This is a genomic window from Achromobacter sp. Marseille-Q4954 (assembly GCF_943737025.1).
GTDB classification, from domain to species: Bacteria; Pseudomonadota; Gammaproteobacteria; order Burkholderiales; family Burkholderiaceae_B; genus Achromobacter; species Achromobacter bronchisepticus_A.
On sequence record NZ_CALSFQ010000001.1, the window covers coordinates 1,642,411 to 1,700,081 of the forward strand.

41 protein-coding genes, 2 tRNA genes, 7 rRNA genes and 2 other RNA genes (2 of these 52 only partly in view) are annotated in these 57,671 nt (G+C 62.3%); 10 read left to right on the forward strand and 42 right to left on the reverse strand.

Going from position 1 to position 57,671, the window contains the following annotated elements; genetic code table 11:
• The 4 genes from NGK62_RS07660 to NGK62_RS07680 all read right to left on the reverse strand — a co-directional run.
• Window positions 1-95, reverse strand: partial view of a GntR family transcriptional regulator gene (locus NGK62_RS07660; RefSeq protein ID WP_059373720.1) — the 5' portion only. Its footprint begins 661 nt before the window's first position; only the first 95 of its 756 coding nucleotides appear in the window; the start codon lies at window positions 93-95; the stop codon falls past the left edge of the window.
• Window positions 96-292: 197 nt separating this feature from the next.
• Window positions 293-1,012, reverse strand: a complete 720-nt coding sequence (locus tag NGK62_RS07665; RefSeq protein ID WP_286012350.1) for a VOC family protein — start codon at window positions 1,010-1,012, stop codon at window positions 293-295.
• A 13-nt stretch (window positions 1,013-1,025) separates the two neighbouring features.
• A complete protein-coding gene (gene secA, locus NGK62_RS07675) occupies window positions 1,026-3,761 on the reverse strand; it encodes a preprotein translocase subunit SecA (RefSeq protein WP_059373722.1) in 2,736 nt (911 codons plus the stop codon).
• Between the two features lie 191 nt (window positions 3,762-3,952).
• On the reverse strand, window positions 3,953-4,924 hold the full coding sequence (locus NGK62_RS07680) for a M23 family metallopeptidase (RefSeq protein WP_251879543.1): 972 nt from the start codon (window positions 4,922-4,924) through the stop codon (window positions 3,953-3,955).
• A gap of 127 nt (window positions 4,925-5,051) precedes the next feature.
• Here NGK62_RS07680 and NGK62_RS07685 point away from each other — a divergent pair, with 127 nt between their 5' ends.
• Window positions 5,052-5,459 carry a DciA family protein gene (locus tag NGK62_RS07685; RefSeq protein WP_082401228.1) on the forward strand — a complete coding sequence of 136 codons (408 nt, stop codon included), beginning with the start codon at window positions 5,052-5,054 and terminating at the stop codon, window positions 5,457-5,459.
• 278 nt (window positions 5,460-5,737) lie between these two features.
• On the opposite strand, the gene lpxC is transcribed toward NGK62_RS07685, so the two are convergent.
• From lpxC to rnpB, 16 genes are all read right to left on the reverse strand, one after another.
• Window positions 5,738-6,661 (reverse strand): UDP-3-O-acyl-N-acetylglucosamine deacetylase, encoded by a 924-nt coding sequence (gene lpxC / locus NGK62_RS07690; protein ID WP_059373723.1) that lies wholly within the window; start codon window positions 6,659-6,661, stop codon window positions 5,738-5,740.
• A 240-nt stretch (window positions 6,662-6,901) separates the two neighbouring features.
• The gene (ftsZ, locus tag NGK62_RS07695) at window positions 6,902-8,086 is read right to left on the reverse strand and encodes a cell division protein FtsZ (RefSeq protein ID WP_054457598.1); all 1,185 of its coding nucleotides are present in this window, start codon (window positions 8,084-8,086) and stop codon (window positions 6,902-6,904) included.
• Between the two features lie 189 nt (window positions 8,087-8,275).
• Window positions 8,276-9,502, reverse strand: a complete 1,227-nt coding sequence (gene ftsA, locus NGK62_RS07700) for a cell division protein FtsA (RefSeq protein ID WP_006217473.1) — start codon at window positions 9,500-9,502, stop codon at window positions 8,276-8,278.
• Window positions 9,503-9,506: 4 nt separating this feature from the next.
• The gene (locus NGK62_RS07705; protein ID WP_059373724.1) at window positions 9,507-10,331 is read right to left on the reverse strand and encodes a cell division protein FtsQ/DivIB; all 825 of its coding nucleotides are present in this window, start codon (window positions 10,329-10,331) and stop codon (window positions 9,507-9,509) included.
• A gap of 12 nt (window positions 10,332-10,343) precedes the next feature.
• Entirely contained in the window at window positions 10,344-11,294 is a 951-nt protein-coding gene (locus NGK62_RS07710; protein WP_251877950.1) for a D-alanine--D-alanine ligase, read from the reverse strand.
• Window positions 11,291-12,697 carry a UDP-N-acetylmuramate--L-alanine ligase gene (gene murC, locus NGK62_RS07715; protein ID WP_059373726.1) on the reverse strand — a complete coding sequence of 469 codons (1,407 nt, stop codon included), beginning with the start codon at window positions 12,695-12,697 and terminating at the stop codon, window positions 11,291-11,293. Before murC ends, NGK62_RS07710 begins: the two co-directional genes overlap by 4 nt.
• Window positions 12,694-13,767, reverse strand: coding sequence for an undecaprenyldiphospho-muramoylpentapeptide beta-N-acetylglucosaminyltransferase (murG, locus tag NGK62_RS07720; RefSeq protein WP_059373727.1), 1,074 nt, complete (start codon window positions 13,765-13,767; stop codon window positions 12,694-12,696). The genes murC and murG overlap by 4 nt, the downstream gene beginning before the upstream one ends.
• The gene (gene ftsW / locus NGK62_RS07725) at window positions 13,764-14,957 is read right to left on the reverse strand and encodes a putative lipid II flippase FtsW (protein WP_042796415.1); all 1,194 of its coding nucleotides are present in this window, start codon (window positions 14,955-14,957) and stop codon (window positions 13,764-13,766) included. Before ftsW ends, murG begins: the two co-directional genes overlap by 4 nt.
• Window positions 14,954-16,486, reverse strand: coding sequence for a UDP-N-acetylmuramoyl-L-alanine--D-glutamate ligase (gene murD, locus NGK62_RS07730; protein WP_251877952.1), 1,533 nt, complete (start codon window positions 16,484-16,486; stop codon window positions 14,954-14,956). The genes ftsW and murD overlap by 4 nt, the downstream gene beginning before the upstream one ends.
• Window positions 16,483-17,652, reverse strand: coding sequence for a phospho-N-acetylmuramoyl-pentapeptide-transferase (gene mraY, locus NGK62_RS07735; RefSeq protein WP_013391525.1), 1,170 nt, complete (start codon window positions 17,650-17,652; stop codon window positions 16,483-16,485). The genes murD and mraY overlap by 4 nt, the downstream gene beginning before the upstream one ends.
• Window positions 17,642-20,497: a bifunctional UDP-N-acetylmuramoyl-L-alanyl-D-glutamate--2,6-diaminopimelate ligase MurE/UDP-N-acetylmuramoyl-tripeptide--D-alanyl-D-alanine ligase MurF gene (gene murF / locus NGK62_RS07740; protein WP_059373729.1), complete on the reverse strand. Its 2,856-nt coding sequence runs from the start codon at window positions 20,495-20,497 to the stop codon at window positions 17,642-17,644. Before murF ends, mraY begins: the two co-directional genes overlap by 11 nt.
• Window positions 20,494-22,224, reverse strand: a complete 1,731-nt coding sequence (locus tag NGK62_RS07745; protein ID WP_059373730.1) for a peptidoglycan D,D-transpeptidase FtsI family protein — start codon at window positions 22,222-22,224, stop codon at window positions 20,494-20,496. The genes murF and NGK62_RS07745 overlap by 4 nt, the downstream gene beginning before the upstream one ends.
• Window positions 22,221-22,511, reverse strand: coding sequence for a cell division protein FtsL (gene ftsL / locus NGK62_RS07750; protein WP_059373731.1), 291 nt, complete (start codon window positions 22,509-22,511; stop codon window positions 22,221-22,223). Before ftsL ends, NGK62_RS07745 begins: the two co-directional genes overlap by 4 nt.
• Window positions 22,511-23,605: a 16S rRNA (cytosine(1402)-N(4))-methyltransferase RsmH gene (rsmH, locus tag NGK62_RS07755; protein WP_059373732.1), complete on the reverse strand. Its 1,095-nt coding sequence runs from the start codon at window positions 23,603-23,605 to the stop codon at window positions 22,511-22,513. The genes ftsL and rsmH overlap by 1 nt, the downstream gene beginning before the upstream one ends.
• Before the next feature lie 7 nt (window positions 23,606-23,612).
• A complete protein-coding gene (gene mraZ / locus NGK62_RS07760; RefSeq protein WP_006226256.1) occupies window positions 23,613-24,041 on the reverse strand; it encodes a division/cell wall cluster transcriptional repressor MraZ in 429 nt (142 codons plus the stop codon).
• Between the two features lie 354 nt (window positions 24,042-24,395).
• An RNA gene (gene rnpB, locus NGK62_RS07765) (RNase P RNA component class A) lies at window positions 24,396-24,800 on the reverse strand.
• A 134-nt stretch (window positions 24,801-24,934) separates the two neighbouring features.
• Between rnpB and NGK62_RS07770 the strand changes: the two genes are divergently transcribed.
• Window positions 24,935-26,761, forward strand: coding sequence for an ATP-binding cassette domain-containing protein (locus NGK62_RS07770; RefSeq protein ID WP_251877954.1), 1,827 nt, complete (start codon window positions 24,935-24,937; stop codon window positions 26,759-26,761).
• Window positions 26,762-26,857: 96 nt separating this feature from the next.
• Here the strand turns inward: NGK62_RS07770 and pyrC are convergent, their stop codons facing one another.
• Both pyrC and NGK62_RS07780 read right to left on the reverse strand, forming a co-directional pair.
• On the reverse strand, window positions 26,858-27,922 hold the full coding sequence (pyrC, locus tag NGK62_RS07775; RefSeq protein ID WP_118932599.1) for a dihydroorotase: 1,065 nt from the start codon (window positions 27,920-27,922) through the stop codon (window positions 26,858-26,860).
• An 11-nt stretch (window positions 27,923-27,933) separates the two neighbouring features.
• On the reverse strand, window positions 27,934-29,127 hold the full coding sequence (locus tag NGK62_RS07780; RefSeq protein WP_054457611.1) for a M20 aminoacylase family protein: 1,194 nt from the start codon (window positions 29,125-29,127) through the stop codon (window positions 27,934-27,936).
• Between the two features lie 147 nt (window positions 29,128-29,274).
• Here NGK62_RS07780 and NGK62_RS07785 point away from each other — a divergent pair, with 147 nt between their 5' ends.
• Complete coding sequence (locus tag NGK62_RS07785) at window positions 29,275-29,553, forward strand: SWIB/MDM2 domain-containing protein (RefSeq protein WP_059373735.1); 279 nt, start codon at window positions 29,275-29,277, stop codon at window positions 29,551-29,553.
• Between the two features lie 253 nt (window positions 29,554-29,806).
• Here the strand turns inward: NGK62_RS07785 and NGK62_RS07790 are convergent, their stop codons facing one another.
• The 11 genes from NGK62_RS07790 to NGK62_RS07840 all read right to left on the reverse strand — a co-directional run bounded on the left by NGK62_RS07790 (window position 29,807) and on the right by NGK62_RS07840 (window position 43,165).
• Entirely contained in the window at window positions 29,807-30,172 is a 366-nt protein-coding gene (locus NGK62_RS07790; RefSeq protein ID WP_013391517.1) for a DUF4870 family protein, read from the reverse strand.
• A 237-nt stretch (window positions 30,173-30,409) separates the two neighbouring features.
• Window positions 30,410-30,522, reverse strand: a 5S ribosomal RNA gene (gene rrf / locus NGK62_RS07795).
• 158 nt (window positions 30,523-30,680) lie between these two features.
• Window positions 30,681-30,793, reverse strand: a 5S ribosomal RNA gene (gene rrf / locus NGK62_RS07800).
• 198 nt (window positions 30,794-30,991) lie between these two features.
• Window positions 30,992-33,874 (reverse strand): 23S ribosomal RNA (locus NGK62_RS07805).
• Between the two features lie 288 nt (window positions 33,875-34,162).
• Window positions 34,163-34,238: transfer RNA gene (locus NGK62_RS07810), tRNA-Ala, on the reverse strand.
• Between the two features lie 23 nt (window positions 34,239-34,261).
• A tRNA-Ile gene (locus NGK62_RS07815) sits at window positions 34,262-34,338 on the reverse strand.
• Between the two features lie 133 nt (window positions 34,339-34,471).
• Window positions 34,472-36,002, reverse strand: a 16S ribosomal RNA gene (locus tag NGK62_RS07820).
• A 679-nt stretch (window positions 36,003-36,681) separates the two neighbouring features.
• Window positions 36,682-36,794, reverse strand: a 5S ribosomal RNA gene (gene rrf, locus NGK62_RS07825).
• 199 nt (window positions 36,795-36,993) lie between these two features.
• Window positions 36,994-39,876, reverse strand: a 23S ribosomal RNA gene (locus tag NGK62_RS07830).
• Between the two features lie 342 nt (window positions 39,877-40,218).
• Window positions 40,219-41,749, reverse strand: a 16S ribosomal RNA gene (locus NGK62_RS07835).
• The 16S, 23S and 5S rRNA genes sit together here with 2 tRNA genes alongside, the layout of an rRNA operon.
• 939 nt (window positions 41,750-42,688) lie before the next feature.
• On the reverse strand, window positions 42,689-43,165 hold the full coding sequence (locus NGK62_RS07840) for an Lrp/AsnC family transcriptional regulator (RefSeq protein WP_054458545.1): 477 nt from the start codon (window positions 43,163-43,165) through the stop codon (window positions 42,689-42,691).
• A 156-nt stretch (window positions 43,166-43,321) separates the two neighbouring features.
• On the opposite strand from NGK62_RS07840, the gene hppD reads away from it, so the two are divergent.
• Entirely contained in the window at window positions 43,322-44,434 is a 1,113-nt protein-coding gene (hppD, locus tag NGK62_RS07845; protein ID WP_059373040.1) for a 4-hydroxyphenylpyruvate dioxygenase, read from the forward strand.
• A gap of 82 nt (window positions 44,435-44,516) precedes the next feature.
• On the opposite strand, the gene msrA is transcribed toward hppD, so the two are convergent.
• The 3 genes from msrA to ilvD all read right to left on the reverse strand — a co-directional run bounded on the left by msrA (window position 44,517) and on the right by ilvD (window position 47,154).
• Entirely contained in the window at window positions 44,517-45,071 is a 555-nt protein-coding gene (gene msrA, locus NGK62_RS07850) for a peptide-methionine (S)-S-oxide reductase MsrA (RefSeq protein WP_251877956.1), read from the reverse strand.
• A 78-nt stretch (window positions 45,072-45,149) separates the two neighbouring features.
• Window positions 45,150-45,485, reverse strand: coding sequence for a c-type cytochrome (locus NGK62_RS07855; protein ID WP_054458538.1), 336 nt, complete (start codon window positions 45,483-45,485; stop codon window positions 45,150-45,152).
• Window positions 45,469-47,154: a dihydroxy-acid dehydratase gene (gene ilvD / locus NGK62_RS07860; RefSeq protein ID WP_059373038.1), complete on the reverse strand. Its 1,686-nt coding sequence runs from the start codon at window positions 47,152-47,154 to the stop codon at window positions 45,469-45,471. The genes NGK62_RS07855 and ilvD overlap by 17 nt, the downstream gene beginning before the upstream one ends.
• Window positions 47,155-47,280: 126 nt before the next feature.
• Here ilvD and lgt point away from each other — a divergent pair, with 126 nt between their 5' ends.
• Entirely contained in the window at window positions 47,281-48,069 is a 789-nt protein-coding gene (lgt, locus tag NGK62_RS07865; protein ID WP_059373036.1) for a prolipoprotein diacylglyceryl transferase, read from the forward strand.
• Here the strand turns inward: lgt and NGK62_RS07870 are convergent.
• From NGK62_RS07870 to NGK62_RS07885, 4 genes are all read right to left on the reverse strand, one after another.
• Complete coding sequence (locus NGK62_RS07870; RefSeq protein WP_118932592.1) at window positions 48,044-48,802, reverse strand: SIMPL domain-containing protein; 759 nt, start codon at window positions 48,800-48,802, stop codon at window positions 48,044-48,046. The genes lgt and NGK62_RS07870 overlap by 26 nt on opposite strands.
• Window positions 48,803-48,882: 80 nt before the next feature.
• Window positions 48,883-49,067, reverse strand: a non-coding RNA gene (gene ssrS / locus NGK62_RS07875) — 6S RNA.
• Between the two features lie 33 nt (window positions 49,068-49,100).
• Entirely contained in the window at window positions 49,101-49,412 is a 312-nt protein-coding gene (locus tag NGK62_RS07880) for a cell division protein ZapA (RefSeq protein ID WP_006388757.1), read from the reverse strand.
• A complete protein-coding gene (locus NGK62_RS07885; RefSeq protein WP_054458532.1) occupies window positions 49,412-49,858 on the reverse strand; it encodes a hypothetical protein in 447 nt (148 codons plus the stop codon). The genes NGK62_RS07880 and NGK62_RS07885 overlap by 1 nt, the downstream gene beginning before the upstream one ends.
• 424 nt (window positions 49,859-50,282) lie before the next feature.
• On the opposite strand from NGK62_RS07885, the gene NGK62_RS07890 reads away from it, so the two are divergent.
• The 4 genes from NGK62_RS07890 to NGK62_RS07905 all read left to right on the forward strand — a co-directional run bounded on the left by NGK62_RS07890 (window position 50,283) and on the right by NGK62_RS07905 (window position 55,042).
• Window positions 50,283-50,747 carry a tripartite tricarboxylate transporter TctB family protein gene (locus NGK62_RS07890; RefSeq protein WP_059373032.1) on the forward strand — a complete coding sequence of 155 codons (465 nt, stop codon included), beginning with the start codon at window positions 50,283-50,285 and terminating at the stop codon, window positions 50,745-50,747.
• A gap of 13 nt (window positions 50,748-50,760) precedes the next feature.
• The gene (locus NGK62_RS07895) at window positions 50,761-52,266 is read left to right on the forward strand and encodes a tripartite tricarboxylate transporter permease (RefSeq protein WP_054458528.1); all 1,506 of its coding nucleotides are present in this window, start codon (window positions 50,761-50,763) and stop codon (window positions 52,264-52,266) included.
• Between the two features lie 189 nt (window positions 52,267-52,455).
• Window positions 52,456-54,060, forward strand: coding sequence for a gamma-glutamyltransferase family protein (locus tag NGK62_RS07900; RefSeq protein ID WP_251877958.1), 1,605 nt, complete (start codon window positions 52,456-52,458; stop codon window positions 54,058-54,060).
• 76 nt (window positions 54,061-54,136) lie between these two features.
• Entirely contained in the window at window positions 54,137-55,042 is a 906-nt protein-coding gene (locus NGK62_RS07905; protein ID WP_118932590.1) for an NAD(P)-dependent oxidoreductase, read from the forward strand.
• A gap of 66 nt (window positions 55,043-55,108) precedes the next feature.
• On the opposite strand, the gene NGK62_RS07910 is transcribed toward NGK62_RS07905, so the two are convergent.
• On the reverse strand, window positions 55,109-55,738 hold the full coding sequence (locus NGK62_RS07910; protein ID WP_059373026.1) for an FMN-dependent NADH-azoreductase: 630 nt from the start codon (window positions 55,736-55,738) through the stop codon (window positions 55,109-55,111).
• Window positions 55,739-55,890: 152 nt separating this feature from the next.
• Between NGK62_RS07910 and NGK62_RS07915 the strand changes: the two genes are divergently transcribed.
• Window positions 55,891-56,826 carry a LysR family transcriptional regulator gene (locus NGK62_RS07915; RefSeq protein ID WP_054458519.1) on the forward strand — a complete coding sequence of 312 codons (936 nt, stop codon included), beginning with the start codon at window positions 55,891-55,893 and terminating at the stop codon, window positions 56,824-56,826.
• On the opposite strand, the gene NGK62_RS07920 is transcribed toward NGK62_RS07915, so the two are convergent.
• A protein-coding gene (locus tag NGK62_RS07920; protein WP_059373023.1) for a 2-hydroxyacid dehydrogenase crosses the window boundary here: on the reverse strand, window positions 56,820-57,671 show its 3' portion. 78 nt of this gene lie beyond the right edge of the window; 852 of the gene's 930 nt are visible here — the last part of the coding sequence; its start codon lies beyond the right edge, outside the window — the gene reads right to left on this strand; it ends in the stop codon at window positions 56,820-56,822. The two genes, NGK62_RS07915 and NGK62_RS07920, sit on opposite strands and share 7 nt — an antisense overlap.

The window sequence follows — 57,671 nt, forward strand, 5'->3', positions numbered from 1 at the left end:
AAGCGCACGGCCATCGCCTTGACCGCGCCATACAGCTCGGCCTGCGCTTCCTTGGTGCGCGCTGCAGGCCGGATTGCGACTGAGGGTTGCGTCATGCCGGATCACCTGGGTTCGGTTGGATCGTCGGGAATGAATTGCATACTAAAGTGCATACACTTGACCCAACAACCCCGGGTTTCCCCGAAAGCGGGCTATTGTCAGCCGCACTCGCCATGGCCCTCGGGACGAAAAAAAGCCCGCGGCGCGGACGCTGCGGGCGATTCGTTCTTCAGCGGCATCTGCCGCCTGGCGCTTACAGGCCGGTATCCAGCGTGTAGTGCGCGCCGTCCTTGTTTTCCAGGGTCAACGTCGACAGCGTAGGCCCTGCCGCGGCGGCATCCTGGCTCACGTGGATGCGCAGGTTGGCCAGCGGCACGTCCCAGCCGCCGCTGGCGGCTTCGGCTGGTACGCCGGCCACCAGCGCCAGGCGTTCGGCGACCGCGCGCGCGTCGGGCGCGCGGGCATCGATGCGCAGCAAGCTGCGCGCGCCGTTGGGATGCGCCATGAGTTCAGGCGACCACACGCATTCGGGCGTCAGATGGCGGCAGAAATACATGCGGATGCCGGGCAAGGGTTGCTCGGCGAAACGCACGGTATGGAAACGGGCCTGGACTTCCTGGCCATCCAGCATGGCGGGACGGCTCAGTTCCTGGACGGGATTGACGGCAAAGCCTGCCGCCAGCAGGCGTTCGCGGGTGGCTTCGGCGTCATGGGTGCGGAACACCAGCGCCTCCAGCCCGAACGGGGAATCAGCGATTTCCTTGCGCGCGGGCGGCGCGCCGGGCGGCCAGCCCAGCAATTCGACGTACGTGCCTTCCAGCACGATCAAGCGGTTGCACGACCCCAGGTTATGCACCGCCTTGTCGCTCAGGTGAAAACCCTGGCGCTCGAAATGCGGGGCCAGCGCATCCAGCCGGTCGCGCACCATGACCACGGCATGGTCGAATTCAGTGCGGCCGACGGAATGCAGCATGATGGCTCCTGGATCAGACGAGCTTGCCGTGGCACTGCTTGTACTTCTTGCCGCTGCCGCAAGGGCACGGGTCGTTGCGGCCGACCTTGGGCAAGGCATTGCGCACGGGCTGCGCGCCGCTGTCCGATTCAGACTGGGCCAGCGCTTCGTCGTAGTCGGAATGGTGGTACTGCACGTTCTGCACGTGCGGCTGCGCCGCTTCGGCCTCGGCCTGTTCGACCTGTTCCTGCGACTGCACGCGCACCGTCATCAGCACCCGGACCACGTCGTCGCGGATGCGATCCAGCATGCCCGAGAACAGTTCGAAGGCTTCGCGCTTGTATTCCTGCTTAGGGTTCTTCTGCGCATAGCCGCGCAGATGGATGCCCTGGCGCAGATAGTCCAGCGCCGACAGGTGTTCGCGCCAGTGCGTGTCGATCGCCTGCAGCATGATCGAACGCTCGAACTGCGACCACGATTCCGTGCCCACCTGGTCGACCTTGGCCTGGTAGGCCTCGCGCGCGGCGCCCACCACGCGTTCGCGCAGGTCGTCGTCGGTCAGGTTGGCTTCCTTTTCCAGCATTTCCGTCAGCGGCAACTGCACATGCCAGTCAGCCTCCAGCGCCGTCTGCAGCGCCGGCACATCCCACTGTTCTTCCACCGATTCCGGCGGCACGTAGGTGTTGAACATCTCGGTCACGGCGGCGTCGCGCAGGTTCTGCACGGTGGCGCCCACGCTGGCGGCTTCCAGCACGTCATTGCGCTGCGAATACAGCACCTTGCGCTGGTCGTTGGCGACGTCGTCGTATTCCAGCAATTGCTTGCGGATGTCGAAGTTGCGGCCTTCCACCTTGCGCTGCGCGGTCTCGATCGAACGCGTCACCATGCCGGCCTCGATGGGCTCGCCCTCGGGCAGCTTCAGGCGTTCCATGATGGCGCGCACGCGGTCGCCCGCGAAGATGCGCATCAGCGAGTCTTCCAGCGACAGGTAGAAGCGCGACGAGCCCGGATCGCCCTGGCGGCCCGCACGGCCACGCAGCTGGTTGTCGATACGGCGCGATTCGTGGCGTTCGGTGCCGATGATGCGCAGGCCGCCGGCGGCCTTGACCTGCTCGTTCAGCGGCTTCCATTCAGCGCGCACCTTCTCGATGCGGGCGCTCTTTTCGGCATCGGACAGCGATTCGTCGGCGCGAATCAGATCGACCTGCTTGTCGACGCTGCCGCCCAGCACGATGTCGGTACCGCGGCCCGCCATGTTGGTGGCGATGGTGATGTGGCCAGGCTTGCCGGCCTCGGCAACGATCTCGGCTTCGCGGGCGTGCTGCTTGGCGTTCAGCACTTCGTGCGGCAGCTTGGCCTTCTTCAGCAGGCCCGACAGCAGCTCGGAGTTTTCGATGCTGGTGGTACCCACCAGCACCGGCTGGCCGCGTTCGTGGCAGTCGCGGATGTCTTCGAGGATGGCGTTGTACTTTTCGCCGTCGGTCTTGAAGACCTGGTCGTTCTGGTCCTTGCGGACCATGGGCTTGTTGGTCGGGATGATGACCGTTTCAAGCCCGTAGATTTCCTGGAATTCGTAGGCTTCCGTATCGGCCGTGCCGGTCATGCCGGACAGCTTTTCGTACATGCGGAAGTAGTTCTGGAACGTGATCGACGCCAGCGTCTGGTTCTCGTGCTGGATCTTCACGCCTTCCTTGGCTTCGACCGCCTGGTGCAGGCCGTCGGACCAGCGGCGGCCCACCATCAGGCGGCCGGTGAATTCGTCGACGATGACCACTTCGCCGTCCTGCACCACGTACTGCTGGTCGCGGAAGAACAGCGTGTTGGCGCGCAGCGCCACCATCAGGTGGTGCATCAGCGCGATATGGCGCGGGTCGTACAGCGATTCGCCTTCCGGCAGGATGCCCAGGCGCGACAGGATGCCTTCGGCGTTCTCGTGCCCGGCTTCGGACAGGTAGACCTGCTGGCTCTTTTCGTCAACCCAGTAGTCGCCTTCGGGTTCCGGCTCCTGCGGCTTGGGCTCGTGCGCCATGCGCTTGAGCAGCGGCGGCACCGCGTTCATGCGGACGTAGAGTTCGGTGTGGTCTTCGGCCTGACCGGAGATGATCAGCGGCGTACGGGCTTCGTCGATCAGGATCGAGTCCACTTCGTCGACGATGGCGTAGAACAGGCCGCGCTGGCGACGGTCTTCAACACGGTATTCCATGTTGTCGCGCAGATAGTCGAAGCCGAATTCGTTGTTGGTGCCGTAGGTGATGTCGGCCTGGTAGGCCGCCTTCTTTTCCTCGTTGGGCTGCTGCGGCACGACCACGCCGGTGCTCAGGCCCAGGAAGTGGTACAGGCGCCCCATCCATTCCGCGTCGCGGCGCGCCAGGTAATCGTTCACCGTGACCACGTGCACGCCCTTGCCGGCGATCGCGTTCAGGTAGACCGGCAGCGTCGCCATCAGGGTCTTGCCTTCGCCCGTGCGCATTTCGGCGATCTTGCCGCTGTGCAGGGCGATGCCGCCCAGCATCTGCACGTCGAAGTGGCGCATGCCGAACACCCGCTTGCCGGCTTCGCGCACAACCGCGAAGGCTTCGGGCAGCAGATCGTCCAGGGACGTACCCTGGGCGTGACGGGACCGGAATTCCTCGGTTTTGGCCGCCAGTTCCGCGTCGGAGAGCGCGGAGATCTTGGGTTCGAGCCCATTGATCTGGGTTACCAGCTTGCGATACTGCTTAAGCAGCCGGTCGTTGCGACTGCCTATGAGTTTTTTGAGCAGAGAAACCATGCGTATGTCGGCCGCACGAGCCACGCCGCGCCCACGAAAGGCCGGAGCAGCGTCACCCGTGACTTGATGTTATTGGTTGAGCGGGGGTCCGCTGGAAAACGAACCAGTTTAACGCACCTGGAGCGCAATAGCCTGAACCTATGGCCAGGGCAGCACTGCCGGCCGGTTTGACCGGCGCGGACCGCCCAGGTTCACTGGGCGGCGTGGGCCACCGTGGAGGGCGGCGCGGTCTGGTGCGGCCCCAGGAACAGGCGCGGGTCCAGCGGCTGCCCGGCCAGGCGCACTTCGAAGTGCAAATGCGGGCCAGTGGAACGGCCGGAGCTGCCCACGCGGGCCACTTGCTGGCCGCGTTCAACCAGTTGACCCTGCTTGACCATCAGGGAGGAAGCGTGGGCGTAGCGGGTGATCAGGCCGTCGCCATGATCGATCTCGACCATGTTGCCGTAGCCCGGCTGGAACTTGGACTCCAGCACCACGCCGCCCGAGGCGGCCAGGATGGGCGTGCCCGGAGGCGCGGCGAAATCCAGGCCTTCGTGCATGGCGCTGCGCCCGGTCACGGGGTTGCGGCGCCAGCCATAAGACGAACTGAGATAGGGGTAATCGGTGATGGGCATGGCGGTCGGCATGCGCGCCTGGTCCGCCGACCGCTTGGTCAGCGCCGCGTCCAACAGCTTCAGATTGTCGGACTGCTGGGCCAGCCTGGCCTGGATCTCGTCGAGCTGGCGGCCCAGCGCCTCGGCCGAGGCCGCGCTGGGCGGCGGGTGGTCGGTGAACAGATCGTCCATGACCTGGATGGCCTCGGGCTGGGTCAGCGCCTCGGGCTGCGCCACGGCCAGCTGCTTGGCCAATTCGGGGTCGGTATAGGCCACGCCGGCCACCTTGGCCACGCGCTGGCCCAATCCGTCAATGCTCACCAGCTTGGCCTGCAGCGCCCCGACCTTGGCGGCCAGCAAATTCATGTTGCCGCGCAGGAAATCGGCATCGCGCCCGGGCTGGCCCGCCAGGGGCCAGCCCACGGCATGTACGGCCGGGAGGATCGGAGTAAGGTATCGTTGTAATGCGGCGCCAAAGATGGCGGCCGTGATCAAGGCGCCCCCCAGAAACAGCGCGAGGCGCGCGCCGCCCAGGGTGAAATGCCCGTCCTGCCCGTCGCGGGCGTGCATAATCACGATTTTCAAGGTTTGCTTCCTAATTCTTAGAGCCGGGATGAATAGACCCACTTCATACCGTCAACGTTCCAGTTCCAGCCGGCGGAAAGAAGATACCGCCCTGGGATGGCTGGGTCATGACATGCGGGGCGCCGGAGTTCTGGCGACCGCCCGCAAGCACCTGCAAATTCAGTACGCGGTGGCGGCGGTTCTGCCCGCCCCGCTGGGCGCCGTATGCCAGGTGGGCAAGCTGGAAAACCAGTGCCTCCACCTGGTGGTGCCGAGTGCCGCGCATGCGGCCAAGATGCGTCAATTGGCACCGCGCATCGCGCGGTCCCTGGCAGACCAAGGCTGGAACCTTAACGAAATCGCCGTCAAGGTACAAGCGGGTTTGCCCAAGCCCGGCGCCCGTCAGCCGCGCCCTCCCAAAGAGGCGCAACCGCTGGGCAACACCGCCCTGGGCGCGTTCGAGACACTGCACGGCAACCTGCGGCCCGGCCCTCTGGCCGACGCGGTCGCCAAGCTCTTGAAGCACCACAAGAGTAGCTGAAGCCGGCAGGGTTGTCCTTGATCCGGCGCCCCCGGAAACGAAGCGAAACCAAGTTCTCGGACGGATCGATACTATGGTTTGCCGCCGGTTTGCGCCTTAAGCGCTAGGGGATGACGACCGCAGCCATCCGCCGGGACCCACCCAGGGAATTACCGCGAACAATCAGGAACCTAGCCGCGCACAATGATAGCGCGGGCGCAGCGGAGCCAGCTTTGCCGGTCCGCCAGCGCCGCCCCCCTTGAGGGGACCCGCGCAGCGGGTAGGGGGTGGGTCTGACGCTAGGCCAGCTGCCACTCGTGGCGGAACGCCTGCGGCGCCTCCGCCTGCGATTCGTAGGTGATCAGCTCCCAGGCGTCGCGCTGCTCCAGCAGCGCACGGGCCAGCTGATTGTTCAGGCCGTGACCCGACTTGCACGCGACGTAGCGCGCCACCAGGGGCTTGCCCAACAGATACAGGTCGCCGATGGCGTCCAGGATCTTGTGCTTCACAAATTCGTCGTCGTAGCGCAGACCGTCGCTGTTGAGCACGCGGTACTCGTCCATGACGATGGCGTTATCCAGGCTGCCGCCGCGGGCCAGGCCCATGGAGCGCAAGGCCTCGACTTCGTTGACGAAGCCGAAGGTGCGCGCGCGGGCGATTTCACGCACATACGAATGCGTGGCGAAATCGATCTCGGCGAAATTGGCCGTGGAGTCGATGGCGGGGTGGCGGAAATCGATCGAAAACGCCAGCGCATAGCCTTCGTGCGGTTCCAGCCGGGCCCATTTCTCGTTGCGGCCTTCGCCTTCGCGCACTTCCACCGGCTTCAGAACGCGAATGAATTGCTTGGGCGCGTTCTGTTCGACGATGCCTGCCGAGCGCAGCAGGTAGACAAACGTGGCCGCACTGCCGTCCATGATCGGGACTTCTTCGGCAGTGAGGTCGATATGCAGGTTGTCGATGCCCAGGCCGGCCAGCGCCGACATGAGGTGTTCCACCGTGGACACGCGGACATTGCCTTGCTGCAGCACCGATGCCATGCGCGTGTCGCCCACGCCGGTGGCCTGCGCGGGCAGGTCCACGACTTGCGGCAGGTCGACGCGGTGGAAAACGATGCCCGTATTCGGTTGTGCCGGGCGCAAGGTGAGCTCGACCCGCCGTCCGGAGTGGACGCCGACGCCTGTCGTGCGGACGAGATTCTGAATGCTGCGCTGTCGGAACATGAGACTTGGGTGTTTTGAGCCAGGAAGCCGGCAAGAAGACGAGCAGATTGCCGGCGTAACTGACGTATTGTAACTCTGTCCGATCCCTGGCGCCATTTGGCGTCCGGATCGACCGATACCTCCGTCCCTTATTGGAACCGTGCAAGGGGAACACGGACCGCTTCGCCTCCGGCCTGCCTGTGGGGACAGGCGGGCCGGAGATGAGGGAGTGCGTTTAGAGCCTGAAACAGGCTCTTAGGTTCAATCCGCCTGCTTGCGCAGGAATGCCGGGATGTCGAAATGATCCATGCCCGAGCTTTCCAGTGCACGCACCTGGGCCGACGCCTGGCTGCGCGGATTGCGCATGACAGACGGCATGTCCAGGTTGCGGTAATCGCCTTGACCGCCAGCCGGCATCGCGCCCATGGGCATGTTGTCGGTGCCGGTACGCAGCACTTCAGCGGTGTTCTGCACCAGCTGCGGACGCGCTTGCGCACGGCCCAGGCCGGTCGCAACCACGGTCACGCGCAGGTTCTCACCCATGGACTCGTCGTAGGCGGTGCCGAAGATCACGGTCGCGTCGTCCGAAGCGTAGCTGCGGATCGTTTCCATGATTTCGCGCGTTTCGCGCATCTTCAGCGAACGGCTGGCGGTGATGTTGACCAGCACGCCGCGAGCGCCGTTCAGGTCCACGCCTTCCAGCAGCGGGCAAGCGATGGCGTGCTCGGCGGCCACGCGGGCGCGGTCAGCGCCCGAAGCCGACGCCGTGCCCATCATGGCCTGGCCCTGCTCGCCCATGATCGTCTTGACGTCTTCGAAGTCGACGTTGACGTTGCCTTCGACGTTGATGATTTCGGCAATACCCGCGCAAGCGTTGTGCAGGATGTCGTCGGCGGAACGGAAGCAGTCTTCCTGCGTCGCGTCCTCGTCCATCAGTTCATAGAGGTTCTCGTTGAGCACCACGATGAGCGAATGCACATGCTTGGCCAGTTCCGAGATGCCGTCCTCGGCCATCTTCAGGCGCTTGTTGCCTTCGAAGGTGAACGGCTTGGTGACCACGCCCACGGTCAGGATGCCCAGTTCCTTGGCGACTTCGGCCACGACCGGACCTGCGCCGGTGCCGGTGCCACCGCCCATGCCGGCGGTAATGAAGACCATGTGCGCGCCATTCAGCGCGGCACGGATTTCCTCGCGCGCGGTTTCAGCCGACGCGCGTCCCTGCTCGGGCTTGGCGCCCGCGCCCAGGCCGGTGCGGCCCAGACGGATCTGCACCGGGGCGTTGGTCGCCGCCAGTGCCTGCGCATCGGTGTTGGCGCAGATGAAATCCACGCCGTGCACGCCGCTGCGAATCATGTGCGCCACGGCATTGCCGCCCGCACCGCCCACACCAACGACCTTGATAACGGTCCCTTTGGTGTTGTTCTCAAGCATCTCAAAGTTCATCATGATGACTCCCTCACAAGTCCGATTTCGCAAATCACAAAAATTCCCCAACCAACCTATGTTTTGTGAATCGCCTCAAACTCGTCGCCGGACGGGCCCGCAACGGGTTTGAAGCGCCTCCCCTCTTCTGGCCCGGCCCGCGATACCGCTGCGAACCGCACCAAGGACAGGCCCCAACCTGCCCTGTACAACTCAGTTCATGAACCATTCCTTCATGCGCGCCAGCAGGCTCTTGAAATTGCCGGTCTGGGCGGCGACCTTGCGGCCGCGCACGCGCTGCATTCTTGCTTCCTGCAACAAGCCCATCACCGTCGAGAAGCGCGGATTGCGCATCACGTCGGCCAGGCTGCCTTCGTATTCGGGCACCGCCACGCGCACCGGCTTGAGGAACACGTCCTCGGCCAGTTCGATCATGCCGGGCAGTTGCGCCGAACCGCCGGTCAGGACCACGCCGGAAGCCAGCAAGTCCTCGTAGCCGGAGTCGCGCACGACCTGCTGCACCAGCGTGAACAGCTCTTCCACCCGCGGCTCGATCACAGCGCCCAACGCCTGGCGCTTGACCTGGCGCGGGCCGCGGTCGCCCAGGCCCGGCACTTCAACGGACTCGTCCGGGCTGGCCAGGACCTGCTTGGCCACGCCATAGCGCAGCTTGATTTCCTCGGCATCGGGCGTGGGCGTGCGCAGCATCGCAGCGATGTCGTTGGTGATCTGGTCGCCGGCGATCGGCAGCACGGCGGTGTGGCGGATCGCGCCGCCGGTGAAGATGGCCACGTCGGTGGTGCCGCCGCCGATGTCGACCAGCACGACGCCGAGTTCCTTTTCATCGGCAGTCAGCACGGCCAGGCTGGAGGCCAGGGGCTGCAGGATCAGGTCCTGCACTTCCAGGCCGCAGCGGCGCACGCACTTCACGATGTTCTGGGCGGCACTGACCGCGCCCGTCACGATGTGCACGCGCACTTCCAGGCGCAGGCCGCTCATGCCGATGGGTTCGCGGATGTCTTCCTGGCCGTCGACGATGAACTCCTGCGTCAGCACGTGCAGCACCTGCTGGTCGGTCGGGATGTTCACCGCCTTGGCGGTCTCGATGACGCGGGCAACGTCGGTGGCGGTGACTTCCTTGTCCTTCACGGCGACCATGCCGCTGGAATTGAAGCTGCGGATATGGCTGCCGGCAATACCGGTGTAGACGTCGCGAATCTTGCAATCTGCCATCAGCTCGGCTTCTTCAAGCGCGCGCTGGATGGAATTCACAGTGGTCTCGATATTGACGACCACGCCCTTGCGCATGCCGCGCGATTCGTGCTGGCCGAGGCCCAGCACTTCGAATCGCCCTTCAGGCAAAATTTCAGCCACCACAGCCACCACCTTGCTGGTGCCGATATCGAGGGCGACGATAAGGTCCTTGATGTCACGGGTCATGGCGTTAGCGTTTCTTGGGAGGTTTCGGTGTGGATTTGGATTTGGTTTCCGACGGCGGCAACGGGGCCAGCGCCAGGGCGAAACCATTGGGATAGCGCAGGTCGGCCTGCGTCACGGTGCGCCCTTCCAGGCGTCCGGCAACGGCGGGCCACGCCTGCACAAAACGTTGAATGCGGGCCGCAAACGGCAAGGCGCCCGGCAGACCATGCGGATCCGGCGCATCGGCGCCCGGATCGCGGCCCAGGTCCAGCGACATGCCATTGGACAGCACCACGCGCCAGGCGTAGCGCGGACTCAGGTCCAACTGCGTGACGTGCATGTCCAGTGGAGCGAACCAGCGCGCCAACTCGGCGTAACGCTGCACGACCAGCGACTCGGTCCCCTCCGGACCGGAGAACTGCGGCAGCACCGTCTCGTCGTCCACCTCGCCCGTGTTGGCCGTGAACGCCTCGCCCCAGGTGTTGATCATCTGGTTCTCGTTCCACAGCGCCAGGGGCTGCTGTTCCTCGATCCGCACGCGCAACACATTGGGCCAGATCCGCCGCACGGTGGCGTGCCGGACCCACGGCACCGATTCGAAGATCTCGCGCGCGTCGTCCAGGTCCACCGTGAAGAAATTGCCCTTGAAGCGGCCCGCGATCGCCGATCGCACCGCCCCCGTGGACACGTAGTGCAGCTCGGTGTCCGGCATCGATTCCAGCTCGATGGCCTGCAGCGTGAAGAACGGGCGTTGCGCCACCCACACCACGCCCGCAATGAGCATGGCGCAAACCGCCAGCACGGCCAGCGTGTTGGCGATCAGGTTGGTGGTGCGAGCGTCGTTCCACACAGAGTATCCGGGTCAAGCGTTGCGGGCCGGGCTGCGCACTTTGCACGCAGCCTCGGACAAGATCGCCACGCACAGTTCGGCGTAGCTGATTCCCACCGCCTTGGCGGCCATGGGAACGAGTGAATGACTGGTCATGCCAGGCGAGGTATTCATTTCAAGCAGCCACGGCCGGTTGTCGCGGTCGAGGATGAAATCGGCGCGGCCCCAACCTTCGCAGCCCAGCGCCTGGTAAGCCTTGACCGCGATCTCGGCGACTTCCGCGGCCACTTCGGGCGGCAGCGTGGCCGGGCAGAAATACTGCGTGTCGTCGGAGAAGTACTTGTGCTCGTAGTCGTAGTTGCCGCCGGGCGCGGCGATCTCGATGACGGGCAGCGCGCGCGCGGTCTTGCCGCCGCCCAGCACCGCCACGGTCAGCTCGCGGCCGGTGATGAACTGCTCGGCCAGCACTTCGGCATCGAAACGCGCGGCTGCGGCGTAGGCTTCCTTCATGTCGGAATAGCCCACCACCTTGGTGATGCCCACCGTCGAACCTTCGTGCGGCGGCTTGACGATCAGAGGCAAGCTCAGGCGGTCCGGCACCAGGCGCAGCTCGGTGTCGGCGTCCAGCAATTCGAAGTCAGGCGTGGGCAGGCCATGCTGCAGCCAGACGCGCTTGGTCATGGTCTTGTCCATGGCGAGCGCGGAGGCCAGCGGGCCGCTTCCGGTGTAGGGGATGCCCAGCAATTCCAGAGCGCCCTGGATGGTGCCGTCTTCGCCGTAGCGGCCGTGCAAAGCGATGAACACGCGGTCAAAGCCCTGGGCGGCCAGCTCGGACAGGCTGCGCTCGCCCGTGTCGAACAGGTGCGCGTCCACGCCGGCGCTGACCAGCGCCTGGTGCACGCCCGCGCCCGACATCAAGGACACTTCGCGCTCAGCGGAGCGACCGCCGTACAACACACCCACCTTGCCGAATTGCGTGCTCATGCCAGTTCTCCAACTTGGGCGGGGACCTTGCTGATCGAACCCGCTCCCATACAAATCACCACGTCGCCGTCGCGCACGAAATCCACGATGGCCTGCGGCAGTTCCGCCACGTCCTCGACGAATACCGGCTCAACCTTGCCGGCCACGCGCAGGGCGCGCGACAAGGCCCGGCCGTCCGCCGCGACCAGCGGCGGCTCGCCCGCGGCATAGACCTCGGTCAGCAGCACCGCGTCGGCCGTGCCCAGCACGCGCACGAAATCCTCGAAGCAGTCGCGGGTACGCGTATAGCGGTGCGGCTGGAAGGCCAGCACGATGCGACGGTCGGGCCAGGCGCCGCGCGCGGCGGCCAGCGTGGCGGCCATTTCCACCGGGTGATGGCCATAATCGTCGATCACCGTGAAAGTGCCGCCGCCGTGGCTGGCCGGCACAGGGAATTCGCCCGTCTGCGTGAAGCGGCGGCCCACACCGCGGAAGGACGACAGCGCTTCGCAGATGGCTGCATCGGCCACGCCCAGCTCGGTCGCCACGGCGATCGCGGCCAGCGCGTTGCGCACGTTGTGCAGGCCCGGCAGGTTCAGTTCGACCTGCAGCGGCGGCAACAAGGTGTCGCGGTGCGTGCGCTGCACGTTGAAGCGCATGCGCGTGCCTTCCGGCTGCACTTCGTAGGCGCGCACCTGTGCCTCTTCGTTCAGGCCGTAGGTCGTGATGGGCCGCGACACAAAAGGCATGATCTCGCGCACATTGGCGTCGTCCGAACACAGCACCGCGCTGCCGTAGAACGGCAGGCGCTGCGTGAACTCGATGAAGGCGCTCTTCAGGCGCGCCACGTCATGCCCGTAGGTGTCCATGTGATCGGCATCGATATTGGTCACGATGGCCATCACCGGCAGCAGGTTCAGGAACGAGGCGTCGGATTCGTCGGCTTCCACCACGATGTAGTCGCCCTGCCCCAGGCGCGCATTGGCGCCGGCCGAGTTCAGGCGGCCGCCGATCACGAAGGTCGGGTCCAGGTCGCCAGCGGCGAGCACGCTGGCCACCAGGCTGGTCGTGGTCGTCTTGCCGTGCGTACCGGCGACGGCAATGCCGCGCTTCAGGCGCATCAGCTCGGCCAGCATGATGGCCCGCGGCACCACCGGAATGCGCGCCGCGCGGGCGGCGATCACTTCGGGGTTGTCGCCCGCCACCGCGGTGGAGGTGACGATGGCGGCGGCGCCCGTGACGTTGCTGGCCACGTGGCCGATCGCGATCTTCATGCCCAGGCCGGCCAGGCGGCGCGTCACGGCCGACTCGTTCAGGTCGGAACCGCTGATGGTGTAGCCCAGGTTGAGCAGCACCTCGGCAATGCCGCTCATGCCCGAGCCGCCGATGCCTACGAAATGGATGTGTTGAATTCTGTGTTTCATGATGCGCGCCCCGCTGCTTGTTCACAGACGTCGGCGATATGGGCCGCGGCTTCAGGGCGCGCATGCGCGCGGGCCCGTTCAGCCACGGCTTGAAGTTCTTGTCGGGAGCGTAGACCCAGCCACTGCGCCAGCCATTCGGGCGTCAGGCCGGTCTGCGGCTGCAGCCAGGCGGCCTGCGCGTCGCTCAGAAAGCGCGCGTTGGCGGTCTGGTGGTCATCGATGGCATGCGGGAACGGCACGAACAAGGCCGCGACGCCCGCCGCGGCCACTTCGGACACCGTCATGGCGCCCGCACGGCAGATCAGCAGATCGGCTTCGCCCATGGCGCCCGCCATGTCATCGATGAATGCGCGGCAGTCGGCCTCCACGCCCGCCTGGGCGTAGGCCTGCTGCAGCGCTGGCAAATGCTGTTCGCCGGCCTGGTGCACCACCACCGGCCGGCTTTCCTGCGGCAGACGCGCCAACGCCTGCGGCAAGGTCGTGTTCAGCGCCTGGGCGCCCAGGCTGCCGCCCACCACCAGCAGGCGCAGCGGGCCGCTGCGACCGGCATAGCGCTGCGCGGGATCCGGCAACGCGCACAGGTCCGCGCGCACCGGATTGCCCATGGCCTCGCCCTTGGGCAGCACGCCGGGAAAACCGCTCAGTACGCGGCGGGCCATCCTGGCCAGCCACTTGTTGGCGGTGCCGGCCACGGCATTCTGTTCATGCACGACCAGCGGCGTGCCGCGCAGCGCCGCAATGACGCCGCCCGGGAAAGCCACGTAGCCGCCCATGCCCAGCACCACGTCGGGCCGCACGTCGGACAGGCGTGACCACGCTTGCCCAAAGGCGCGCAGCAGCAGGAACGGCAGCTTCAAGAGCGCCGAGGCGCCCTTGCCGCGCACGCCCTGGAAGCGCAGCGGCACCAGTTCGATGCCGCGCGGCGGCACCAGCCGGCCTTCCATCTTTTCAGGATTGCCCAGCCACAGCACGCGCCAGCCGCGCTCACGCAGCACGTCGGCCACGGCCAGGCCCGGCATGATGTGTCCGCCGGTGCCTCCAGCCATGATCAGGATGGTGCGGGAGGTCATACTCGCCCCCCACGCATCATGACGCGGTTTTCCACGTCGACCCGGATCAGCATGGCCAACGCGCACAGGTTCATCACGATGCCGGAACCGCCATAGCTCATCAGGGGCAGGGTCAGGCCCTTGGTGGGCAGCAGGCCCAGGCAGACGCCCATGTTGATGAAGGCCTGCACGCCGAACCACATCGCCACGCCATGCGCCACCAGGCCCGCGAAAGTGCGTTCCATGGCGATGGCCTGGCGGCCGATGTCGAAGCCGCGATAAACGATGATGGCAAACAGGGTGATGACCAGCATCACGCCGGCAAAGCCCAATTCTTCGCCTACCACCGCCATCAGGAAGTCGGTATGCGCTTCCGGCAGATAATGCAGTTTCTCGACGCTGGCGCCCAGGCCCACGCCCAGCCATTCGCCGCGGCCCAGGGCGATCAGCGAATGCGATAGCTGGTAAGCGCTGCCGTAGGCGTTGTCTTCGTTCCAGGGATCCAGATACGCGAACAGGCGCGCGCGGCGCCACGGCGACAGCCAGATCAGCATCAGGAAGGTGCCGACCAGCACGGCCAGCAGGCTGCTGAAGTACTTGCCGTTGATGCCGCCCAGGAACAGGATGCCGATGGCAATCGCCACGATCACCATGAAGGCGCCCAGGTCGGGTTCCAGCAGCAGCAGCATGCCGACGCCGGCCAGCGCGAATGCCATGGGCAGGAAGCCGCGGGCAAAGGCCTGCATGTGTTCCTGCTTGCGCACGGTGTAATCGGCGGCGTAGAGCAGTGCGGCCAGCTTCATCAATTCGGAGGGTTGGAAGTTCAGCGGACCCAGCGGGATCCAGCGATGCGCGCCATTGACCTCGCGGCCGATGCCGGGGATCAGCACCGCCACCAGCAGCACCATGGCCACCACGAACAGCGGCACCGCCAGGCGTTGCCACACGCGGATCGGCACGGCCAGCACCACCGCCGCGCCCACCAGGCCGGCGCTGATGAACAAGCCATGGCGGATCACGAAGTAGTAGCGGCCATAGGACGCATAACGCGGGCCGTCGGCCAGCGCGATCGACGCCGAATACACCATCAGCAGGCCAAGCAGCAGCAAGGTCGACGCCGCGATGACCAGCGGCAGATCGAAATTGCGCATGCGGGTACGGCCGGGCCGTACGGCGTTGACGCTGGCGGTGAGATCGGCGATCAAGCTCATGCGATCTCTCCACGGTCGCGGGCCAGGTCTTCGACCTCTTCCACGAACACCTGTCCGCGGTGCGGATAGTTGCGGAACATGTCCAGGCTGGCGCAGGCGGGCGACAGCAGCACGGCATCGCCGGGCTGAGCCAACTCGGCAGCGCCGCGCACGGCGTCGCGCAGGGTTTCAACCGTCACGCACTGCACGCCGGTCGACGCCAGCACACGGCCGATCTCGGGACCGTCCTGGCCAATCAGCATCACGGCGCGCGCGTGCTGCGCCACCACCGGAATCAGCGGCGAGAAATCCTGGCCCTTGCCCTGGCCGCCGGCGATCAGCACGACGGGCTGGCCCAGACCTTCCAACGCGGCGACGGTAGCGCCCACGTTGGTACCCTTGCTGTCGTTGATGTAGTCGACGCCGCCGATCGTGCGCACGAAGGCTGCGCGATGCGGTTCGCCCGTGTATTCGCGCAACGCGCGCAACATCGGGCCCCAGCCCAGGTCCAGGCAGCGCGCCAACTGCAGCGCAGCCAACGCATTCAAGGCATTGTGGATGCCGCGGATGCGCAGGGCGTCCACCGGCATCAGGCGGCTCATGCGGCCCTTGGCGCGCACCGGCTCGGGCGCGTCCTTCTTGCGGCGCACCGGCGGCGCGGGTTCATCGAAATCATTGGGTTCGCAGGCCGCCAGCCACGCCACGCCCTGGCCCAGCTCCAGGCCCATGTCGCCGACCAGCTCCGGCACGTCGCGGCCGAAGCTGCGCACGTTCAGCGCGTTCAGCGTGGCAACCATGTCCACGGTGTACGGATCGTCGCGGTTGACGATGGCGACCCGGGCCATCTTCAGCAGGCGGGCCTTGGCCTGCGCGTAGGCTTCCATGCTGCCATGCCAGTCCAGATGATCTTGGGTGACGTTCAGCACGACGGCCGCGTCGGCCATCAGCGAGCGCGTGGTTTCCAGCTGGAAGCTGGACAGCTCCAGCACCCAGACCTGCGGCAGCGATTCGGCATCCAGCGCTTCCATCAGCGCGGCCAGCGCCGCGGGACTGATGTTGCCCGCCGCCACGGCCGAAAGACCGCTGGCTTCGATCAGTTGGCGCGTCAGCGCGGTAACGGTGGTCTTGCCGTTGGTACCTGTCACGGTCAACAGGCGCGGCCGGTACTCGCGCGTTTCAGCCAGATCGGCCAGCGCGCGCGCAAACAATTCAATCTCGCCGACGATCTCGATGCCGCGGGCCTCGGCCTCGCGCAGCAGATCGGCCGCGGGCGCCTGAGCAGGCGCCAAGCCCGGGCTCAGTACCACTTGGCTCACGCCGTCCAGCAGCGCCGTGTCGAACGACTCGTCGCAGCCCAAGCGGTATTCCACTTCGCTTTGCGCCAGCGATTCGCGCAGCGCAGCCAGCCCGCCCGGTTCGGCGCGCGTGTCGGCCACGCGCAGGCGGGCGCCCAGGCGGGCGCACCAGCGAGCGGCGGCGACACCCGTCTCGCCCAATCCGAGGATCAGGACGAGCGGCGCGTCTGCGCGGGAGGTTTCCATCGTATTCATCGCAACTTCAGGGTAGAGAGGCCAATCAGCACCAGCATCATGCTGATGATCCAGAAACGCACGACCACCTGGGTTTCCTTCCAGCCGCCCACTTCAAAGTGATGATGCAACGGGGCCATGCGGAAAATGCGTCTACCTGTTCCATAACGTCGCTTGGTGTACTTGAACCAAGTCACTTGCATCATCACGGAAAGGGTCTCGACCACGAACACGCCGCCCATGATGAAGAGCACGATTTCCTGGCGCACGATGACCGCAATGGTGCCCAGCGCGCCCCCCAAGGCAAGCGCGCCGACGTCGCCCATGAAGACCTGGGCCGGATACGCGTTGAACCACAAAAATGCCAGCCCGGCGCCCCCGATCGCGGCGCACAGCACCATCAGTTCCGACGCGCCCGGGATGTAGGGGAACAGCAAATACTTGGAATAGTCCACGCGACCGACCACATAGGCGAAGATGCCCAGCGCGCTGCCCACCATGACGGTAGGCATGATGGCCAGGCCATCGAGGCCGTCGGTCAGGTTCACGGCATTGCTGGTGCCGACGATGACCGCCCAGGTCAGCGCCACGAAGCCAAGCACGCCCAACGGATAGCTCACGCTCTTGAAGAACGGAACGATCAGGTCAGCGCGCGTCGGCAGCGGCATCGTGAAGCCGCTTCCCACCCAGGCCTTGAAAAGGGGCCACAGTTCGGTGTTGGCGGGCGCGGACACAGCGAAAGCCAGATACACCGCGGCCACAATGCCGATGGTGGCCTGCCAGAAGAACTTCTGGCGCGCGGGCATCCCTTCGGGATCGCGATAGACCACCTTGCGGTAGTCGTCCATCCAGCCGATCCAGCCGAAGCCGAAGGTCACCAGCAACACCACCCACACGAAGCGGTTGGTCCAGTCCGCCCACAGCAGCGTGCTGATGGCGATGGAAATGAGGATGAGCACGCCGCCCATAGTGGGGGTGCCGGTCTTGACCAGATGGGTTTCCGGACCGTAGGAGCGCACGGCCTGGCCGATCTTCATCTCGGTCAGTTTGCGGATCACGCGCGGACCCGCCACCAGGCCAATCAACAGCGCAGTCGCGCATGCCAGAACAGCGCGCAGGGTGATGTATTCGAACACCCCCAGTGCGCGCACATCGTCAGACAGCATGCGGGCGATTTCAAGCAGCATTCTGCTCTCCCTGCCCCTTGGCCGTCACACCTTCATTCGTAGAAAAAGCCGTCACTACCCGCTCCATGCGCATAAAGCGCGATCCCTTTACCAATACGCAGGACGCGCGCAGGCCGCGCATGGCGGCAACCACTTCGTCTACCGATGCGCAGGCGTGTGCGCCCACTCCGAATGCGGCCGCGGCCGCCCGGCTGGCTTCGCCTAGCGTGATGAGCGCGTCGAGCCCTTGCTCACGCGCGTAATTGCCCACCTCGACATGCATGGCGGGGCCGTTGTCCCCGACCTCGCCCATGTCGCCCAGCACCAGGACGCGCTTGCCGGCCATGCGGGCCAGCACGTCCACGGCTACGCGGACCGAGTCGGGGTTGGCATTGTAAGTGTCATCAATGAGCAACGTTCCGTCACTCATACTCTTGTGCTGCATGCGCCCCGCGACCGGGCTGAAACCAGCCAGTGCGCGCACCGCGCCGTCCAGCGGCGCCCCCGCGGCGATCGCGCTGGCAATGGCGGCCAGCGCATTGCGCAGGTTGTGCAGGCCCGGCACCGGCAGCGTCAGGTCGGCAACGCCCACCGGCGTCACCACACGGCAACGCGTGGCGTTCACGTCGGCGAGGATCTGCTCGGCGTACACATCCAGGCCGGGCTGCAGGCCGAAACGCAGCACGCGGCGCGGCTCGGCCAGGGCATCCCAGATCGCCGAATACGGCTCGTCGCCGGGATACACGGCAACGCCGTCCTCGGGCAGCGCCGCGATGGCGGCGCCGTTCTCGTGCGCCACCGCTTCCACGCTGTGCATGAATTCCTGGTGTTCGCGCTGGGCGTTGGTGACCAGCGCCACCGAGGGCGCCGCAAGGGCGGCCAACTGCGCGATCTCGCCGGGGTGGTTCATGCCCAGTTCGAATACGGCGGCGCGGTGCTCCGGCCGCAGGCGCAGCAGGGTCAGCGGCACGCCGATGTCATTGTTCAGGTTGCCGGCGGTCGCCAGGCGGCCCGTCTCGCCCTGCCACTCGGCCAGCATCGCCGAGATCATTTCCTTGGTGGTGGTCTTGCCATTGCTGCCGGTCACCGCCACCACGGGCAGCGTGAACCGCGCGCGCCACGCGGCGCCGATGCGCATCAACGCAACGCGGGTATCGCCCAGCACCAGTTGCGGCAGCTTGGCGTCGGGCACGGCATGCGCCACCACGGCCGCGCACGCGCCGCGCGCTTCGGCCTGATCCAGATAGTTATGGGCGTCGAAGTTCTCGCCCACCAGCGCCACGAACAGTTCGCCTTCGCCGATGCGGCGGGTGTCGGTCGACACGCCCTTGACCTGCGGCAACAGCAGCGCCAGCCGCGCCCACTCCCGGTCATCGAACGGCAGCTTCTCGCCCCCGATATCCTGGTAGGTTTCATGGCCCTTGCCGGCCAGCAGCACCACATCATCGGGCGCCGCGGCCCAGATGGTCTGCATGATGGCGCGTGCGCGGTCCACTTGCACGTCGGGCGTCACGTTGTCGGGAATACCCGTCAGGATCTGTTCGACGATGGCTTCGGGCGACTCGGTGCGCGGGTTGTCGCTGGACACGACCACATGGTCGGCCAAGTCCGCAGCGATGCGGCCCATCACCGGACGCTTGCCCGGATCGCGCTCGCCGCCGCAGCCGAACACGCAGATCAAGCGGCCCGATCGGGCGGTCGCAACGGCGCGCAAGGCCGCCAGCGCGCGTGACAACGCATCCGGGGTATGGGCATAGTCCACCACCACCAGCGGGCCACGGCCCGTGCTGGCCTGGGTGCTATGCGCCACCGGTTCGACAGTCTGCAGGCGGCCGTCGACGGGGTCAGTCGCCGCCAGTTCGCGCGCGATCTGCGCAAACGGCAGGCCCAGCTGATACAGCACGCCCGCAACCAGCAGCAGGTTCGATACGTTATGCGCGCCCAGCAGGCGCGTCACGATCTGCGCCTCGCCATGCGGCGACACCAGCGTGAAGATCTGCCCCTGCGCGGTAGCCTGGAGATCGCGCGCGCGCATGCCGGCGGGAATGTCCTGCGCTTCGCTCAGGCTGTAGCCCATCGCCATGCCGGCAGGCAGGTCGGCGATCAGGCGGCGGCCGGCTTCGTCGTCGGCGTTGATCACGGCGGCGGTCAGGCCCGGCCAGCGGAACAGGCGCGCCTTGGCGGCTTCGTACCGTTCCATGGTGCCGTGGTAATCAAGATGGTCGCGCGTCAGGTTGGTGAAGGCGGCCAGCGCAACACGCACGCCGTCCATGCGGCCCTGTTCGATGCCGATGGAAGAGGCTTCCATGGCCACGGCCTTGGCACCGGCGTCGCGCATCGCGGCCAGCGTGCGGTGCACGGTCAGCACGTCGGGCGTCGTCAGGTCGCCGCCCAGCGTCTGCCCATCGGGCAACACGGCGCCCAGGGTGCCGATGGTGCCGCAGGGCTTGTCATTGCGGCTCAGCGCATGGGCAATCCATTGCACCGATGACGTCTTGCCGTTGGTGCCCGTTACCGCCACCACCGCCAGCTCGGCCGAGGGCCGGCCGTACCAGGTGTCGGCCAACTCGCCCAGCAGGCCGCGCAAGCCGGTCACCGGCAGCATTGCAGCGTGGTCCGCCACGGCCGTCACGGCCTCGTTGGCGGGAGCTTCGAACAACACTGCACTGGCGCCCAGCGCCAACGCCTTCTCTATATAGAGACGTCCGTCGCTGGACAGGCCCGGGCACGCGACGAATACATCGCCCGGCTCGATATCGCGGGAGTCCAGCTTGAGGTGCGCGGTCAACGACACGCGCGAATGCAACCACGCCACGGTTTCGGCAACCGTGGCGACAGGGTTGGAGAGGAAGCCTTTGGCGCTCATCTGCCTGGCTCCTTAAGACCAGCAACAATTGTGGATTCGAAGGGTGCGTCCGGGCGCACCCCCATCAGCCGCAAGCTCCCCCCCACGATCTGGGAGAACACGGGCGCGGCGATAGCGCCGCCGTAATAGCCGCCGACCGTCGGCTCGTCGATGGACACGGCCACGACGATCTTCGGATCGGATACCGGAGCGAAGCCCACGTAAGAGCTCCGATAGCGCTGCATGCTGTACTTGCCGTCGACGATCTTGCGCGCCGTGCCGCTCTTGCCGGCGACCCGGTAGCCCTGCACCTGGGCGGCCTTGGTGCCTTCGGGGCCGGCGGCCGCTTCCAGCATGCCGCGCACCATTTCGGTGGTCTTGGGCGTGTAGATCTTGACGCTGGTGGGGTCGCTGTCGCGCTTGACCAGGGTCAGCGACACCATGTCGCCGTTACGGGCGAAAACGGTATAGGCGCGCGCCACCTGCAGCAGCGACACCGACAGGCCGTAGCCGTAGGCCATGGTGGCCTTTTCGATCAGGCGCCAGCGGTCCCACGGACGCAGGCGGCCGGGCGCCGCGCCGGGAAATCCCACCTGGGGCGCCTGCCCCAGGCCCAGTTCGGTGAAGCGGTCCCACATTTCGCGGGATTCCAGCTTCTCGGAGATCATCGTCATGCCGATGTTGCTGGACTTGCGCAGCACGCCCGCCACGTCCAGCGTGCCGTTGCGGCTCACGTCGCTGATCGTGCTGCCCTGGTACTGGAAGCGGCCGTTGCCGGTTTCGAACAGGGTCTTGGTGCTGATGCGGCCCAGGTCCAGCGCCAGCGCGGCGGTGAACGGCTTCATGATCGAACCGGGTTCGAAGGTGTCGGTGATAGCCTGGTTGCGCAGCTTGGAACCGTGGAAGGTCTCGCGCTTGTTGGGATCGAAGGTCGGCACGTTGGCCAGGGCCAGGATCTCGCCCGTGTGCACGTCCACGACCACGGCGGTCGCGCCCTTGGCCTGGTGCTTGTCCATCGCGTCCTTCAACGCCTTGAACACCAGGTACTGCAAGCGCGTGTCGATCGACAGGCGCAGGTCGCGGCCATCCACCGGCAGGGTCACGGCCTGCACGTCTTCGATCACGCGGCCGAGCCGGTCCTTGATCACGCGGCGACTGCCGGGGCGGCCGGACAACTGCTGGTTGAACGTCAGCTCAACGCCTTCCTGCCCCTGGTCCTCGACGCTGTTAAAGCCCACCACGTGAGCCATCACGTCGCCGTCCGGGTAGTAGCGGCGGGTCTCGGGCTGTTGATGCACGCCCGGCATGCCCAATTGCTTGATCTTGTCGGCCACGTCCATGGAGACCTGGCGCTTCAGGTAGACAAAGTTCTTGTCTTCGTCGACGAGGCGGTGGCGCAGGTCGGCCGGCGGCGTTTCCAGCAGCTTCGCCAGCGTATCCATCTGCGCCGGGGTGGCCTGCTTGGCGTCTTCGGGAATCGCCCAGATGGCGCGCGCCGGCACGCTGGAGGCCAGCACGGCGCCATTGCGGTCCATGATCTTGCCGCGCGTGGCGGCCAGGGTCAGCGTGCGCTCATAGCGCCGCTCGCCCTGCTGCTGCAGAAACTCGGTGGACAACCCCTGCAGGAACAGGGCGCGGCCAGCCAGCACGGTGAATCCGCCGAACAGCAGGATCAGCACCAGGCGCGCGCGCCAGGTGGGCAATTGCCCGCGCAGCACAGGGTTGTCGAAGAAAGGGACGCGTTTCATTGCGCGCCTCCGTTGGCGGAGACGGGCGGCTGGTTCATGTACAGCGTGCGGTCCGGAACGATGGAGATCATCTTCAGGCCGTCGCGTGCGATGGCATCGACCCGCGCGTTGCGGGCCAGTTCGGCGCGGTCCAGCTGCAGGCGCCGCCAATTGGTTTCGAGGTCGCGCGCCTGCGCCTGATCACGTCCCAGCTCGATGAAGAGCTGGCGCGACTGATACCGGCTGGTGACCAGGGAAATGGCCGACAGCATCAGCAAAGCCGCAACGATCAGGTTGACGCGACCCATTAGCGGCGCCCTCCCTTGCCGCGGCGCGGCGGGGGTGCCAGGTCGCTGCCCGGCAGCGAGCCGATCTTCACGAACGCAAAACCACCCTCGGCGGGCAGCGGCGTCTCGGTACGTTCGGCAACGCGCAGGACGGCGGAACGGGCGCGGGCGTTGGCCGAGACCTCATCGTCTTCGGCCAGCACGCGGCCCAGGGAACGCAGGACAGGTTGGGGCATTTCGCTTTCCCGCAGGGGCAGGCGCGCATGCGCGGCAGCCGGACGAGCCGCCGCCGCGATGCATTGCTTGACCATGCGGTCTTCAAGCGAATGAAAGCTGATCACCGCCAACCTCCCTCCCGGGGCGAGCAGGTCTAGAGCTGCCGCGAGGGTGCGCGCGAGCTCTTCGAGTTCCCGATTGATGTAAATCCGTAGAGCTTGAAAGGTGCGTGTGGCCGGATGCTGCCCCTTTTCGCGCGTGCGGACGGCGCTGGCGACGCACTCGGCAAGTTCGAGCGTGGTGCGCAGCGGCCTTGTTGCGCGGCGAGCAGCAATCGCCTTTGCAACCTGAAAAGCAAACCGTTCTTCGCCATAATCCGCTATGACCTCCCGCATCTCATCCACACTGGCTTGCGCCAGCCAATCCGCCACCGTGGGACCACGAGTGGTGTCCATCCGCATATCGAGCGGGCCATCTCGCATGAACGAGAAACCGCGCTCGGCATCATCGATCTGAGGCGAGGAAACGCCCAGATCCAGCATCACGCCATCGACCTTGCCGATGCCGAGCTGCTCCAATTCTTCGGCCATGGTGGCAAAGCCGCCATGCACCACGGTGACCCTCGGGTCCGCTGCCGCCAGTTGCCTGGCTACGGCGATCGCCTCCGGATCCTTGTCGAACACCACCAGCCTGGCGCTCGGCCCCAAACGGCCAAGCAATTCGCGGCTGTGCCCGCCACGCCCGAAGGTGCCGTCGACGAAGACGCCGTCTTCCGCCCGCGTAGCCGCAGCCGGCCCGGCATGCTGATGCGACCGTGCCGCACCCTTGCCGCCGAAGTCGGGCAGCAATAGCGCGTCCACCGTCGGCTCCAGCAGAACGGGCCGATGTTCGAATTCCATAACTTTTTCAGAACGAAAACTGATTCAACACATCCGGCATACCCTTGGCCAGGTCCTCAGCCTCGCGGCTGGCCAGAGTAGCGGCGTCCCACAGCTCGAAGTGCGCGCCCAGACCGAGCAGCATCACATCGCGCGTCATACCGGAAGCGTTGCGCAGTTCAGGAGCGATCAAGACCCGGCCGGAGCCGTCCAGTTCCACGTCCTGAGCGTTGCCCAGCAACAGCCGCTGCAACGCGCGCGCCGTCATGGGAAAGGCGGCAATCTGCTCGCGCTTCTTTTCCCACTCCGGCCGCGGGTAGACCAGCAAGCAGCCGTCAGGGTGGCGTGTCAGGGTCAGCCGGCCATCGGCCTGCGACATGAGCGCGTCACGGTGCCGGGTCGGAATCGAGATCCGTCCCTTGGCATCCAGCGTGAGCGCGCTGCTTCCCTGAAACACCACTTTTACCCCACTTAATTGCACAATTTCCTACTATTTCCCACTCTACGGTATGGGATCGGGGCGGTCAAGCGCGTGGTTGCAATTTTTTCAATCACAACAAGGACTTAGATCAACATGTAAATCCGCAAAAAGAAAAACCTCCCAATAAATCAGGAGGTTGCGGCACTATCTAAAAGTCCTTCTTCAGAAGTGGCGGCTAACAATGGCTTTGCATTGTTTTACGGTCGGTCGTTAGCTCCGGTTGGCAAGGCTTCCAGCCGGCCCCGCCGATTGGAGCGGCCCCAAAAATGGTCCGGCCCGGCCAGCGCGACGCCTGGCTCCAGCCCGGACCCGGCTCGCGTTGAGAATGAGTTGCAAGACGGGTCTATAGGCCGGATTCTGTACACCAGGTTTCCCTGGCGGACGATCATTCCTCTGGACGGATCATTGCTGAGCCGCTCTAGCCATCTACCCGCATGCTTGGACGGGCCGCCCTACGCGGTCCGAAGACCGCACGCATGCCTATTTGATGTTGCTCCGGATAGAGGTTGCCGCGTTTCACCCTGCGATGCCGCCGCCCGTTGCCGGACGGCGCGATACGGAGATGGCCGTATCTGTGCGCGCGCTGCGCGCCCGCCCCGCAGACTCGTCTCTGTGGCCCTATTCCTCAACCGCGCCCGAAGACGCGGCCGGACGGCCGTTAGCCGTTACCCTGCCCTATGGAGTCCGGACCTTCCTCGATGGATTCGCATCCACCGCGATCGTCCGACCCGCCTTGCGGTGCGTATTCTATTACACCTGCCGGCTCCGTCCCCGAAGAGACCTCGATACCCTGCCGCGCAAACGGCGTTGCGGGGTTCCTGCGACAATACGCCTTGATCCGCTCAGACGCCGCAGACAATACCCATCACATGGCCCTTGCTACTCTCATCACCCTTACCGACATCCAGCTGGCCTATGGTCACCACCCGCTGCTGGACCATGCCGATTTCGCCATCCAGGCGGGCGAGCGCATCGGCCTCATCGGCCGCAATGGCGCCGGCAAGTCCTCGTTGCTGAGGCTGCTGGACGGCAGGACCCAGCCCGACGACGGCGACATCGCCCGCAGTTCGGGCCTGCGCGTCGCCACGGTCGAACAGGAACCCGAACTCGACGAAAACGCCACCGTCTTCGATGTGGTTTGCAATGTCGAAGGCGATCATGAAGACTGGCAGCGCCCCTCGCGGGTGCGCTCGGTGCTCGAAAAGCTCGGCCTGCCCGCTGACGTACAGATCGCGGGCCTGTCGGGCGGCACGCGCAAGCGCGTCGCGCTGGCTCGCGCCTTGGTCGACGAACCCGATCTGCTGCTGCTGGACGAACCCACCAACCACCTGGACTTCGAAGGCATCGCCTGGCTGGAAGACATGCTGCGCGCCTGGAAAGGCGCCGCGGTCATCATCACCCACGACCGCCGCTTCCTGGATGCGGTGGCCACTCGCATCGTTGAACTCGATCGCGGGCGGTTGCTGAGCTTTCCCGGCAACTTCTCGCAGTGGCAAGAGCGCAAGGCCCAGTGGCTCGAGTCCGAACGCCTGGAACAGGCCCGCTTCGACAAGCTGCTGGCGCAGGAAGAAGTCTGGATCCGCAAGGGCGTCGAGGCCCGCCGCACCCGCAACGAAGGCCGCGTGCGCCGCCTGGAACGGCTGCGGGTCGAACGCGCCGAGCGCCGCGAACGCGTCGGCGACGTTTCGCTCGCCCTGGCCGAAGGCCAGCGCTCCGGCAAGCTGGTCGCCGAACTCGACCATGTGAACAAAGCCTTCGGCGACAAGATCGTGGTGGACGACTATTCCACGACCATCCTGCGCGGCGACCGCATCGGCATCATCGGCCCCAACGGCGCGGGCAAGACCACCCTGCTCAAGCTGATCCTGGGCGAGATGCAGCCCGACAGCGGCACGACGCGGCTTGGCACCAACGTCGCGGTTGCGTATTTCGACCAGATGCGCGCGCAGCTGGACGAAAACGCCACGCTCGTCGACATCATCAGCCCGGGTAGCGAATGGGTGGAAATCGGCGGCGCCCGCAAGCACGTCATGAGCTACCTCGGCGACTTCCTGTTCTCGCCCGCCCGCGCCGGCTCGCCCGTGCGCAGCCTGTCCGGCGGCGAACGCGCCCGGCTGCTGCTGGCGCGCCTGTTCGCCCGTCCCGCCAACATCCTGGTGCTGGACGAACCCACCAACGACCTCGACATCGAAACGCTCGAGCTGCTGGAAGAATTGCTGCAGGAGTACCAGGGCACGGTGCTGCTGGTCAGCCATGACCGCGCCTTCCTGAACAACGTCGTCACCCAGACCATCTCCTACGAAGGCAATGGCCGCTGGCGCGATTACGTGGGCGGCTACGACGAATGGGTCGCGCAGCGGCCCGCGCCCGCGGCCCCGGCCGAAGACGCAGCTCCTGCCGCCAGGCCTGCCGACGATGCCGCCGCGCGCGCCAAGGCCGCCAAGCCCAAACCGGCCAAGTCCGCCAAGATGAACTCCTGGGAGCTGCGCGAGCTGGAAGGCCTTCCTGACGCCATCGCCGCCCTGGAAGCGCAACAGGCCGAGCTTGCCGGCAAGCTCGCCGATGGCAGCCTTTACCGCGACGCGCCCGCCGAAGTCGAACGCATCAACGGCGAACTCGCCAAGCTGGAAAGCGAACTCGAAGAGCGTTTCGCCCGCTGGGAACTGCTGGAAGCGCGCCGCGACGGTACGCTGTAATCAGCTTGTCTCTATATACATATAGAGGCGCATGAAAAATGCCCCCGGATCTCGGGGGCATTTTCTTGTCCGGGAGCAGCCGGGCAACCCGGTTGCCTAGCCCCGTGCGCGCCAGGTCAGCGCTTCACCCGCGGCCAGCGGAACCAGCGTCGTGTTGCCGAACGCCACTTCCTCCGGCACCTGGTAGGTCTCGCGCACCAGCGTCAGCGTGCCGGTGTTGCGCGGCAAACCGTAGAAATCCGGGCCATGGAAACTGGCGAAGCCTTCCAGCTTGTCCAACTTGCCGACAGCATCGAACGCCGTCGCGTACAGCTCCATCGCGTGCAATGCCGTGTAGCAACCAGCGCAGCCGCAGGCATGTTCCTTCAACCCGCGCGCGTGTGGCGCGCTGTCGGTGCCAAGGAAAAAGCGCGGGCTGCCGCTGGTCGCCGCCTCGACCAGCGCAAGGCGGTGCGTCTCGCGCTTGAGGACCGGCAGACAGTAGAAGTGCGGCCGCACGCCGCCCTGGAAAATCGCATTGCGGTTGTACAGCAGGTGCTGCGGCGTAATCGTGGCTGCGATAGGGCCTTCCGCGTCGCGCACGTATTCCGCGCCCTCTTTCGTCGTGATGTGTTCGAACACCACCTTCAAGGCAGGGAAGGCGCGGCGCAGCGGCTTCATCACGCGCTCGACAAAGATGGCTTCGCGGTCGAACAGGTCGATCGACGGGTCCGTCACTTCGCCGTGCACCAACAACGGCATGCCGCATTTTTCCAGTGCTTCCAGCGCCTTCGTGCACTTGCCCAGCAGATCGGTCACACCGGCATCGGAGTTGGTCGTGGCGCCCGCAGGATACAGCTTCACCGCATAAACCTGGCCCGACTCGTAGGCGCGGAAAATCTCTTCCGACGTGGTGTTGTCGGTCAGATACAGCGTCATCAACGGCGTGAAGGCATCCGGATTGCCGCCCGCCTTCTTCAAAGCCTCCAGAATGCGGCCGCGATAGGCCAGCGCCTGCTCGGTGGTCGTGACCGGCGGCTTCAGGTTGGGCATGATGATCGCGCGCGCGAACTGGCGCGCGGTATCCGCCACCACTGCCTCCAGGGCAGCGCCGTCGCGCAGATGCAGGTGCCAGTCGTCCGGCCGGGTGATGGTGAGCTGAGTCGTGTTTTGAGTAGACATGGGAAGGCTTCTTAATCTGCCAGCGGCATGCCCCGTTCGGCCAGCGCGCTGAACATCGCGCTGCCCAAGGGGATGACGGCATCGTTGAAATCAAAATGCGAGTTGTGCAGCACGCAGCCGGAATCGGCTCCGCCCTGGCCCAGGCGGAAGTATGCGCCAGGCTTGCTCTGCAACATAAAAGAGAAATCCTCGGAGCCCATCGACGGCGTCAGATCGCGCACGACGTTCTCCTTGCCTATCATCTCGGTGGCGATATCGGCCACCAGATTGGCGTGCTGCGGCGTGTTCAAGGTCGCAGGGTAGATCCGTTCGTAAGTGACCTCGGCGGTGCCGCCGAAAGCGCCCGCAATCGCGGACACCAACTCGCGCATGCGGGTCTCCACCATTTCCTGGACGGACTTGCGGAACGTGCGCACCGTGCCGACCATTCTCGCCTCGCGCGGAATCACGCTCATGGCGCCGGGATGCCCGGCCTGCAGGGATCCGATGGACACCACCGCCGAATCCAGCGGATTGACGTTGCGCGACACGATGGTCTGCAACGCGGTGATGATCTGCCCCGCGATGGTGACCGGATCGATGGTCTGGTACGGATGCGCGCCGTGGCCGCCGCGTCCGGTGATCAGAATCTCGAAGCGGTCGGCGGCGGCCATCATCGGCCCGGGATTGATGCCTATCGTGCCCGGCTTCAGGCCCGGCCAGTTATGCAGCGCGTAAATCGCGTCGCACGGAAAGGTATCGAACAGGCCGTCTTCCAGCATGGCGCGCGCGCCGCCGCGCCCCTCTTCCGCTGGCTGGAAGATCAGTACCGCGGTGCCATCGAAATTGCGTGTCTGCGACAGGTATTTGGCCGCGCCGATCAGCACCGCGGTGTGACCGTCGTGACCGCAACCGTGCATCAGGCCGGGCTTGGTCGACTTGTGGCCGAAGTCATTGTCTTCGGTCATGGGCAAGGCGTCCATGTCGGCACGCAGGCCTATCATGCGCCCGCTGTCGCAGCGCTTGCCGCGGATCACGCCCACCACACCGGTCTTGCCGATGCCGCGGTGCACCTCGATCCCCAGCGCCTCCAGCGCACCCGCCACGATCCCGGAGGTCCGGACTTCCTCGAAGCCAAGCTCGGGATGCGCATGCAAATCGCGCCGCAGCGCCGTCAATTCGTCATGAAAGAGGCGAATTGATTCCAAAGGAGATCGTGCGTACATAGGAGGTTACAGAATGACGATATAGAGGGGACAGTCTGTGCATTTTAGTTGCTACAGAGGATAAATGCCTTTGTCTTTACGAGAGAGACACGTTATGCTCCGGCCGCAGGACAATTTTTCCAACAGCCAGAGAAGGAGCGCCGCATTATGGCCACAACCTCCAAACCCGCGACCGCGCGCAAGCCGAACGCTGCATTCATGAAGCCCCTGACCCCCAGCGCCGACCTGGCCGCCGTCATCGGCTCGGAAGCCGTGCCGCGTACCGAGGTCACCAAAAAGATCTGGGAATACATCAAGAAGCACAACCTGCAAGATGCCAGCAACAAGCGCAACATCAACGCCGATGCCAAGCTGCGCCCGATCTTCGGTAAAGATCAGGTCACGATGTTCGAACTGACCAAGCTGGTCAACGCACATCTGAAGTAAGCAGGCAAAGGGCGTACCCCGTACGTCCCTGCCTTCATATCGTCGCGACGCCCCGGTTCATTCCTGGGCGAGCTCGCCTCCCCAGCGCAGCTTTCTCTCACCGCGACAGCCACGCCACAACCTCACCGGCATGGCCTGATTCCCCACACCAGCATTTCCCGAAAGCCAAGCCTGGCGCGCCTCTTCAGGCAGTTGGCATGTTCGACAAAGCAAAAGGCCGGCATATGCCGGCCTTCTGTTTGAACACCTGCCCTCAGGCGTAGGTGGTCGGCGCGGAGCCTTCCAGCAGCGACAGCCAGCCTTTGATCAAGCGATACAACACCCAGATCACAGTCGCGGCCAGGCCGATCCAGCCGATGAAGATGAGCGTCGCGATGCCGCTGATGGCCAGCCAAAGCAGGGCCCACCAGAAGGTACGCAGCAACCAGTCGAAATGAGCGGCATAGACGGTACCTGCGGCGTCGGAGCGCTTCAGGTACATCAGCACTACGGCTGCCAGCGTGGCGATGCCCAGGAAACCGCTCGTCAGGAAGCCCAGGGCGTACAAGCCGTAGGCAACGTGGGTCAACGTGCGCAGGTCTAACGTCGTTCCGGGCACGGGGGTCTGGGGATCACTCACGATAACGCTCCAACGAATTGACTCGGTCAATCTTACCGCACAAAGCTACCCCGCCCACGCCCGTTGTTATTTGTGCACATTCAATGCTGGCGCGGCTCGCAGCCTGATTGACGGTCCGCAACCGCACGCCAAAAAGGCCTGGCGGCGCGCAGCCGCGGCGACAGCCTTCTACCTCATCGCGCAACCAGACAAAAGAAAAAACCCCGCAGCGCGAGCTGCGGGGTTCTTGGAATCAAAGCCTGACAATGACCTACTTTCACGGACGTCCGTCCACTATCATCGGCGCAAAGGCGTTTCACTGTCCTGTTCGGGATGGGAAGGAGTGGGACCACCTTGCTATGGTTGTCAGGCGTAACTGCTTGAGTGTGTGCCCTATCGGGACAAACGCTCCAATTCTGCCGGGAGACCGATGCACGGGCCTGGAGCGGATCTCGACAGGCGCCCGCAATGGGCTCTCACAAAAGACAAAACCCCACAGGGGTTACCTGTGGGGTTCTGCGGAATAAAAGCTTGACGATGACCTACTTTCACAGACGTCCGTCCACTATCATCGGCGCAAAGTCGTTTCACTGTCCTGTTCGGGATGGGAAGGAGTGGGACCAACTCGCTATGGTCGTCAAGCGTAACTGGTTGAGCGGCTGCGGTTAGGCAACTGCTCCAATCTTGGAAGAAACACAACGCGTGGCGATCAGAGTCAGACTCGATGATCACGCACGATGGGGTGTAATTGGTGTTGGCTGGCTGCTGACGGCGCAGCCAGATTTTGTATTGAACGACACTTGGAACGCTACATCACCAGGTCATAACCATCAGTGTTATAGGATCAAGCCTCACGGGCAATTAGTATCGGTTAGCTTAACGCATTACTGCGCTTCCACACCCGACCTATCAACGTCCTGGTCTCGAACGACCCTTCAGGGGGATCAAGTCCCCGGGATACCTTATCTTCAGACGAGTTTCCCGCTTAGATGCCTTCAGCGGTTATCTCTTCCGTACTTAGCTACCCGGCAATGCCATTGGCATGACAACCGGTACACCAGAGGTACGTCCACTCCGGTCCTCTCGTACTAGGAGCAGGCTCCGTCAAGTATCCAACGCCCACGGCAGATAGGGACCAAACTGTCTCACGACGTTTTAAACCCAGCTCACGTACCTCTTTAAATGGCGAACAGCCATACCCTTGGGACCGGCTACAGCCCCAGGATGAGATGAGCCGACATCGAGGTGCCAAACACCGCCGTCGATATGAACTCTTGGGCGGTATCAGCCTGTTATCCCCAGAGTACCTTTTATCCGTTGAGCGATGGCCCTTCCATTCAGAACCACCGGATCACTATGTCCTGCTTTCGCACCTGTTCGACTTGTCAGTCTCACAGTCAAGCACGCTTATGCCATTGCACTATCAGCACGATTTCCGACCGTACCTAGCGTACCTTCGAACTCCTCCGTTACACTTTGGGAGGAGACCGCCCCAGTCAAACTGCCCACCATGCACTGTCCCCGATCCGGATAACGGACCAAGGTTAGAACCGCAAACAAACCAGGGTGGTATTTCAAGGATGGCTCCACGTAATCTAGCGACTACGCTTCAAAGCCTCCCACCTATCCTACACAGGCCGGTTCACAGATCAATGCAAAGCTACAGTAAAGGTTCATGGGGTCTTTCCGTCTAGCCGCGGGTAGATTGCATCATCACAAACACTTCAACTTCGCTGAGTCTCAGGAGGAGACAGTGTGGCCATCGTTACGCCATTCGTGCAGGTCGGAACTTACCCGACAAGGAATTTCGCTACCTTAGGACCGTTATAGTTACGGCCGCCGTTTACCGGGGCTTCGATCAAGAGCTTGCACCCCATCACTTAACCTTCCGGCACCGGGCAGGCGTCACACCCTATACGTCGACTTTCGTCTTTGCAGAGTGCTGTGTTTTTAATAAACAGTCGCAGCCACCGATTCTCTGCGACCCCATCATGCTAAGCGCGCAGGCGCTTCACACTACCGGGGTATACCTTCTCCCGAAGTTACGGTATCAATTTGCCGAGTTCCTTCTCCTGAGTTCTCTCAAGCGCCTTGGAATATTCATCCCGTCCACCTGTGTCGGTTTGCGGTACGGTCTCGTACAGCTGAAGCTTAGAGGCTTTTCTTGGAACCACTTCCAATCACTTCGCAAGCAATGCTCGCTCGTGCCATACCCTTGATTTACGCGCCCGGATTTGCCTAAGCGCCATCTTCGATACAGCAACAGGGACATCCAACACCCTGATGATCTTCCGCGATCCGTCCCCCCATCGCACTGTACGACGGTGCTGGAATATTAACCAGCTTCCCATCAGCTACGCATCTCTGCCTCGCCTTAGGGGCCGACTCACCCTGCGCCGATGAACGTTGCGCAGGAAACCTTGGACTTACGGCGAGGGGGCTTTTCACCCCCTTTATCGCTACTCATGTCAGCATTCGCACTTCTGATACCTCCAGCAGCCTTTACAAGCCACCTTCGCAGGCTTACAGAACGCTCTCCTACCGCGTGCACAAAGTGCACACCCGCAGCTTCGGTTTATCGCTTAGCCCCGTTACATCTTCCGCGCAGGACGACTCGATCAGTGAGCTATTACGCTTTCTTTAAAGGATGGCTGCTTCTAAGCCAACCTCCTGACTGTCTATGCCTTCCCACTTCGTTTCCCACTTAGCGATAATTTGGGACCTTAGCTGGCGGTCTGGGTTGTTTCCCTCTTGAGTCCGGACGTTAGCACCCGGTGCTCTGTCTCCCAAGCTGTACTTGCGGGTATTCGGAGTTTGCCATAGTTTGGTAAGTCGCCATGACCCCCTAGCTATAACAGTGCTCTACCCCCCGCAGTAATACTTGAGGCACTACCTAAATAGTTTTCGGAGAGAACCAGCTATTTCCAGATTTGTTTAGCCTTTCACCCCTATCCACAGCTCATCCCCTAATTTTTCAACATTAGTGGGTTCGGTCCTCCAGCACGTGTTACCGTGCCTTCAACCTGGCCATGGATAGATCATCTGGTTTCGGGTCTACACCCAGCGACTGAATCGCCCTATTCGGACTCGCTTTCGCTACGGCTTCCCTATTCGGTTAACCTTGCCACTGAATGTAAGTCGCTGACCCATTATACAAAAGGTACGCAGTCACCCCACAAGGAGGCTCCTACTGTTTGTATGCATACGGTTTCAGGATCTATTTCACTCCCCTTCCGGGGTTCTTTTCGCCTTTCCCTCACGGTACTGGTTCACTATCGGTCGATCACGAGTATTTAGCCTTGGAGGATGGTCCCCCCATCTTCAAACAGGATTTCACGTGTCCCGCCCTACTTTTCTTACGCTTAGTTCCACACACAAGATTTCGCCTACAGGGCTATCACCTGCTACGGCCGGACTTTCCATTCCGTTCGACTATCTTGCGTGCTAAAACGTAAAGGCTCTTCCGATTTCGCTCGCCACTACTTTCGGAATCTCGGTTGATTTCTTTTCCTCGAGCTACTGAGATGTTTCAGTTCACCCGGTTCGCTTCCACTGGCCTATGTATTCAGCCAGGGATACCGCATTGCTGCGGTGGGTTTCCCCATTCGGACATCTACGGATCAAAGCTTGTTTGCCAGCTCCCCGTAGCTTTTCGCAGGCTACTACGTCCTTCATCGCCTGTGATCGCCAAGGCATCCACCATATGCACTTAGTCGCTTGATCCTATAACGCTGTAGGCTATAGGACCTGAGTATTAGCGTTTGTGCCGTTCATAAGTTTCAAAGCAGTCTGAGGTTATTCACCCCAGTCTTGAGAACTTGGAACAAAATTAATGCAATCACAACCCGTACTTATCTTCATCGGCTTGCGCCGAGTACTTGATAAGTACATTTTCGTTGTGCTTCTTCCAGATTGTTAAAGAACGAATATAGCTGTCAGGTAAAACCTAACTCATAAGGCCGTTTCAACGACGCTATGAGTTAGCCTCTACATCACCAGGCATCAAGTACTTGGTGGAGGTGAACGGGATCGAACCGATGACATCCTGCTTGCAAAGCAGGCGCTCTCCCAGCTGAGCTACACCCCCATATCCCGCATGCGCAGAATACTTGGTGGGTCTGGTTGGATTCGAACCAACGACCCCCGCCTTATCAAGACGGTGCTCTAACCGACTGAGCTACAGACCCAAAAACCTTTTCGGATCAGCAGTCAGGAAAGCTGTAGACCCAGGGAAGATTCCCTCGACCCAAGCCTGCAACTGATCCCAGCTATATCAAACAACCGATAAGAGTGGACGCTTAACACGAGCGCTAAGCTCTGAAAGGAGGTGATCCAGCCGCACCTTCCGATACGGCTACCTTGTTACGACTTCACCCCAGTCATGAATCCTACCGTGGTAATCGCCCCCCTTGCGGTTAGGCTAACTACTTCTGGTAAAACCCACTCCCATGGTGTGACGGGCGGTGTGTACAAGACCCGGGAACGTATTCACCGCGACATGCTGATCCGCGATTACTAGCGATTCCGACTTCACGCAGTCGAGTTGCAGACTGCGATCCGGACTACGATCGGGTTTCTGGGATTGGCTCCCCCTCGCGGGTTGGCGACCCTCTGTCCCGACCATTGTATGACGTGTGAAGCCCTACCCATAAGGGCCATGAGGACTTGACGTCATCCCCACCTTCCTCCGGTTTGTCACCGGCAGTCTCATTAGAGTGCCCTTTCGTAGCAACTAATGACAAGGGTTGCGCTCGTTGCGGGACTTAACCCAACATCTCACGACACGAGCTGACGACAGCCATGCAGCACCTGTGTTCCGGTTCTCTTGCGAGCACTTCCAAATCTCTTCGGAATTCCAGACATGTCAAGGGTAGGTAAGGTTTTTCGCGTTGCATCGAATTAATCCACATCATCCACCGCTTGTGCGGGTCCCCGTCAATTCCTTTGAGTTTTAATCTTGCGACCGTACTCCCCAGGCGGTCAACTTCACGCGTTAGCTGCGCTACCAAGGCCCGAAGGCCCCAACAGCTAGTTGACATCGTTTAGGGCGTGGACTACCAGGGTATCTAATCCTGTTTGCTCCCCACGCTTTCGTGCATGAGCGTCAGTGTTATCCCAGGAGGCTGCCTTCGCCATCGGTGTTCCTCCGCATATCTACGCATTTCACTGCTACACGCGGAATTCCACCTCCCTCTGACACACTCTAGCCCGGTAGTTAAAACTGCAGTCCCAAAGTTAAGCTCTGGGATTTCACATCTTTCTTTCCGAACCGCCTGTGCACGCTTTACGCCCAGTAATTCCGATTAACGCTTGCACCCTACGTATTACCGCGGCTGCTGGCACGTAGTTAGCCGGTGCTTATTCTGCAGGTACCGTCAGTTTCACGGGGTATTAACCCATGACGTTTCTTTCCTGCCAAAAGTGCTTTACAACCCGAAGGCCTTCATCGCACACGCGGGATGGCTGGATCAGGGTTTCCCCCATTGTCCAAAATTCCCCACTGCTGCCTCCCGTAGGAGTCTGGGCCGTGTCTCAGTCCCAGTGTGGCTGGTCGTCCTCTCAAACCAGCTACGGATCGTCGCCTTGGTGAGCCGTTACCCCACCAACTAGCTAATCCGATATCGGCCGCTCCAATAGTGCAAGGTCTTACGATCCCCTGCTTTCCCCCGTAGGGCGTATGCGGTATTAGCTACGCTTTCGCGTAGTTATCCCCCGCTACTGGGCACGTTCCGATACATTACTCACCCGTTCGCCACTCGCCACCAGACCGAAGTCCGTGCTGCCGTTCGACTTGCATGTGTAAGGCATCCCGCTAGCGTTCAATCTGAGCCAGGATCAAACTCTTCAGTTTAATCTCTGTATTTGTTTCGTATTTCTTAACCCCCGAAAGGGTCGAGTCATACGTCGCTACTCAAAGGAAGTGAGGTATGTTCTTAAACTTGACGTCTAAGGTACTTCACTTCTAGTGAGCACTTGATTTCATTGTGCTTGTGACCGAAGTCACATTGCACTCGCATCAAGCGCCCACACTTATCGGTTGTTTAATTGTTAAAGAGCGGTACTGCTAAATTCTGTACTACTTACTGCATCTTGCCGCCAACTTCGCGCTTCGTCGCTTTCGCAACATCGCTGTGTCGACAGCAGAGAAACGAGATTATGAAGGAGTTTTTAGCGCTTGTCAAATCATTGTCGCTTTTGTTTGAGTTTTTCAACTCACCGCAGCAGCAAGATTTGGCAACCTATCGCCAAGACCCCTTCAGGTCCGCCAGGACAGCGCCCTGACTTTTCGCTTCCCTTAGCAGCTATCGAAATGTCGGGGTATACCCTGATCTTTCGGTAGCAGCCAAGCCGCAAACTATAACACCTTTTTGCAGCTCATGCAGCTGGCTTTTGCCTAATCTGCATTTATCACTGCAAAGCCACTGTTTTACTGGATCTCTCCACTTCACTGCGGCCGAGAACACAAGGCTCTCACTTATATATAAAGACAAACCCCCGCAGGGTAACCTGCGGGGGTTTGCGGAATAAAAGCTTGACGATGACCTACTTTCACAGACGTCCGTCCACTATCATCGGCGCAAAGTCGTTTCACTGTCCTGTTCGGGATGGGAAGGAGTGGGACCAACTCGCTATGGTCGTCAAGCGTAACTGGTTGAGCGGTTGCGGTTGAGGCAACGGCTCCAATCTTGGAAGAAACACAACGCGTGGCGATCAGAGTCAGACTCGATGATCACGCACGATGGGGTGTAATTGGTGTTGGCTGGCTGCTGACGGCGCAGCCAGATTTTGTATTGAACGACACTTGGAACGCTACATCACCAGGTCATAACCATCAGTGTTATAGGATCAAGCCTCACGGGCAATTAGTATCGGTTAGCTTAACGCATTACTGCGCTTCCACACCCGACCTATCAACGTCCTGGTCTCGAACGACCCTTCAGGGGGATCAAGTCCCCGGGATACCTTATCTTCAGACGAGTTTCCCGCTTAGATGCCTTCAGCGGTTATCTCTTCCGTACTTAGCTACCCGGCAATGCCATTGGCATGACAACCGGTGCACCAGAGGTACGTCCACTCCGGTCCTCTCGTACTAGGAGCAGGCTCCGTCAAGTATCCAACGCCCACGGCAGATAGGGACCAAACTGTCTCACGACGTTTTAAACCCAGCTCACGTACCTCTTTAAATGGCGAACAGCCATACCCTTGGGACCGGCTACAGCCCCAGGATGAGATGAGCCGACATCGAGGTGCCAAACACCGCCGTCGATATGAACTCTTGGGCGGTATCAGCCTGTTATCCCCAGAGTACCTTTTATCCGTTGAGCGATGGCCCTTCCATTCAGAACCACCGGATCACTATGTCCTGCTTTCGCACCTGTTCGACTTGTCAGTCTCACAGTCAAGCACGCTTATGCCATTGCACTATCAGCACGATTTCCGACCGTACCTAGCGTACCTTCGAACTCCTCCGTTACACTTTGGGAGGAGACCGCCCCAGTCAAACTGCCCACCATGCACTGTCCCCGATCCGGATAACGGACCAAGGTTAGAACCGCAAACAAACCAGGGTGGTATTTCAAGGATGGCTCCACGTGATCTAGCGACCACGCTTCAAAGCCTCCCACCTATCCTACACAGGCCGGTTCACAGATCAATGCAAAGCTACAGTAAAGGTTCATGGGGTCTTTCCGTCTAGCCGCGGGTAGATTGCATCATCACAAACACTTCAACTTCGCTGAGTCTCAGGAGGAGACAGTGTGGCCATCGTTACGCCATTCGTGCAGGTCGGAACTTACCCGACAAGGAATTTCGCTACCTTAGGACCGTTATAGTTACGGCCGCCGTTTACCGGGGCTTCGATCAAGAGCTTGCACCCCATCACTTAACCTTCCGGCACCGGGCAGGCGTCACACCCTATACGTCGACTTTCGTCTTTGCAGAGTGCTGTGTTTTTAATAAACAGTCGCAGCCACCGATTCTCTGCGACCCCATCATGCTAAGCGCGCAGGCGCTTCACACTACCGGGGTATACCTTCTCCCGAAGTTACGGTATCAATTTGCCGAGTTCCTTCTCCTGAGTTCTCTCAAGCGCCTTGGAATATTCATCCCGTCCACCTGTGTCGGTTTGCGGTACGGTCTCGTACAGCTGAAGCTTAGAGGCTTTTCTTGGAACCACTTCCAATCACTTCGCAAGCAATGCTCGCTCGTGCCATACCCTTGATTTACGCGCCCGGATTTGCCTAAGCGCCATCTTCGATACAGCAACAGGGACATCCAACACCCTGATGATCTTCCGCGATCCGTCCCCCCATCGCACTGTACGACGGTGCTGGAATATTAACCAGCTTCCCATCAGCTACGCATCTCTGCCTCGCCTTAGGGGCCGACTCGCCCTGCGCCGATGAACGTTGCGCAGGAAACCTTGGACTTACGGCGAGGGGGCTTTTCACCCCCTTTATCGCTACTCATGTCAGCATTCGCACTTCTGATACCTCCAGCAGCCTTTACAAGCCACCTTCGCAGGCTTACAGAACGCTCTCCTACCGCGTGCACAAAGTGCACACCCGCAGCTTCGGTTTATCGCTTAGCCCCGTTACATCTTCCGCGCAGGACGACTCGATCAGTGAGCTATTACGCTTTCTTTAAAGGATGGCTGCTTCTAAGCCAACCTCCTGACTGTCTATGCCTTCCCACTTCGTTTCCCACTTAGCGATAATTTGGGACCTTAGCTGGCGGTCTGGGTTGTTTCCCTCTTGAGTCCGGACGTTAGCACCCGGTGCTCTGTCTCCCAAGCTGTACTTGCGGGTATTCGGAGTTTGCCATAGTTTGGTAAGTCGCCATGACCCCCTAGCTATAACAGTGCTCTACCCCCCGCAGTAATACTTGAGGCACTACCTAAATAGTTTTCGGAGAGAACCAGCTATTTCCAGATTTGTTTAGCCTTTCACCCCTATCCACAGCTCATCCCCTAATTTTTCAACATTAGTGGGTTCGGTCCTCCAGCACGTGTTACCGTGCCTTCAACCTGGCCATGGATAGATCATCTGGTTTCGGGTCTACACCCAGCGACTGAATCGCCCTATTCGGACTCGCTTTCGCTACGGCTTCCCTATTCGGTTAACCTTGCCACTGAATGTAAGTCGCTGACCCATTATACAAAAGGTACGCAGTCACCCCACAAGGAGGCTCCTACTGTTTGTATGCATATGGTTTCAGGATCTATTTCACTCCCCTTCCGGGGTTCTTTTCGCCTTTCCCTCACGGTACTGGTTCACTATCGGTCGATCACGAGTATTTAGCCTTGGAGGATGGTCCCCCCATCTTCAAACAGGATTTCACGTGTCCCGCCCTACTTTTCTTACGCTTAGTTCCACACACAAGATTTCGCCTACAGGGCTATCACCTGCTACGGCCGGACTTTCCATTCCGTTCGACTATCTTGCGTGCTAAAACGTAAAGGCTCTTCCGATTTCGCTCGCCACTACTTTCGGAATCTCGGTTGATTTCTTTTCCTCGAGCTACTGAGATGTTTCAGTTCACCCGGTTCGCTTCCACTGGCCTATGTATTCAGCCAGGGATACCGCATTGCTGCGGTGGGTTTCCCCATTCGGACATCTACGGATCAAAGCTTGTTTGCCAGCTCCCCGTAGCTTTTCGCAGGCTACTACGTCCTTCATCGCCTGTGATCGCCAAGGCATCCACCATATGCACTTAGTCGCTTGATCCTATAACGCTGTAGGCTATAGGACCTGAGTATTAGCGTTTGTGCCGTTCATAAGTTTCAAAGCAGTCTGAGGTTATTCACCTCAGTCTTGAGAACTTGGAACAAAATTAATGCAATCACAACCCGTACTTATCTTCATCGGCTTGCGCCGAGTACTTGATAAGTACATTTTCGTTGTGCTTCTTCCAGATTGTTAAAGAACAAATATAGCTGTTGAGTAAAACCCAACTCATAACACTGCGAGCAGCGCTATGAGTTAGCCTCTACACGGCATCAAAACATTGACACCAGCTACATCAAACAACCGATAAGTGTGGACGCTTAACACGAGCACTAAGCTCTGAAAGGAGGTGATCCAGCCGCACCTTCCGATACGGCTACCTTGTTACGACTTCACCCCAGTCATGAATCCTACCGTGGTAATCGCCCCCCTTACGGTTAGGCTAACTACTTCTGGTAAAACCCACTCCCATGGTGTGACGGGCGGTGTGTACAAGACCCGGGAACGTATTCACCGCGACATGCTGATCCGCGATTACTAGCGATTCCGACTTCACGCAGTCGAGTTGCAGACTGCGATCCGGACTACGATCGGGTTTCTGGGATTGGCTCCCCCTCGCGGGTTGGCGACCCTCTGTCCCGACCATTGTATGACGTGTGAAGCCCTACCCATAAGGGCCATGAGGACTTGACGTCATCCCCACCTTCCTCCGGTTTGTCACCGGCAGTCTCATTAGAGTGCCCTTTCGTAGCAACTAATGACAAGGGTTGCGCTCGTTGCGGGACTTAACCCAACATCTCACGACACGAGCTGACGACAGCCATGCAGCACCTGTGTTCCGGTTCTCTTGCGAGCACTTCCAAATCTCTTCGGAATTCCAGACATGTCAAGGGTAGGTAAGGTTTTTCGCGTTGCATCGAATTAATCCACATCATCCACCGCTTGTGCGGGTCCCCGTCAATTCCTTTGAGTTTTAATCTTGCGACCGTACTCCCCAGGCGGTCAACTTCACGCGTTAGCTGCGCTACCAAGGCCCGAAGGCCCCAACAGCTAGTTGACATCGTTTAGGGCGTGGACTACCAGGGTATCTAATCCTGTTTGCTCCCCACGCTTTCGTGCATGAGCGTCAGTGTTATCCCAGGAGGCTGCCTTCGCCATCGGTGTTCCTCCGCATATCTACGCATTTCACTGCTACACGCGGAATTCCACCTCCCTCTGACACACTCTAGCCCGGTAGTTAAAAATGCAGTTCCAAAGTTAAGCTCTGGGATTTCACATCTTTCTTTCCGAACCGCCTGCGCACGCTTTACGCCCAGTAATTCCGATTAACGCTTGCACCCTACGTATTACCGCGGCTGCTGGCACGTAGTTAGCCGGTGCTTATTCTGCAGGTACCGTCAGTTTCACGGGGTATTAACCCATGACGTTTCTTTCCTGCCAAAAGTGCTTTACAACCCGAAGGCCTTCATCGCACACGCGGGATGGCTGGATCAGGGTTTCCCCCATTGTCCAAAATTCCCCACTGCTGCCTCCCGTAGGAGTCTGGGCCGTGTCTCAGTCCCAGTGTGGCTGGTCGTCCTCTCAAACCAGCTACGGATCGTCGCCTTGGTGAGCCGTTACCCCACCAACTAGCTAATCCGATATCGGCCGCTCCAATAGTGCAAGGTCTTGCGATCCCCTGCTTTCCCCCGTAGGGCGTATGCGGTATTAGCTACGCTTTCGCGTAGTTATCCCCCGCTACTGGGCACGTTCCGATACATTACTCACCCGTTCGCCACTCGCCACCAGACCGAAGTCCGTGCTGCCGTTCGACTTGCATGTGTAAGGCATCCCGCTAGCGTTCAATCTGAGCCAGGATCAAACTCTTCAGTTTAATCTCTGTATTTGTTTCGTATTTCTTAACCCCCGAAAGGGTCGAGTCATACGTCGCTACTCAAAGGAAGTGAGGTATATTCTTAAACTTGACGTCTAAGGTACTTCACTTCTAGTGAGCACTTGATTTCATTGTGCTTGTGACCGAAGTCACATTGCACCCGCATCAAGCGCCCACACTTATCGGTTGTTTAATTGTTAAAGAGCGGCACTGCTAAATTCTGTACTACTTACTGCCTGCTCGCTTCGCTACGCCGCTTTCGCTGGCGCCGCGTTGTTTGCAGCAGAGAAACGAGATTATGAAGAAGTTTTTTTCGCTTGTCAAGTCAGCGTCACATACTGCGTTTCGCTTTCTTGCTTGCGACCTCTTCAGGTCCGCCTCTCTTAGCAGCTATCGAAATATCAGGGTTAACCCTAAGTTTTCGGCAACTGCCAAGCCTAAGACTATAACACGATTTTTGCAGATTGTGCAACCGGCCTTTGCCTAACTTGCACCTCATCCTGCAACCCCATCGCCGCCGCTTTCGCTTCAGACCTGAGATCGGTTACCGCCTGGAGGCTAGCGATATAAGGGATAACCCTTAATGAACATCACCAGCCAAGCCCAAGACTATAGCACGATTTTTGCAGATTACGCAACTGGCTTCTGCCTAATTTGCTGCAATCCTTGCAATAACCGCCGGGCAACATCGCTGCTGACCTGGCGGCAGGCCGGCTTGGTTTCCCTTAGCTAACCCGCGTGCTTGCTTGGCTTCGCGCTTCAAAACTGCCCGAATCGCGAAGGAGCGAGACTATAGCACGGAATTTTGGCGGGATTGCGAAGGTGACACCCTTTTTTTAGAGGATGCTTTTTTTGGGGGACGCACTGCTCGTCCTGGACAACCTCACAGCAAACCCCAAAGAGCGTCACCTATATATAGAGAGTGGCTGAAGGCCATAGCTAAAGCCGGAGCTCTGTGGTTTCCTTGATCTGCTGAAGGGCGAAGAATGAACGCATATCTACCACTGCGGGATGGCGCATCAGCGTATCCATGGCGAAGCGGGAGAAATGCGCCAGGTCGGCAACCTGTATCCGCAGCAGGTAGTCCATGTCTCCGGACATGGCGTAGCACTCCACCACCTCCGGCCATAGCTGCACATCGCGGGCGAAGTCGCTCATGGGAGCATGACTGGATCCGCTGTGCTTGTTCAGACGGATGTTTACGTAGGCGAGCAGGCCCAAGCCGACCTTCTTCGCGTCGATCAGGGCGACGTACTTCTTGATGAAGCCTTTCTCTTCCAGCCGGCGGACCCGCCGCAAACAGGGGCTGGGCGACAGCGACACACGGTCGGCCAACTCCTGGTTGCTGAGGCGACCATCACGCTGCAGTTCGGCCAGAATCCGTATATCTGTCCTATCCAGCTCAATGTCAGACATTTTCAGCCCTTAATGTTTTCTATCCGGCAATATTATTGCTCAACTCAATGGCTTTCGCGACATGTTTGCAATTGTCTGCCCGTCGTTCCTTCCTACAATCTCCGTCTAGACTTGAAGAACAAGTCGTCCTTAAAAACGATGCAAGGGAGCAGACTTATGAGCAGCGCTTTCCAACCCTGGGACAACCCGATGGGTACCGCCGGGTTCGAATTCATTGAATATGCCGCGCCGGATCCCGCCGCGCTGCGCAAGGTGTTCGAACTGCTGGGCTTCAAGGCCATCGCCAAGCACCGCCACAAGGACGTGACCCTGTACCGCCAAGGCGGCGTGAACTTCCTGATCAACGCAGAACCGGATTCCTTCGCCCAGCGTTTCGCGCGCCTGCATGGCCCGTCGATCTGTGCGATCGGCTTCCGTGTGCAAGATGCCAACGCCGCCTACAAGCGCGCCCTGGAACTGGGCGCGTGGGGCTTCGATTCGCACAGCGGCCCGATGGAACTGAACATTCCGGCGATCAAGGGCATCGGCGATTCGCTGATCTACCTGGTGGATCGCTGGAGCGGCAAGGACGGCCACGGCGGTATCGGCGACATCAGCATCTATGACGTGGACTTCGTGCCCGTGGATCCGCAAAACGCCCAAGCCGACCTGAATCACCGCGGCGCCGGCCTGACGCTGGTGGACCACCTGACGCACAACGTGCACAAGGGCCGCATGGCCGAGTGGGCCGAGTTCTACGAACGCCTCTTCAATTTCCGCGAAGTGCGCTATTTCGACATCGAAGGCAAGGTGACGGGCGTGAAGTCCAAGGCCATGACCTCGCCTTGCGGCAATATCCGCATTCCGATCAACGAGGAAGGCACGGAAGAGAAAGGCCAGATCCAGGAATACCTGGACCTGTACCGCGGTGAAGGCATCCAGCACATCGCCATGGCCACGGAAGACATCTACGCCACCATCGAGGCGCTGCGCCAAAATGGCGTGGTGTTCCTGGACACGCCCGAAACCTACTACGAGCTGCTGGACCGCCGTCTGCCGAACCACGGCGAAGACGTGGCGCGCCTGCAGAAGAACCGCATCCTATTGGACGGCGCCCCCGGCGGCGGCCTGCTGCTGCAGATTTTCACCGAAAACCAGATCGGCCCGATCTTCTTCGAGATCATCCAGCGCAAGGGCAACGACGGCTTCGGCGAAGGCAACTTCAAGGCCCTGTTCGAGTCGATCGAACTGGATCAGATGCGGCGCGGCGTGGTGAAGACCGTCGAATAAAGACTTCCCCCGCCAGCGCCCGGTGCTCGGGCATCGGCGCTGGCTTTGAAACCTCACCTTGTGGTGAGGTTTTTTTTGCCTGCTACTTTTGCAGCCGGTCCTGAAACTGCTTGCGGAACTTGGCGACCTTGGGCGCGATCACGAATTGGCAATAGCCTTGCTCGGGATGCAGGGCGAAGTAGTTGCTGTGGTAGTCCTCGGCCTGCCAGAACTTCGCGGGCGGCAGCACGTGCGTCACGATGGGCGCATCATAGATTTGCTGGGCATTGACCTCGGCAATGACGGCTTGCGCCTGCTCGCGCTGCGCCTCGTTCTGCCAGAAGATGGCGGATTCGTATTGCGGACCGACGTCATTGCCCTGGCGGCCCGGCGTGGTGGGGTCGTGGGTCGCGAAGAATACGCGCAGCAAGTCGCTGTAGGACAGTTCAGCGGGATCGAACTCGATGCGGGCCACTTCGATGTGTCCCGTGTCCTTGCCGCAGACCTGCTCGTAGCCGGGATTGTCCACATGCCCGCCGCTGTAGCCGGGCAACACGCTCTTGACCCCGCGCAGCTCGGCGAACACCGCTTCGACGCACCAGAAGCAGCCGCCGCCAAGTACCGCGACCTCATTGCCCGGAGAGGGTTGTTCTGCCATGACGATTCCTTCCTGATAAAGGGCCGCGGAATGCGGCCCGGCGCTCCGGCTTTGTGCTTGGAGCGCGAGAGAACAAGACTACTGCTTGGGGGGAGCCAGCGACAAGATCCATTCGGCGAGCGCGCGAGCGTCGTCCGGGCTGACCTGGGTTTGCGCGGGCATGGGCACGGCGCCCCAGGCGCCGCGGCCGCCGCCGCGGATCTTGCCTGCCAGGTAATCGACCATGGCATCGCCCTGCCCCGCATAGCGCTCGGCCACGCTCTTGAGCGGCGGGCCGACGCGCTTGGCTTCGACCTGGTGGCAGGCCATACAGGCCTTGTTCTTGGCCAGATCCAACCCGGTGGTTTGCGCTTGCGCCGCCCCCGCGCCCAGGACGCAGGCGGCGGCCAACAATAGACTACTCTTCAAATGCATCGGTAACTGCCCCACGGCTCGCGGTGCTGGCGAGCTTGCCGAACTTGGCAAGCACACCGCGTGTATAACGCGGCCGGGGCTGCACCCAGGCCTGGCGACGAGCCGCCATTTCTTCGTCGCTGATATTGAGCTGCAACAGCAGCTTGTGGGCATCGATGGTAACCGAATCGCCCTCGCGGATCAGCGCAATGGGACCGCCCACGAAAGCCTCCGGCGCGACGTGGCCCACGACCATGCCCCAGGTGCCGCCGGAAAAACGGCCGTCGGTGATCAACCCCACCGTTTCGCCCAGCCCCTGGCCGACCAGCGCGGAGGTGGGCGCGAGCATCTCGCGCATACCAGGGCCGCCTTTGGGTCCTTCGTAGCGGATGACCACCACATCGCCATCGCGGATCTCACGCGCCATGATGGCCGTCATGGCGTCGTCTTCGGAATCGAAGACGCGCGCCGGGCCCGTGATGACGGGATTCTTCAGGCCGGTGATCTTGGCGACACAGCCTTCGGGGGAGAGATTGCCTTTCAGGATGGCGAGATGACCCTGCGGATACAGCGCCCGGTCCAGCGGCATGATGACGTCCTGGTCCGCCCGGGGCGCGTCGGGCACATCAGCCAGGGTCTCGGCGATGGTCTTGCCGGTGATGGTGATGCAGTCGCCGTGCAGAAGACCCGCATTGAGCAGCAGCTTCATGACCTGCGGAATGCCGCCGGCGCGATGCAGGTCGGTGGCGACATATTTGCCGGACGGTTTCAGGTCGCACAGGACAGGCACGCGCTTGCGGATGCGTTCAAAGTCGTCGATGGTCCACGGCACTTCCGCGGCATGCGCGATTGCCAGGAAATGCAGCACGGCGTTGGTGGAGCCGCCCGTGGCCATGATGACGGACACCGCGTTTTCGATGGATTCGCGCGTGATGATGTCGCGCGGGCGCAAGCCCTTCCTGACCGCCTCGACCAGCACGCGCGCAGACTCCGCGGCGGAGGCGACCTTTTCCTCGTCCTCGTTGGCCATGGTGCTGGAGTACGGCAGGCTCATGCCCATGGCTTCGAACGCGGAACTCATGGTGTTGGCGGTGTACATGCCGCCACAGGACCCGGAACCGGGAATCGCGCACTTCTCGATCTGCTTGAAATCTTCTTCGGGCATGCGGCCCATGGTGTATTCGCCCACGGCCTCGAAGACGGAGACGATGGTGAGATCGTTGCCCTTGTAGTGGCCGGGCTTGATGGTGCCGCCATAGACATAGATGCCAGGCACGTTGGTGCGGGCCAGTGCGATCATGCCGCCGGGCATGTTCTTGTCGCAGCCGCCTATCACGACCACGCCGTCCATCCACTGTCCTTGCGCCGCGGTCTCGATGCAGTCGGCGATGACCTCGCGGGAGACCAGCGAGTACTTCATGCCCTCGGTGCCCATGGACATGCCGTCGGAAATGGTGGGCGTGCCGAATACCTGGGGATTGGCCTGCGATGCGCGGATGGCGTCGATGGCCGCATCGGCCAGGCGTTGCAGGCCGCTATTGCAAGGCGTGATCGTCGAATGGCCATTGGCCACGCCGATCATGGGATTTTCGAAGTCGGCTTCCTGATAGCCCAGCGCGTAATACATGGCGCGGTTGGGCGCGCGCGCGACACCGTGGGTGATGTGGCGGGAACGATCGTTGTTCGGCATGGTCTGTCTCCTGTCGGCCGCCGGGGCTCGGACATGGCAACCGCCCCGGGGGAACTGGCTCGCTTGCGCGCGAATCTTCAATGTTCGCCGGTTATTATCATTCAACTTTATTGTGTCGGGCAGAACATGCTGCAATATCCCCAATTTGATCCCGTCGCCCTGCAGATCGGGCCGCTTGCCATCCACTGGTACGGACTGATGTACCTGGTGGGCTTCGCCCTGGTGTACCTGCTGGGACGCCGCCGCATCACCTCCGGCCACACTACGTCACTGAACGTGAAGGATCTGGAAGACCTGATCTTCTATAGCGTGCTGGGCGTGGTGCTGGGCGGACGGCTGGGTTATGTGCTGTTCTACAAGCCCTCTTACTACCTGTCCCATCCGCTGGAAGTGCTGTACCTGTGGCAGGGCGGCATGTCGTTCCATGGCGGGCTGATCGGCGTGATCGTGGTGATGCTGCTGTTCGCCCGCAAGAAGAAGCTGCCGTTCTTCGCGGTCAGCGATTTCATCGCGCCGCTGATTCCGCTGGGGCTGGGTTTTGGCCGCCTGGGCAACTTCATCAATGGCGAACTCTGGGGCCGGCCCACCGATGTGCCGTGGGCCATGGTGTTTCCGGGCAGCGGCGACGGACTGCCGCGCCACCCCTCGCAGCTCTATGAACTGGGCCTGGAAGGCATCGTGCTGTTTGCACTGCTGTGGTGGTTTTCGAGCAAACCGCGCCCGCTGGGCCAGGTGAGCGGGCTCTTCCTGATGGGTTACGGAACGTTCCGCTTCCTGGTGGAATTCACCCGCGAGCCAGACAACTTCCTGGGCCTGCTCGCGGGCGGGTTGAGCATGGGACAGTGGCTGTCCGTGCCGATGGTCGCCCTGGGCGCCATCATGTTCAGCCTTACTGCAAAACGATCGTCCCGTTGACCGCGATGCTGACCGTGACGTTGCCCGCTTCCAGCGGGACGTCCGGGCTATAGCCGCCCGAGGCGTCCTTGGCCATGGCCGCGGCGCCCATCATGCGCGGCATCGGCACGGGGCCGCCCGAGCCGCCCAGTTCCAGCTTGGACAGGCGGTAGCCCGAGAAACCGAAGGCGTTGGCTGCGGCCAGCGCGCGGTCCTTGAAGGCTTGCGCGGCTTCCTTGAGCAGCTTGCGCTCTTCGGCCTCGCGCACTTCGCGCGACAGCAGGAAGCTGATGTTGGAGATGGCGGTCTTGTCGGACAGCTTGGACGCCAGAGCGGCCGCGGCTTCGAAGTCCTTCGATTCCAGGATCACTTCGCCCTGGCCGCGCCACGAACCGATCTTGCCCTTGCTGGAAGTGTTCGGCCAGACGTTGTAGCCGCCGGTGCGCACTTCCACGCCCTTGGTGTCGCGCGCACGCTTGACCACGTCGTCCAAGGCCGCGCTCAGCTTCTTGCCTGCGGCGGGCTGGTCGGGCGCCTCGACTTCGGCGGACAAGGAAATGCGGACCGTGTCCTGCTTGACTTCAGAAGACGCATTGGCCTGCAGAGTCAGTTCCGGGGCGCGGCTGGCCGACGCTTCCGCCGCGGCGGCGGGCGCCTGGGTCTGGGCATGGGCGAGCGGCGCGGCGCTCAGAGCGGCCACGGTTGCGCACGCCGCGCCGAGTTTGGTCAGCGAGAAAACAGGGTGTTTGAACATGGACTGGTCCTAGAGGGAGGACGAAGGGGAGTGGTGAGGCGCCCGAGGCGGACCTGCTCTTATGGCAGGCCCGCTGGGATAGATGCCCCGCCTGTGCCGTCAAGGCCGGCATCTCGAACCCTGAGGTTCAAGGTGGTCGCGTTCCGAAGAGCGTCGGGTTCGTCTACAGGAGACGATCACTCCAGCTCTGCACTCCCGCAACCAATATGCCAAAAGACATAGGTTCAGAGAATGTATGGCCTAGTCACGAACACGGCAGGGACAAACTGAAAATACTTGAATACTGCTTTATGAACTGTCAGAGCAGTTTTTCCTGACCCGACAAGGCGTCATCGAGTACTGCGTTCATGTCCTCGATTCTACGCTTGAAGTCGCCGACCGCCAAACCACCCAGCGGACCATCGGGCGCTTTCATGGCGAGCAGCTCGCCCGCGACTTGCAGCGCGGCCATCACGGCGATGCGTTCATTGCTGGAGACCTTGCCCGTGCCCTGGATGCGCAGCATCAGTTGGTCCACGTGGCGCACGGCGGCCAGCAGCGTCGGCTTCTCTTCGGCGGAACACGCCAGGGAATAGTCGCGCCCCAGTATGGTGACATCTACGCGTTCCATCAGTGTTGCTCTCCAGACGGTGCGCCCGGCAGGCGGGCCAGCACGGCGTCGATGCGCTCGCGGGCCGATGCGGCGGCCACGCGCAAGCGCTGTAATTCGGTGTCGCGGGTCTGCAAGCTACCCTGCAATTCGGTTTCACGGGCGGAGAAACGCGACTCGAGCGACTGGCGCTCGGAGGTTTCGCGGGCCAGTTGCTCGCGCAGCGCGGCCTCGGCCTGCTGGGCTTGCTCGAGCATGGAGGTGACCGCGCCGTCGTGATCCTGAAGCTTGCTCTGGAGCGTGACGATTTCGGCCTCGCGCTCGGCGGCGCGCTGCTTGAGCACACGCTGCTCAGCTTCGGTTTCGTTCAAGCGTTGGCGCAACGCGTCACGCTCTGCGTGGAGTTGCCGGGTGCGTTGCACCAGTTGCCCTATGCGGGCGGCGAGTTGGTCTAGATCTTGCAGCATGGGCGCTATCGTAAACCATCCTGAGTTGAACGGGGTCTCTTCACGCAAGGTGAGAAACCCGGCAATATTCAGTAGGATTTATCCCTCCCTCATTCGAAAGCCACGCATCCGGCCGATCCTGCTTTCGTCTTTCTTTCTATAAACTTTCACTTAGCTTTCAAAAAGCCCTCAAACTTCCTGACCCGTTACAACTCGGGGTCGGGAGTTCCCGAATTCTAGGGAAAACCCCAGCCTTTCACCGACCTTACAGGGTTTGCAGCGTGGCGGGCGTCCATTACCATTCGCCCTTTCAAGAATCCCAGCCTTACCTTTCATAAGAACAAATGGCACCCCGAAGTGCCTTTTTTGTGCCTGTCACTCGCCTGTCGGCGGGATTGGCCACAGACCTTTTTATCTACATGCTGTAAACAGGAGCCAACCAATCATGCAGCTACGCAATCGACAGGACTTCTGGTCGGGGGTGATGTTCATCGCCCTTGGACTGGGATTCGCCTGGCAGGCCAGCAGCTACCAAATGGGTACTGCCGCCCGAATGGGCCCAGGGTATTTTCCTTTCTGGCTAGGCATAGTTCTGGCATTGCTGGGCGCCATCGTGCTGCTTGGCTCGATGTCCAAGAAGGCGCACGAAACCCACGTCGACAAGTTCGATTGGCGCATCGTGTTCCTGGTGGTCGGATCGGTCGTGCTCTACGGCTTCATCCTCAAACTGCTGGGCATCTACATCTCGGTATTCGTTCTGGTTGTGGTCAGCAGCCTGGCCAGCCATGAGTTCAGCCTGAAGGTCGCCGTCGCCAACGGCATCTTCCTGGTGGTGTTCTCGTATCTGGCATTCGTCAAGGGGCTGGGGCTGATTTTCCCGCTGTGGCCGTCGTTTCTGGGCATGAACTAAGGAGCCTTCGGCCATGGAATTGTTTGACAACCTCATGCTGGGCTTCTCGGTGGCGTTCACGCCCGAGAACCTGGCCTATGCCTTGCTGGGCTGCATCCTGGGCACGCTGATCGGCGTGCTGCCGGGCATCGGCCCTGTCCCGACCATCGCTATGCTGCTGCCGATCACGTACGTGCTGCCCCCGGTGGCCGGCCTGATCATGCTGGCAGGCATCTACTACGGCGCCCAATACGGCGGCTCCACAACGGCAATTCTCGTGGCATTGCCAGGGGAAACGTCCGCGGTGGTGACCGTGCTGGACGGCCACCAGATGGCCCGCAACGGCCGTGCTGGCGCCGCGCTGGCAATCGCCGCGCTGGGTTCGTTCTTCGCAGGCTGCGTGGCCACGCTGCTGCTGGCCGCCTTCGCGCCCCCGCTGGCTGAAGTCGCGTTCAAGTTCGGCCCGGCCGAGTACTTCTCGCTGATGTGCCTGGGCCTGGTCGGCGCCGTGGTGCTGGCTTCGGGCTCGCTGCCCAAGGCCATCGCGATGATCCTGCTGGGTCTGCTGCTGGGCATGGTGGGCACCGACGTGAACTCGGGCGTCGCCCGCTTCGACTTCGGCATCCCCGAACTGCAAGACGGCATCGACTTCGCCATCGTGGCCATGGGCGTGTTCGGCTTCGCCGAAATCATGACCAACCTCGAGCAGAAGGAAAACCGCGTCGACATCACCGACAAGATCGGCTCGCTGTACCCCAACAAGCAGGAATTCAAGGAAGCCGCCCCCGCTGTGCTGCGCGGCACGGCTCTGGGTTCGGCCCTGGGCATCCTGCCTGGCGGTGGCGCCGTGTTGTCGTCGTTCGCTTCCTACACGCTGGAAAAGAAGATCTCGCGCAATCCGGAACGCTTCGGCAAGGGCCACCCGGCCGGCCTGGCTGGCCCGGAATCGGCGAACAACGCCGCTGCCCAGACCTCGTTCATCCCGCTGCTGACCCTGGGGATCCCGGGTAACGCCGTGATGGCGCTGATGGTCGGCGCGATGACCATCCACAACATCCAGCCCGGCCCGCAAGTCATGACGAGCCACCCGGAGCTGTTCTGGGGCCTGATCGCCTCGATGTGGATCGGCAACCTGATGCTGGTGGTGCTGAACCTGCCGCTGATCGGCCTGTGGGTCAAGCTGCTGAAAGTGCCCTACCGCATCCTGTTCCCGGCGATTCTGGTCTTCTGCACGATCGGCGTGTACTCGTTGAACTACAACACGTTCGACATCTTCACCACCGCCATCTTCGGCATCATCGGCTACGTGTGGTCCAAGCTGAAGTGCGAAGGCGCACCGCTGCTGCTGGGCCTGGTGCTGGGCCCCATGATGGAAGAGAACTTCCGTCGCGCCCTGCTGCTGTCGCGCGGCGACTTCACGACCTTCGTGACGCGTCCGCTGTCGGCCTCGCTGCTGGCCGTCGCCGTCTTCCTGGTGATCCTGGTGGCCCTGCCGGCGATCCGCAAGAAGCGCGAAGAGACCTTCGTCGAAGAAGACTAAAGCGCAGCCTGCCGCCTCGCTGCGGCAGTCCCGCCCTGAAAACCCCCGGGTTCCGCCCCGGGGGTTTTTCTTTGCGCGCACGGTATTCGGTCTGATAGACGCTACCAATCAATACAACTCAATACGGGTTATGTTCAAACGCAGTTCGCGTACGTTAAGCTAGGGGTTTACCCCACGCGATGATTCGAGATGAATTTCAACTGGAACAACCCCTATCCCACCACCCGGCACCCAGTGTTCGCACGCAACGTGGTTGCCACCTCGCAGCCGCTGGCCGCCCAGGCGGGCTTGCGGATCCTGGCGCAAGGCGGCAACGCCGTCGACGCGGCGATCGCCGCGGCTGCCACGCTGGCCCTGACGGAGCCGGTCAGCAACGGGCTGGGATCGGATTGTTTCGCCATCGTCTGGGACGGCTCGAAGTTGCATGGCCTGAATGCCTCGGGTACGGCGCCGGCAGCCTGGAACATGGATTACTTCCGGCGCAAGCACCAGGGCGCCATCCCGACGCGCGGCTGGGACAGCGTGACGGTGCCTGGCTGCGTGGCGGGCTGGGCCGCCCTGCATGAAAGGCTGGGCCGGTTGTCCTTTGCCGATGTGCTGGCGCCCGCCATCGAATATGCCGAGCGCGGCTTTGCCGTGTCGCCCATCGTGCAGGAAAAGTGGGCGGCGCAGGCCGACCTCCTGCAGCCGCAGCCAGGCTTTGCCGAGCATTTCCTGCCACGCGGCCGCGCACCACAGGTCGGCGAGCACTTCGTGCTGCAAGGCGCGGCCGCCACGCTCAAGCGCATTGCGGCCAGCGGCGGCCGGGACTTCTACGAAGGCGAGACCGCCCACAAGCTGGTGGCGCATGCCCAGGCCCACGACGCCGCGCTGACGCTGGCGGATCTGCGCGATTACGCGCCGCAGTGGGTGGCGCCGATCAGCCAAGCCTACCGCGGCCACACGCTGCATCAGATTCCGCCCAACGGCCAGGGCATCGCCGCCCTGATCGCCCTGGGCATCCTGCAGAACTTCGACGTGGCGGCCCGCCCGGTGGATCACCCCGCAACCCAGCACCTGCTGATCGAGGCGATGAAGCTGGCGTTTGCCGATGTCTACGCGCACGTGGCCGACGCGCAGCACATGCAGGTCACGCCCGAACAGATGCTGGCCGCGGACTATCTGGCGCAGCGGGCGCGCCTGATCGACCCCAATGCGGCGCAGGCCCACGCCAGCGGCCACGCGCCGCGCGGCGGCACTGTCTACCTGACGGCCGCGGACAAGTGCGGCATGATGGTCAGCTTCATCCAGTCGAACTACATGGGCTTCGGCTCCGGCGTGGTGGTCCCAGGCACCGGCGTCAGCCTGCAGAACCGCGGCCATTGCTTCAGCACCGACCCTGGCCACCCCAATGCGGTGGCGGGCGGCAAGCGCCCCTTCCACACCATCATCCCGGGCTTCCTGATGCGCAATGGCGCACCCGTCATGAGTTTTGGGGTCATGGGGGGCAATATGCAGCCCCAGGGGCAGGTGCAGACGCTGGTGCGGATGCTGGACTACGGTCAGCAGCCGCAGGCCGCCTGCGACGCGCCTCGCTGGAAATGGAACCATGGGCTGTCGCTGGACGCGGAGGCCGGCCTGCCCGCGGCCGTCGCCGAGGGGCTGCGCGCCCGCGGCCACGTGCTCGAAAGCCTGGCGGATCCCTACATGGACTTCGGCTCGGGACAGTTCATCTGGCGCCTGGGCGACCCGGCGGTGGACGGGTATGTCAGCGCCAGCGACAGCCGGCGCGATGGACTCGCCGCGGGCTTTTGATTGCGTTAAGGTTAGGGCCTGTTTACTGGCGCCAGCGCCCCTGATGGCCCCAATCACATAAAGCGGAGTCCCCTGCATGGCAACGATCGGTACCAAGAGCTACGACGCTGTCGTACCCCAGAAAGTCACTTTCCTCGGTTTGGGCGTGATGGGCCTGCCCATGGCCGGCCATCTGGCGCGTGCCGGACATGACGTCACGGTCTACAACCGCTCGCCGGCCAAGGCCCAGGCCTGGGTCGCCGAGTTCGGCGGCAAGAGCGCAGCCACGCCGCGCGAAGCCGTGGCCGGCGCGCAGATCGTGTTCGCCTGCGTCGGCAATGACGACGACCTGCGCAGCGTGGTGCTGGGTCCCGACGGCGCGTTCGCCGGCATGACGCCAGGCGCGGTCTTCGTCGACCACACCACCGCGTCCGCCGACGTGGCGCGCGAACTCTACGCGCAGGCCAAGGACCTGGGCCTGAATTTCGTCGACGCGCCGGTGTCGGGCGGGCAGGCAGGCGCGGTCAACGGCGTGCTGACCATCATGTGCGGCGGTGAACAAGCCGTGTTCGATGCGATCAAGCCCGTGGCGCAGAGCTTCGGCCGCGCGGTCACGCTGGTGGGTCCGCCCGGAGCCGGCCAACTGGCCAAGATGGTCAACCAGATCTGCATCGCAGGCGTGGTGCAGGGTCTGTCCGAGGCGATCGCCTTCGGCCAGGCTGCCGATCTGGACATGAAGCTGGTGCTGGACGTGATCAGCAAGGGCGCGGCGCAGAGCTGGCAGATGGAGAACCGCGGCGGCACCATGGTCGACGACAAGTTCGACTTCGGCTTCGCGGTGGACTGGATGCGCAAGGATCTGGGCCTGGTGCTGGCCGAAGCCCGCCACAATGGCGCACGCCTGCCCCTGACGGCCCTGGTGGACCAGTTCTATGGCGACGTGCAGAAGCTGGGCGGCGGCCGCTGGGATACCTCCAGCCTGATCAAGCGCCTGCGCGACTGAGTCCTGCCCTTGCGGCAAGAAAAAAGGCGAGCCGCAAGGCTCGCCTTTTGCTTTGGACGCCTGCGCTTACGCGGCCAAGCTGTCCTGCTGCGCGGCGGGCAGCAGCGCGTCGATGCGCTGCTTGGCCTGCGCCATGCCTTCCAGCGCGGCCACTTCGCCCATGGCCATGCCTTCGGCGGCGATGAAGGTGACGTCGGTCATGCCCAGGAAGGCCAGCATCTGGCGCAGGTAAGGCGTCATCGTGTCCGAAGGCGTGCCTTCGGCCTTGCCGCCGCGAGCGGTCAGCACGAACACCTGCTTGCCCTTGACCAGGCCTTCGGGCACGCCTTCGGGGGTATAGCGGAAGGTGACGCCGGCGCGGGCGAGATGATCGAGATAGCTCTTGAACTGGGCGGGCATGTTGAAGTTGTAGACCGGAACGGCGAAGACCACGCGATCGGCCTCCATCAATTCGGCTACCAGAGCATCGCTCATCTCAACCAGGCGTTGCTGGTCCACGCTGCGGGCATCGGCCGGGGTGAACAGCGCGCCAGCGGTGTTTCCGTCGAAGTACGGGATGGGCTGGGCGCCGATGTCGCGAACCTTGATGGCCGCGGCCGGATTAGACGCCTTGACGCGGTTGATCAGGTGATCGGCCAATTGCTTGCTGTTGGAACGATCGCCGAGAATAGAGGAAAGGATAACCAGGGTCTTCATTGCAAATTTCTCCAGTGAGGGCCCGCTCGCTGCGGGCGGTCAGGATCCGTAGGCTTTGATCAGATCCCGAGTGCATGGCGTCACTGTAGACGGGTTAATTGTTCACATAAATCCGGTTATGATGAACTATTCGTTCCAGGAATAGAACAATCATGCAAGATCTCAACGACCTCTACTACTTTTCCCAGGTAGTCGAACAGGGGGGCTTCAGCGCCGCGGCCAGGGTGTTGGACATCCCGAAATCCCGCTTGTCGCGCCGGATCTCGCACCTGGAGGAAAGCCTGGGCGTGCGTCTTTTGCAGCGCACGACGCGGCGCTTGCGCCTGACCTCGGCCGGCGAGCGTTATCTGCACTATTGCCGCGAAATGGCCGCATCGGCGCGCGCTGCCGACGACGCCATGCGGCAACTGCAGGCCGAGCCCACCGGCCCCGTGATCGTGAGCTGCCCCGTGTCCATCGCGCAGGACGTGCTGTCGCCGCTGTTGCCCGAATTCCTGGACGCCTGGCCCGCCGTGTCGGTGCAGTTGCTGGTGACCAACCGCCGCGTGGACCTGATCCGCGAGGGCGTGGACCTGGCCCTGCGCGTGCGCACCAAGCTGGATACCGACGCCGAACTGGTCGTGCGCCACTTCGGCACGGCGCGCGGCACGCTGGTCGCCAGCCCCAGCTATCTGCAGCGCCATGGCACGCCCGACACCCCGCAGGATCTCGCCACGCACACCACGCTGAGCTTCAGCGATCCGCAAAACGAAGTTCGCTGGCCGCTACGCAACGACAAGGGTGAAGAGGTGCACGTTGAATTGAAGCCGCAGCTGTCATGCAACGACTTCATCGTGCTGACCGAGGCCGCGGTGCGCGGCCGCGGCATCGCCCTGCTGCCCTCGATCGCCACGCATGAACAGCTGCGGCGCGGCCAGCTGGTGCAGGTTCTGCCGCAATGGCAGTCGCCCGAGGGCATCGTGCATTGCATCTATCCGTCGCGGCGGGGCATGATGCCCGCCGTGCGCGCCCTGCTCGATTTCCTGTCGGAGCGCCTGCCCGCGATGTATCAGCGGCTGGAAAAGGCTCCGCTGCCGCCGGCTCAGTAGCCGCGCGAGCGGTCCACCACGCCGGTGATGGCTTCGCCGCGCTGCAGCTGCGCGACCTTGCCCGCGATCTGGCGGATGCTCTCGTCGCGCAAGGTGCGCGCCGCGATGTGCGGCGTCACATGCACGCGCGCATCGCGCCAGAACGCGTGGTCCTTGGGCAAGGGCTCGGTGTGGAAGACGTCCAGCGTGGCGCCGTCGATCTCGCCTTCTTCGAGCATCTGCACCAGATCGTCCTCGACCAGATGCTCGCCCCGACCGACGTTGACCAGATGCGCATGCGGCAGCAGTTGCGACAGCGTTTCGCGGTTGAGGATGCCGACCGTGTCCGGCGTGAGCGGCAGCACGTTCACCAGGAAGCGCGTGCGGGCCAGGAACGCCGGCAAGGCGGCCGCTCCCGCAAAGGTTTCGACGCCGGGAATCTCGCGCGGCGTGCGCGACCAACCCGCCACGGGGTAGCCGAATTCGGCCAGGGTCTGAGCGACCCTGGCGCCTACCTGCCCCAGGCCCAGCACGCCCACCGGCCAGTCCGCCTGCCGCGAACCTTCACGGGTGTCCCAATGCTGCCGCGCCTGCGCATGGTCGAACGCTTCGAAATCGCGCGAGACGCGCAGCAACGCATACAGCGCGTATTCCGCCATCTGCACCGACATGCCCGCGTCTTCCAGGCGGACGATGCGCACCTGCGGCGGAATCTCGGGCATCTTCAGCAAGGCGTCGACGCCCGCGCCCAGATTGAACAGCGTGGTCAGGCCGGTTTCGTGCTTGAAGAGTTCGGCCGGCGGACGCCACACCAGCGCCGCCTGCGCGCCCGAGGGCGGGCCGTCCGGATTCCACACGGAAATGCG

Bases quoted from the DNA above. Each gene is read 5' to 3' on its own strand.
- NGK62_RS07665 (WP_286012350.1), bottom strand. From the start codon at position 1,012: ATGCTGCATTCCGTCGGCCGCACTGAATTCGACCATGCCGTGGTCATG.
- secA (WP_059373722.1), bottom strand. From the start codon at position 3,761: ATGGTTTCTCTGCTCAAAAAACTCATAGGCAGTCGCAACGACCGGCTG.
- NGK62_RS07680 (WP_251879543.1), bottom strand. From the start codon at position 4,924: ATGCACGCCCGCGACGGGCAGGACGGGCATTTCACCCTGGGCGGCGCG.
- NGK62_RS07685 (WP_082401228.1), top strand. From the start codon at position 5,052: ATGCGGGGCGCCGGAGTTCTGGCGACCGCCCGCAAGCACCTGCAAATT.
- lpxC (WP_059373723.1), bottom strand. From the start codon at position 6,661: ATGTTCCGACAGCGCAGCATTCAGAATCTCGTCCGCACGACAGGCGTC.
- ftsZ (WP_054457598.1), bottom strand. From the start codon at position 8,086: ATGATGAACTTTGAGATGCTTGAGAACAACACCAAAGGGACCGTTATC.
- ftsA (WP_006217473.1), bottom strand. From the start codon at position 9,502: ATGACCCGTGACATCAAGGACCTTATCGTCGCCCTCGATATCGGCACC.
- NGK62_RS07710 (WP_251877950.1), bottom strand. From the start codon at position 11,294: ATGAGCACGCAATTCGGCAAGGTGGGTGTGTTGTACGGCGGTCGCTCC.
- murC (WP_059373726.1), bottom strand. From the start codon at position 12,697: ATGAAACACAGAATTCAACACATCCATTTCGTAGGCATCGGCGGCTCG.
- murG (WP_059373727.1), bottom strand. From the start codon at position 13,767: ATGACCTCCCGCACCATCCTGATCATGGCTGGAGGCACCGGCGGACAC.
- ftsW (WP_042796415.1), bottom strand. From the start codon at position 14,957: ATGAGCTTGATCGCCGATCTCACCGCCAGCGTCAACGCCGTACGGCCC.
- murD (WP_251877952.1), bottom strand. From the start codon at position 16,486: ATGAATACGATGGAAACCTCCCGCGCAGACGCGCCGCTCGTCCTGATC.
- mraY (WP_013391525.1), bottom strand. From the start codon at position 17,652: ATGCTGCTTGAAATCGCCCGCATGCTGTCTGACGATGTGCGCGCACTG.
- murF (WP_059373729.1), bottom strand. From the start codon at position 20,497: ATGAGCGCCAAAGGCTTCCTCTCCAACCCTGTCGCCACGGTTGCCGAA.
- NGK62_RS07745 (WP_059373730.1), bottom strand. From the start codon at position 22,224: ATGAAACGCGTCCCTTTCTTCGACAACCCTGTGCTGCGCGGGCAATTG.
- ftsL (WP_059373731.1), bottom strand. From the start codon at position 22,511: ATGGGTCGCGTCAACCTGATCGTTGCGGCTTTGCTGATGCTGTCGGCC.
- rsmH (WP_059373732.1), bottom strand. From the start codon at position 23,605: ATGGAATTCGAACATCGGCCCGTTCTGCTGGAGCCGACGGTGGACGCG.
- NGK62_RS07770 (WP_251877954.1), top strand. From the start codon at position 24,935: ATGGCCCTTGCTACTCTCATCACCCTTACCGACATCCAGCTGGCCTAT.
- pyrC (WP_118932599.1), bottom strand. From the start codon at position 27,922: ATGTCTACTCAAAACACGACTCAGCTCACCATCACCCGGCCGGACGAC.
- NGK62_RS07780 (WP_054457611.1), bottom strand. From the start codon at position 29,127: ATGTACGCACGATCTCCTTTGGAATCAATTCGCCTCTTTCATGACGAA.
- NGK62_RS07785 (WP_059373735.1), top strand. From the start codon at position 29,275: ATGGCCACAACCTCCAAACCCGCGACCGCGCGCAAGCCGAACGCTGCA.
- NGK62_RS07840 (WP_054458545.1), bottom strand. From the start codon at position 43,165: ATGTCTGACATTGAGCTGGATAGGACAGATATACGGATTCTGGCCGAA.
- hppD (WP_059373040.1), top strand. From the start codon at position 43,322: ATGAGCAGCGCTTTCCAACCCTGGGACAACCCGATGGGTACCGCCGGG.
- msrA (WP_251877956.1), bottom strand. From the start codon at position 45,071: ATGGCAGAACAACCCTCTCCGGGCAATGAGGTCGCGGTACTTGGCGGC.
- NGK62_RS07855 (WP_054458538.1), bottom strand. From the start codon at position 45,485: ATGCATTTGAAGAGTAGTCTATTGTTGGCCGCCGCCTGCGTCCTGGGC.
- ilvD (WP_059373038.1), bottom strand. From the start codon at position 47,154: ATGCCGAACAACGATCGTTCCCGCCACATCACCCACGGTGTCGCGCGC.
- lgt (WP_059373036.1), top strand. From the start codon at position 47,281: ATGCTGCAATATCCCCAATTTGATCCCGTCGCCCTGCAGATCGGGCCG.
- NGK62_RS07870 (WP_118932592.1), bottom strand. From the start codon at position 48,802: ATGTTCAAACACCCTGTTTTCTCGCTGACCAAACTCGGCGCGGCGTGC.
- NGK62_RS07880 (WP_006388757.1), bottom strand. From the start codon at position 49,412: ATGGAACGCGTAGATGTCACCATACTGGGGCGCGACTATTCCCTGGCG.
- NGK62_RS07885 (WP_054458532.1), bottom strand. From the start codon at position 49,858: ATGCTGCAAGATCTAGACCAACTCGCCGCCCGCATAGGGCAACTGGTG.
- NGK62_RS07890 (WP_059373032.1), top strand. From the start codon at position 50,283: ATGCAGCTACGCAATCGACAGGACTTCTGGTCGGGGGTGATGTTCATC.
- NGK62_RS07895 (WP_054458528.1), top strand. From the start codon at position 50,761: ATGGAATTGTTTGACAACCTCATGCTGGGCTTCTCGGTGGCGTTCACG.
- NGK62_RS07900 (WP_251877958.1), top strand. From the start codon at position 52,456: ATGAATTTCAACTGGAACAACCCCTATCCCACCACCCGGCACCCAGTG.
- NGK62_RS07905 (WP_118932590.1), top strand. From the start codon at position 54,137: ATGGCAACGATCGGTACCAAGAGCTACGACGCTGTCGTACCCCAGAAA.
- NGK62_RS07910 (WP_059373026.1), bottom strand. From the start codon at position 55,738: ATGAAGACCCTGGTTATCCTTTCCTCTATTCTCGGCGATCGTTCCAAC.
- NGK62_RS07915 (WP_054458519.1), top strand. From the start codon at position 55,891: ATGCAAGATCTCAACGACCTCTACTACTTTTCCCAGGTAGTCGAACAG.